Source organism: Aeromonas veronii, assembly GCF_040215105.1.
In the GTDB taxonomy this organism is placed as follows: Bacteria; Pseudomonadota; Gammaproteobacteria; order Enterobacterales; family Aeromonadaceae; genus Aeromonas; species Aeromonas veronii_G.
In genome coordinates this window covers 797,501-855,030 of record NZ_CP157875.1, presented here as the reverse complement: position 1 = coordinate 855,030, position 57,530 = coordinate 797,501, and the positions used below count along the sequence as shown (strand labels likewise).

Here is a 57,530-nt window from a genome sequence, read left to right as displayed (position 1 = left end):
CCATGGCCGGGGTCGATGGCGATGACGATGGGCTTGCCGTGGCCACCCACCGGGCTGGACTGGGCCGCGGCGGCGGCGCCTTTCTCTTCATAGGGCAGATCGATGACCAGACGGTGGCCATAGGGACCCGCCGGGGCCAGCGGGAACACAACCGGCTTGATGGCGGTACCGAGATCCAGCACCAGTCGCAGGCTGCCCTTGTCGACCGGCGTGCTTTCGCGGATCTTGCGCACCAGCTCGCTCTTGTTTTCGATGCGCGCCAGATTGGTGGCGTTGCTCGCCCCTTTCAGGTCGATCACCAGCCGGCTCGGACCCGAGAGGGTGAAATAGTTGAAATTGGGCGCGCTGCTCATGTCGAGCACCACCCGGGTGTTATCCGGCGATGGCCATACCCGCACACTCTTGAGCTGATTCGCATAAGAGGGCAGGGCCAGCAGGGAAAGCATTACAACAAGGATCAAGCGCACTGAGATGACAACCGTTCCAGAATGGCTTCGCCAATAGCAGTGCGGGCCACTATCCGGGCCTCACGCTGCTCGTTTACATACGTCAGGGTAATCTCGAGATCGGGTGCGGGCAGCCAGCCCTCTCCCTTTTCCGGCCACTCCACCAGACAGAGGGTATCTGCGCCGAAATAGTCCCGGATGCCCATGAACTCCAGCTCTTCCGGATCCGCCAATCGATAGAGATCGAAGTGATAGACCTGCCAGCTGGCCAGCTCATAGGGTTCCACCAGGGTATAGGTCGGACTCTTAACCTTGCCTTGATGGCCGAGCCCTTGCACCCAGCCACGGGTCAATGTGGTCTTGCCGGCCCCGAGGGCGCCGTGCAGGAATACCGTGGTCGCCTGCTGGCACGCCTGTGCCAGGCGTCCACCCAGTGCCACTGTTGCTGCCTCGTCCGGCAGTGTCATCATCAACTGTTTTGCCATGCTCTTCTTATAACTTGTTACTGTGTCAGATTGACCAGACGGCGGATCCAGGGCAGCAGATCCGATGCCAGCATGCCACGCTCCCCATCGGCCGCGGCCAGGTCAGCCGCCTCGCCATGGATGGCGACACCGAGCCAGGTCGCCATGGTGGCAGACCAGCCCTGGGCCAGGAGGGCGGCGATTATACCAGATAACAGATCCCCCATGCCGCCACTGGCCATGCCGGGGTTGCCCTCGCTGCAAAGCACAGTCGGCCCCCCATCACTGATGAGGGTGCCCGCCCCCTTGAGCAGCACCACGCCGCCATAGCGTCGTTGTAGCAGGGTGACGGCGGCAAAGCGGTCGGCCTCCACCTCGGCGATGGTGCAACCCAGCAAGCGGGCCGCCTCCCCCGGGTGGGGCGTGAGCACCCAATTATCCTGATGACGGGGCTCCTGCGCCAGCCAATTCAGTCCGTCGGCATCCAATACCAGGGGGCCCGGGATCTTCATCTCGCGCTCAAACTGGGTACGGGCCCACTCATTTCGGCCAAGCCCGGGGCCCAGCACCCGTACCCTGGCCCAGCCTGGTTCATCGCAGTCAAACCCCATCAGTTCGGGTTGCACCAGGCTGGCGGGAGGCAGAGCCGGGTGCTGGCACAGGCGCACCAACCCGGCTCCTGCCCGCAAACAAGCCTGTCCCGCCAGCAAAATGGCCCCCTGCATGCCAAGGTTTCCTCCCACCAGCAGTACCCGGCCGTTCTCCCCCTTGTGGGCCGAGCGAGGGCGCGCTGGCAGGCAGGAGAGGAGCCTGGGATAGTCGATGCGCCAGGCGGCAGGGGCCATGTCATCTTGCATCGTCACCCCCAGAGCGTCGCAATCGAGCTGACCCACCCCATCCACCCCATCAGCGGTCAGCATGCCCTGCTTGATGCCGATGAAGGTGAGTGTGCGGGTCGCCCGCACCAGCGCCCCCATGGCACGGCCGGTATCGCCGTTGAGCCCTGAAGGGAGATCCACGGCCAATACGGGGGCAGCCAAAGCGTTGATGGTTGCGACGATCTTTGTCATGGAAGGGGTCAGCGGGATATGGACACCGGTGCCAAGCAGTGCATCCACCACCAGATCCGGCGTCGGTAGCAGACTGAAGTCGGCCTCGTCGGCCAGCACCACGGCGCCCCCCTCACCCAGCCAGGCATAGGCGGCCCGCTTTGCATCCCCTTTCAGCAGGTGGGGAGCCCGGCTGGCAATCACTCGGGGATCGAGGCCCACCTTCTTGGCGAGGCGGGCCAGCACATAGCCATCGCCACCGTTGTTGCCGGGACCGACGAAGATCCACCAATGGTGACCATGGGGCCAATGATGACGGGCATAGTGGCACAAGGCGCCACCGGCACGCTCCATCAGCGCGTAGGTGTCGCTCTCCTCCACCTGGGCCCAGCGCCGCTCCAGCAGACGGATCTGCTCGGTGCGCCACAGGGGCTGTGCTAGACTGAGGCCTTCATTTTTGCTGATAGCACCTTCGATAACCTGCACCATGACGGCTCCTCATCCCCATCATCCTGTGATCCGGACCTGTACCGGGCCCATGACGCGGCTCCGCTCACTGCCCTGCGAATCCCCCCGGTGCCCGTCTGCCTGGCAGAGGACAAGCGGCGCAGCATGACGACAGCCGAACTCCATCAGCTGGCCCAAGATATCAAGCTCTGGGCACGCGAGCTAGGATTTGACCAGGTCGGGATCACCGACACCGACCTGCGAGTCGAAGAGCCCAGACTGCAAGCCTGGCTGGATGCGGGCTATCACGGCACCATGGATTACATGGCACGTCACGGCATGATGCGGGCACGCCCCCATGAGCTGCTGCCCAGTACCAAACGGGTGCTGTCGGTGCGCATGAACTACCTCCCCTTCGAAGCCGGCTTCGCCAGCACCCTGCGGGATCCCACCCTCGGCTACATCAGCCGCTACGCCCTCGGGCGCGACTATCACAAAGTGCTGCGTAACCGCCTCAAGCAGTTGGGTGAGCGCATCGAACAACGCTGCCAGGCACTCGTCCAGGCCTCGGGTCTGCCACTGGATGAGGAGCCAAACTGGCGCCCCTTCGTCGATTCGGCCCCGGTGCTCGAGCGGCCGCTGGCGGCCAAGGCGGGGCTCGGCTGGGTGGGCAAGCACTCATTGCTGATCAATGAAGCGGCGGGCTCCTTCTTCTTCCTCGGGGAGCTGCTCATCAACCTGCCCCTGCCCCTGGACACACCGGTCGAGAAAGAACAGTGCGGCAAGTGCGTGGCCTGCATCAACATCTGCCCGACTGGCGCCATCGTCGCCCCCTATGTGGTGGACGGACGACGCTGCATCTCCTATCTCACCATCGAGAACGACGGCCCCATTCCCGAAGAGTTTCGGCCGCTCATGGGCAACCGCATCTACGGCTGCGATGACTGCCAGCTCATCTGCCCCTGGAATCGCTATGCTGATGCGAGCCCGGAGGAAGATTTCAAGGCGCGCCCCAACCTGCATCGCCCCCCCCTGCTCACGTTGTGGGGCTGGTCAGAGCCTGAATTTCTCAAGCACACCGAAGGCAGCCCCATCCGCCGTATCGGCTATCATCGCTGGCGCCGCAACCTGGCGGTGGCGCTGGGCAATGGTCTTGCCAGCAGCGAGGTCATGGCAGCGTTGCAACAGGCACTGGAGAGCGCCGACCCCATGGTGGCGGAGCACATCGAATGGGCGCTGGCAACGTTGGCTCGGCGCCAGCAGGATGAGAACAGGAAGAAGACATTGTTGATCCGCTGCATCGAAAAAGGATTGCCAGATCACGCCTGAGCGATCAAATCCTTGCCTGATGACAGCCATTTTTTCATGCTCTGCCGAATTTGATCGTCGGCACACAACAAGGAACATTCTGATGCAGATGTTGGGAGTAGATATAGGCGGATCCGGGATCAAGGGCTGCCTGGTCGATACGAAGACCGGCGAGCTCATCGGGGAGCGCTACCGTCTGGCCACCCCGCAGCCGGCCACCCCCGCCGCCATCGCCCATACCCTCAAGGCTCTGGTCGAACACTTCGAATGGAAGGGCCCGGTGGGCTGCGGCTTCCCCGCCATCATCCACAACGGCATCGCCAAGAGTGCCGCCAACATCGACAAGAGCTGGGTCGAGACCGATGCCGCCCACCTCTTCTCCGACGTGACCGGTCTGCCCTGTCACGTACTCAACGATGCCGACGCCGCCGGCATCGCCGAGATGCGCTTTGGCACCGGCCAGCACCGCAAGGGAGTCGTCATCCTCATCACGGTCGGCACCGGCATCGGCACCGCCGTCTTCGTCAACGGCCAGTTGCTGCCCAACACCGAGCTGGGCCACCTGATGCTGGAAGGCATGATTGCCGAGCACTACTGCTCCGATGCGGCCCGCAAGCGCGAGGATCTCTCCTGGAGCCGTTGGGGCAAGCGCTTCAACAAGTATCTGGCCCGGCTGGAGTTTCTGTTCTCCCCGGATCTCTTCATCCTGGGGGGTGGCAGTGCCGCCAAGCTCGACAAGTTCATCGACAAGATAGAGACCCGGGCTCCCCTGGTGGCGGCGGCCAGCCTCAATCAGGCAGGCATCATTGGTGCCGCCCTCTATGCAGAAGCCCAGCAAGGACAGTGATCCCGACAAGGAGAAAATGACAGGCCCGGCCATCGCCGGGCCTTTCGTTATCCAACGCGGCGGCGCCCGCGCGTCGCAACAACGGGCAATCCGCCCAGGATTGTCCGTCAACAAAGATGGCGCCTTCTCTGTCGGCAGACGAAGGAGGGCAATAATCCAGAACGCCCTTGCTCCTTTATTTCTTCATCAATGGGCCTCAATCTGCCCTCTTCTGCCATCGCATTTCCCCTGAATAAAAAGCAGGCTCGCCATAATCTGGCTGTTTATTGTTCTGAATTCATGGGGATGAGAAAAAAAGAGAACGAGACAAGGTATTAATATTCATGTCATCTTGGGGGCTATCGGCAGGAGCCATACGCCGACCATCCGACTAAAACCAGTGAAACAACAACTTGCGAGATAAAAGCCGTCATATGAACGGAAGTGTTGTTTTGGTTTCGAATTATATATTCATGCTTTTGATGACCCGCTTCGCCATAGCCAGATAGCGGCAATCCTTATCCATTTTTTAGACGTCTAGACGTCAAAACATGCGTTGACATGGCCGTCCGGACATCTTAGCATCATCCACCATAATGGCAGAGCAACCCAGTGTAACCTCTGCCCAATTCACCCGCCTGTAGCGCCCTGTGCTTTAAGGCTGTTAGCACGGAAGAATCCATGATTAAGTTGATCGGTCTCAACAAAGTCTACGGTAAAGGCAGTGATGCCGTGCACGCCCTGCGTGATGTCAGCCTGCATGTGCCCCAAGGCAAGATCTTCGGGGTGATCGGTGCCTCCGGTGCCGGCAAGAGTACCCTCATTCGCTGCGTCAACCTGCTGGAGCGTCCCACCGAGGGCCAGGTCATCGTCGATGGTCAGGATCTGGTCGCCCTGCCCGAGCGGGATCTGACCCAGGCTCGCCGCCAGATCGGCATGATCTTCCAGCACTTCAACCTGCTCTCCTCCCGCACCGTGTTCGCGAACATCGCCTTCCCGCTGGAGCTGGCAGGCTGGAGCAAAGCCCAGATCCAGACACGGGTCGAAGAGTTGCTGGCCCTGGTGGGGCTGGAAGCGCGCGCCCAGGCCTATCCGTCCGAGCTGTCCGGCGGCCAGAAACAGCGCGTCGCCATCGCCCGAGCCCTGGCCCCCGCCCCCAAGGTATTGCTGTGCGACGAGGCCACCTCGGCCCTGGATCCCCAGACAACCCGTTCCATCCTGAGCCTGCTCAAGGAGATCAACGTCAAGCTGGGGCTCACCATCCTGCTCATCACCCACGAAATGGACGTGGTGAAAGGGATCTGTGACGAGGTTGCCATCATCAGCGACGGCCGCCTCATCGAGCAGGGGGAAGTCGCCTGGTTCTTCAGCAATGCCAAGACCCAGCTGGCCCGTGACTTCATCCATTCCACCATCCATCTGGAGGTGCCGCAGGAGTATCAGGAGCGGATGAGCCCGGAGCGTGTCCCCGGCAGCTACCCCCTGGTCAAGCTCGGCTTCACCGGTACCACCGTCGATTCACCGCTCATCTCCGAGGTGAGTCGCCGCTTCAACATCGATATCAGCATTCTGAGTGCGGACATCGAATACGCCGGCGGGGTCAAGTTCGGCTTCCTGCTGGCCGAACTGTTCGGGGACGAGGCCCAGTGCGAGGCGACCCAGCAGTTCTTCATCGACAACCACATTCAGCTGGAGGTAATGGGTTATGTCCGAAGCCATGATTAATCTGCTGATCTCAGCACTCGGCGACACCCTGATCATGGTGTTTGCCTCCGCCCTGTTTGGCTGCCTGCTCGGCCTGCCGCTGGGTGTCGCGCTGCACGTGACCAAGGCCGGCCAGATCCTGGCCAACCCGGTGTTGAACCGGACCCTCGGCATCATCGTCAACGTCGGTCGTTCCGTGCCTTTCATCATCTTGCTGGTTGCCATCATTCCGCTGACCCGCTTCATCGTCGGGACCAGCATCGGCACCATCGCCGCCATCGTGCCGCTGACCATAGGCGCCGTGCCCTTCATCGCCCGCCTGGTGGAAGGGGCCCTGATGGAAGTGCCGGACGGTCTGCTGGAAGCCGCCAAGGCCATGGGGGCCAAGCCCCTGCAAATCATCACCAAGGTGCTGCTGCCCGAGGCCCTGCCCGGCATCCTCAACAGCGTCATCATCACCCTCGTCACTCTGGTCAACTACTCCGCCATGGCCGGTGCCATCGGGGGGGGCGGCCTCGGCGATGTGGGTATTCGCTACGGCTATCAGCGCTTCGACCCAACCGTCATGCTGGTCACCGTGGTCATTCTGGTGGTGCTGGTTCAACTCATCCAGAGCGCGGGTGAGCGCCTGGTTCAACAATGTGATCATCGTTAATCGTCGATTTCTGACAGGAGGTTTTTATGAAATTGGGCATTAAATCCGCTGCGGCAGCCCTGCTGGCTACCCTGGTTCTGGTTGGCTGCGGCCAGAAGGAAGAGAACAAGACCCTAAAGGTCGGCGCCATCGCCGGTCCCGAGACCGAGCTGGTCGAGACTGCGGCCAAGGTTGCGAAAGAGAAGTTCGGCCTGAACGTCGAAATCGTCACCTTCTCCGACTACGTCACCCCGAACGTGGCGCTGAATGACGGCAGCGTCGACGTCAACGCCTTCCAGCACAAGCCCTACCTGGATGCCCAGATCCGTGATCGCGGCTTCAAACTGGTACCGGTTGGCAACACCTTCGTCTACCCGATCGCCGGTTACTCCAAGAAGATCAAGGCCCTCTCCGAGCTCAAAGACGGTGCCCAGATCGCGGTACCGAACGATCCGACCAACCTGGGTCGCTCCCTGATCCTGCTGGAGAAGCAAGGTCTGCTGAAGCTGAAAGAAGGCGCTGGCCTGGAAGCCACCGTGCTGGACATCGCCAGCAACCCGCGCAACTTCAAGATCGTCGAGCTGGAAGCAGCGCAACTGCCCCGCTCCCTGGAAGACGTGGATCTCTCCATCATCAACAACACCTTCGCCGGTCAGATTGGTCTGACCCCGACCGAGAACGGCCTGTTTGTTGAAGACAAGGAGTCCCCCTACGTCAACCTGATCGTTGCTCGCGAGAACAACAAGGATGACGAGAAGGTCAAGGAGTTCGTCCAGTCCTTCCAGACCGACGAGGTCTACAAGAAAGGCACCGAGCTGTTCAAGGGCGGCCTGGTAAAAGGTTGGTAATCACTAACTCTGCAAAAAAGGCTGCGCCAAGCGTGGCCTTTTTTTTTACCCTCGTTATCATAGGCCCAAAGTACGGCAACACGACAAAATCAGCACAATGAAGAAATGGTATCTGGCCTACTGCAAGCCCAAGGAAGAGGCTCGCGCTCGCGCCCATCTGGCAGCCCAGGGGGTTGAATCCTACTACCCCATGGTGGAAATCGAGAAGCTGCGCCGCGGCAAACGGGTGCCGGTGCGCGAACCCATGTTCCCCAACTACCTGTTCATTCTCGTGGATCTCGACGTGATCCCGCCCATCACCCTGAAGTCGACCCGCGGCATCAGCCGCATCATCCATTTCGGCAAGGAGTGGAGCTCGGTCAGCAGTCAGCTCATCTATCGCCTGATGAGCCGGGATGACAGCGACGAGGCGAGGGCCTGCTATGCCCGCCTGCCGAGTCAGGGTGACAAGGTCGTCATCGAATCGGGCCCCCTTGCCGGTTTCGAGGCCATCTATCTGGAGCCGGACGGCGAGAAGCGGGCTATCCTGCTGGTCACCCTGCTCAATCAGGAGACCAGCAGCAGCTTCGACAACCAGAGTTTCCGTCGACTGGATTGAGCGCGGGTCGGGCATGTCTCGACCACATGAGCAACGAAGGCAGGCCTTGGTCTGCCTTTGTCTTATCTGAGTTCGAAGCGGCTGATGGCCGAGGTCAGGCGACCCGTCTCCTGCGCCAGGCGCTCGACGATCGCCTCCCCCTGCTGGCTGTGCTCGCTGGAGTGACGACTGAGGGTAGCGATCTCCTCCACGGTCCCCGCCACCTCCTGCGCGACCCTGGACTGCTGATCCGTTGCGGTGGCAATGGTCCCGAGCTGGCTGGAGAGATCCTGTACCAGTTGCATCATGGTCTCCAGCGCACCGGTCACCGAGGTCACCACCTCCTGCCCCTGTGCCACCAGACGGGTACCGCTGCCTATGGTCTCGGCGGTCTGGCGGGTCTGCTGCTGGATGCAGTCGATGGTCTGATTGATCTCAGCCGTCGACTGGCTGGTGCGGCTCGCCAGTTGACGCACTTCGTCGGCCACCACCGCAAAGCCCCGCCCCTGCTCGCCGGCACGGGCTGCCTCGATGGCGGCATTGAGAGCGAGCAGGTTGGTCTGCTCGGCGATGGTGGCAATCACCTCGGTGACGCGTCCCACCTGCTCACTCTGGCTGCGAAGCTGCCCCATCGCCTGGTTGGCTTCGGTGATCATCAGGGCAATCTGCGCCATGGTTGACTCCATGCGCACCAGCGCATCGCCCCCCTGCCTGGCCTGTCGTTCGGTCTGGCGCGCCGCCTCGGCGGCCTCGGCGATGTTGCCCGCCACATCCCGGGTGCTGACCGACATCTGTTCGATAGCGGCGGCGACCGTATCCACCCGCTGATTCTGGCTCGCCAGCTCGTCCACTATGGTATTGCTGGTGCGGCCCACCTCACCGCAGGCCCCCTGCACCTGACCGACCGCCCCCTGGATTTCGCCGACCAGCTGGCGCAGCTGGCTCGACATCCGGTTGATGGAGCCGGTCAGTCCGCCCAGCTCATCCTGACGCAGTATCGGCAAGGGGTCGGCCGGCAGACGGCCATCCGCCACCAGCCCGGCACGGGCCACCAGGCTCGCGATATCCCGCGTGAGACGCCGGCTGAACAGCAACGCCACCAGGGTACCGAGCAAGATGACGCTGGTTGTCGCCAACAACAGGGTTTTGTGTATGGTCTGGCCGGCACTGGCCATCTTGCCGGCCATGGCATCCACCTCGCCCTGGGTGTGGGTCACCTGGGAGGCCAGCTGATCGGCAAGGCTCGTCAGAGCGGGCTCGATCACGGTGGCCATCAGGTGGTTGGCCCTGTCCCAGTCCGGCGCCTGGCGCTGGGCGATCACCTGGCCCACCAACTCGGCAAAGGGGGCGGACATCTGCTCGAACAAGGCCCAGATCCCCTTCTGCGCCTCGCTGAAGTTGGCCTCCTGTTGCTTGAGTTCCGCCACCCGCTGCAGGTGGAACTGGTAGTAGTCCTGGTACTTTTCCTGATACTCCTTCTCCCCTGAGATGAGGAAGTCCCGCAGGGCGGAGAGCGCGTTGGCAAGGCCGTTGTAGGCATCCCCCACCTGCTTGAGCAGCAGGCGGCGATCCCCTGGCAATTCGGTCTGCGGGGTTGCCACCTCTTCGTTGGCGAAGGATTGCAGCTGATCGAGCGCCGCTTCGGCGAGGGGGCCCGCCTCCAGCAGCATCAGGCTGTGGGCCGGCAGGTTCTCTTCCGTATGGGCCAGCGCCCACACCTTCTCCTGACTGGCCTTGAACCCCTTGAGTGACTGCGCCAGCTCCGGCTTGAACGACTGCCCCTCGATGAGTCGCCAGGCCGACTCCCATTCTCCTTTGAGACGCTCCCCCTGCGCCGGATCCTTGCCCAGGATGAGATAGGCGCGCAGGGAGGAAACGGTTGCAATGAGCGCCTTCTGACTCGCTTCATCCCGCTGCAGGGCAGGCAGGGTTTGTGACAGCAGGGCATCCTGGGACTGCTCTATGCGGCCGAGCTGATGGTAGACCAGGGCGGAGGAGAGAATGATGAGCAGGTTGATGAAACAAAAGCTCAGTAGCAGCTTGCTTGATATTTTCATGAACATCCTTGTTCTACGGCGGGCATCCAGCCCGGACTTCACATGGTGATCAGTGCTGGCAAGCGCTCCTGCCAGGTGCGGTGCCACGCCAGCAGCTCTTCCCGTGGCATGGGGCGGGCGGAGAAGAAGCCCTGACACACATCGCATCCCAGCCGGCTGAGGAGTTGCCAGGTGGGTTCATCCTCGACCCCTTCCGCCACCGACTTGAGTCCCAGCTTGCGGGCGAGTTCGATACTGGATTCGATGATAGCGAGCCGGGAGGGATCCTCATAGCAGCGATCGACGAAAGATCGGTCCAGCTTCAGTTCGGTGAAGGGCAGCAATGCCAACTGCTGCATGGAGGAGTAGCCCGTTCCGAAGTCATCGATGGAGAGGCCAAAGCCGTGCATACGCAGACGGGTCAGCACCTCGAGGGACTTGCCCAGCTCCTTGACGAAGGCGCTCTCGGTCACCTCCAGGGTGATGAGCTCGGGGTTGATGCTCCAGCGCTGGCAGTGATTGAGCAGGGTATTGCACAGATCCCCCTCGATGAGGGAGGTAGTGGAGAGGTTCATCGACAGGTTCAGCGAGAGCCCGGTGCGCTCCCACAGGTGACCATCCCGCAGTGACTTGCCGATGATGACCTCGGTCAGCGCATCGATGAGCCCGTGCCGCTCCGCCAGCGGGATGAAGTGAGCCGGCGAGATCAGACCATATTCCGGGTGCTGCCAGCGCGCCAGCGCCTCCATGCCGATCCACTGGCCGCTGCCGAAACTCACCTTGGGCTGATACCAGGGCAGCAATTGGTCCTGCTCCAGCGCCTGGCTGAGCTCATCCAGGGTCAGGCTGTGGCGATCCTCTTCCCGGTTGCGCTCCTGACGGGGTTGCCAGCTGTCGATCAGCTGCCGGATCTGCTGCTGGGTGGCGGGTTTGCCGATACGCCCAAGCACCTGCAGGCCATAGGCGGCGCTCATGCGCAGCACGGCATCGACCACATCATCCTCGAGGGCGCTGCACAGTATGATGCCCCCTCGAAAGCCCCCGAGGGAGAGCCGCCGCAGCAGCGCCATGCCATCCATGCCGGGCATGCGCAGATCGCAAAACAAAATATCGACCTGATGATGCTGACAGAGCGCCAGTGCCGCCTCCCCATCTCCGGCCTCCAGCACCTTGCCCTGGCAGAGCGTGCTCACCTGATGCATCAGCGCCTTGCGCTGGAAGCTGTGATCCTCCACCACCAGGATGGTCAACTCATGCTGGGTATTGTTCATCGAGCCATAATCCAATGTCGCCTGTGATCCCGTTCATCAATGTTTCTACTCGCTGGCACAATTGTGCCAGCCTATCCAACTGCTTCAAGCGAGCCACCGTCTCCAACTGCGCCGCCTCCGTCGCCAGGGTCGACAGTCCGACCATGCGGGCGGCCCCCTTGATCCGGTGGGCAATCTCCACCAGCCCCTGGGTATCCTGACGGGCCAAGGCTCGCGCCATCTCCTCCCCATCCTGGCGATTGGAGGCCAGATATTCCAGGGCCATCTCACGGGCAACCGCCAGATCACCAAACAGCGCGATCCAGTGTGAGGCGGACAGCGGAGCCTCCTCATCCTGCACTGCCGGGTCGGAAACCTCAGCCTCGTCGCTTGTCGCCATCGCGCCCGGCAGCCAGCGCAGCAACATCTGGCGTAGGGCCTCCAGGTTATAGGGTTTGAACAACATGTCGTCCATGCCCGCTGCCAGCATCTGCTCGCTGGCCGTCTCCGAGGCATCGGCCGTGACCCCTATGATGGGGGACGACTCCCCCGCCGCGCGCAAGGCTCGGGTCAGGCTGTAGCCATCCATCACCGGCATGTGGCAATCGGTCAGCAACAGGGAGAACCCCTGTCCCTGCCAGGTCCGCAGCGCCTTCTCCCCGTCCTCGACCATGACCGCCTCTATGCCCAGTATGGCAAGTTGTCGTGCCAGCAGGGCCCGGTTGACGGGATGGTCATCGGCCACCAGCACTCGCCCCTGCAGCTTGTCCAGCTGCAACTGGGCCGGCCGGGGAATGCCCTGGCCCGCGAGTTGATGACAGGTTTCCAGCAGCAGATCCGGGTAGAGGGGAGAGAGGCCCAGACGCCACCAGTCATCGCTCTCCATCCGGCTGCGCAAAGCCTCCTTGGTGGAGAGTACCAGCCCCTTGAGGGGGCTTAGCTGCAACTGCTGCTGCCAGTCGCTTCCGAGCCGCTGTTCCAGCACACGTTCTTCCGCGATGAGGCGTCCCCCCGAGAGGTGCTGCCACCCCTGCGCCGGCAAAGGCCGCAGCCTGGCACCGAGCTGGGCCATCTCCTCCTGTGCTCCCCTGTCCTCTCCCAGCCACCACCAGTCCTGATCGGCCAGAGGCGGCGTGTTCCATTGGCACTCGCGCAGGGGCACGCTGAAGGTAACCCGGGTACCCACCCCCAGCTCGCTTTCCAGCACCAGCGCACCGCCCATCTTCTGGCTCAGCTGATGACAGATGGCAAGGCCGAGCCCGGTGCCACCGAAACGGCGGGTGATATCGGACTCCACCTGTTTGAAGGGCGTGAAGAGATGCTCCTGCTTGTCGGCGGCGATGCCGATCCCGGAGTCCTGAACCACGAACTGCAACCGGTTGTCCTGATAGCCCACCCGGATGGCGATGGCCCCCGCCTCGGTGAACTTCACCGCATTGTTGAGCAGGTTGGAGAGCACCTGACCAACCCGGATCTCGTCCATGCTGGCCTGATCCGGGACCTCGGGTCCCCAGGTGAGCGTGACCTTGAGCCCCTTGCCATAGGCCAGGGTGGCGTGCCCCCGGATGACATCGCAGACCACCGAGGTGAGGCGGCAGGCGTGATAGTGCAGCTGCAACTGGCCCGCCTCCATCTTGGAGAAGTCCAGGATGTCGTTGACCAGATAGAGCAGACTGTTGGCCGAGGTCGAAATGTTGCGCAGCAGATAGCGCTGATCGTCGTCGAGCTGGCTCATCTGCAGCAGCTCCAGCATGCCGTGCATGCCGGAGATGGGGGTACGCAGCTCGTGGCTCATGGTGGCGAGGAAGCGGCTACGGGCCTGCATCGCCTGCTCCGCCACGGCCCTGGCCTCCCTGAGCTCCAGCTCCTGCTGCTTGAGGGCCGTGATGTCATGGATGACGCCGTTGAGGATAATACCCTCTTCCTGGCGCAGGAAGCTGCCACGCACCTGCAGGTAGCGTGCCCCTTCCTCCCGATCCACCTTGACCTCGAGGTCGAGGGGAGCCAGCAGCTCCGCATGGTAGGCGACCTTGCCGACAAACTCCTGCAGTGCCGCTTCGGTGAAGCCGAACAGCTCGCCACCCGAATCCACCGCGACCATCTGCTCGTCGCTCACGCCGAGAATTTCCCCCGCCCCTTGCGAGACATAGAGGAAACGCCCCTTGCCTGGCCCGATCCAGAGGTACTGGTAGACGATGCCCGGCATGCTGTCGGTGATCTGGGTGAGTCGCACTTCTGCCTGGCGAGCGCGCTCTTCAGCCTCTTTTATGCTGCTGACATCGGTGAGTACAGTCAGAACACCCAGCATGCCACCATTTCTTGAACGATATGGCTGCTTTGCATAGATGACATGGAAGGAGGACCCATCCTGGCGTCGGCTGTAACCCGCCCCCTCCAGCATCTCGCCGCTGCGCCAGACCTCCCGTTCTTCGCGCAACACCCGTTCCCGTTCGGAGGGGGGCAGATTGGCCGGGTGGAAACGCTCCTCGTCTCCCTCACCGATGAAGGTATCCCGATAGGCGTGATTGCACAGGGTGATGCGCAGCTCCTTGTCCCTGAGCACCACCATGTTGGGCAGGGAATCGAGCAGGGTCTGCACGAAGGTCAGCTGCTCGCTGAGCTGACGCTCGGCTTGCTGGCGCTGGGAGATCTGGCGGCGCAGGGTGCGATTCCAGCCGATGAAGAGCAGCACGCACAACAGGAAGATGCCGGCGCCGAGGGAGGACCAGAGCAGCACGGTCGCCGGATCTATCCCCGTCTGTATGGTCAGGGACATCCACTTGTGTTCCAGCCTGGCCAGCTCGTCCGGCCGGACCGACAGCAGCGCCTTGGTCAGGATCTGCTGCAACATGGGATCTTGCTTGTGCACCGCCATGGCAACCGGAACCCGCAGGTCGCTGCCGGAGAGCACGACCTGGTAACGATCGTTGAAACCCCGCTTCAGGGCCTGCTCCAGGGTGGTCACATTCATCAGCACATAATCCACCTGACCGCTGTCCAGCAGGGACAACAGCAGGCTGTCGCTGGAGGTGGTCACAATCTTCGCTCCCACCTTGTCCAGCAGCAACTTCTCCACCGAACCGGCCACCATCCCCACCCGGTGGCCCCGCAGGGCATCCGGCCCCTCGATTTCAGGTGTTCCCTGCCTGGCGGCTATCACTCGATGAATGAAGGCGTATTCCGGCGTGAACAGCATCAGCTCACGACGTTCATCGGTGGGGGTGATGGCGGGAATGAGATCCAGCTGTCGCTGACTGAACTGATCGATGGTCTCCACCCAGTTCTGGGTCGGCACCAGGGTAAAATGGAGGCCGGAACGCTCGCCGACCAGCGCCAGCAGGTCGGCCACAAAACCGGTGAGCTTCCCGTGTGGATCGATTTCGCTCACCGCAGGCCAATGGGGAGCAACCCCATATTTAAGGGTCGGGTGCCGGGCCAGCCAGTCCAGCTCTTCTTGACTGAACAGGGTCTGATGCGGCCCACCCAGCTTGCTGTAATCGATGCCCCCCCCGGTCTCCAGCAGGCGCCAGCGCTCACTGTCCGGGATGCTCTCCAGTACCCGCTGGGCCAGTCCCCGCAGTCCGCTCTCCCGTGCGGAGAGCGTCATGGTCAACCGGGTCGATGGTACCCAGGCCGGGGTGACCACCAGCAACTCGTTGTATTGACGCTGATGCTGCAACCGCAGCAGGGTCGGCAGATCCGCCAGATAGGCATCCACCAGCCCGCGTTTCACCAGCACGGCCGCCTCGTCGGCGTTGTCGGCATGCTCAACCCTGGTCATCCCCAGCCTGGCCAGTTCGTCGCACGCCCCGAAGCCCCGAATGCACACCCAGCGCCACTCCTTCGCCGCCGACAGGGAGGAGCCTGTCTGGGAGCGCATCAGTAATATGCCCCTCGGCACCCCCATGATATCCAGAGAGATCAGGGCCCTCTCCTCGGATGACTGCACGGGTGTGACTCCCAACAGCAGATCGACCTCCCCATCCTGCAGCCCCTGCTGGGCACGGACGTAATCGGGGTATCCCCGATATTGCAGGGGCAGGCCCATGTGCCCGGCCACCAGTTCGGCGAAATCATCGAGGGGGCCGTGAAAGCTGCCACGACCATCCGCATAGACGTAGGGGGGCCAGTCCACCGAGACCATGCCGATCACCAGTTCGTCGTGTTTCTTCAGCCAGCGCTGTTCGGCATGGGCAGACTCCGCCTGGTTAGAAGCGGGAACGGCCGGTGCCGCCCAGCTCCAGCAGATGAGCCAGCACAGCAAAATGAAGCGATAACAACGAGATGGCATGACTGAACCCCTTACAAACCGGGTGGAGATAATAAAGGCTTTGGCGCAATGTGTGACTAATAAATTTGTAACATTGTCAGATGACATGAAAAAAGGCAGGCCAAGGCCTGCCATTTTTCTGCATGAAGGGGGCCAGGCCCCCTGCCATCAGGTTATTCGGTTCCCGAGACGGAAGCCGGTTTGAAACTCCCGCTCACGCACATGGGCAACCTGTACATCCATCCCTTCCAGACCGATATCTTTGAGCAGGGCGGGTGAGAGGTGCAGATAACTGACGCGACGTTCCAGCCGGGTGATCCGCTTCTGGACCAGGGATTCGACGGTGCGCAGCAGTACGAGTTCGATAGACATAACATTCTCCAGTTGAACATGCGGTTCTCCCGGAGAGAGGACATCACCCTGCGGGGTAACCGCGGGTGATGAAAAGACAGGTGTTACCTGTTCACTCCACGCGGTAAATAAAGAGCACGAGTCATCGCGCTGCCGATGCAGCGGTCGAACGCAACGTTTAGCATTGAATGTTGCATAGTCGTCTCCTTACCGTGTGAAAGTTGAACAAGTTGCCACAGTCTAGAAAAACACCGAATTTCGTGCAATATCCGCCCCACCCATATGGGGGGCATGGCACCGAACATCAGATCCCGGACAGCAGCCGGAACTCCTCGAGGGCATAGGTATCCGTCATGCCGCTGACGTAGTCGAGCAGCAGCCGCACCCTGTAGTACCACTCCTGTTCTGCCCTCGACACGAAGCGGGGATCCGCCGCGGCAACTGCCAGCCGGTACGCCTTGAGGTGGCGGGCCGACAATCGATGGAACAGCCTGCGGGCGAAGAACAGCTCGCTGCCCCCCTTGCCTGCCAGCAACCGCTCGAACTGGGCGGCCGGCAATGCCAGCAGGCAGGCATAGGTGGAGAGCACCCCGCGCAGGGCGGCGTAACCTTCCAGCTCGAGGGCCTCCACTTCCGGGCGCATGAAGACCTGCTCCCTCGCGACTTGCTTGAGCACGTCCAGCACCCGTGCCGCCGGCGCCTGACCGTGCAGCAACGCCTGGGGATAAGCCCCCTTCAGCATGGCCTCGTGCTCGGTGACATAGGTCTTGGCTGCCAAATCCACCAGATTCCGAGTCAGCTGCTGACGGAAATGGGGGAAGAAGCCCCTGGTCGATGCCATGGCCTCGGCCAGCAGGCTGGTCATGTACTCTCCCCCGTCGGCCAGGCGCAGGGCCTGCTGCAGCTCCCCGAGGCCGAGGATCCGCCTGTCCACCGCATCCTCGAGATCCGCGATGCAGTAGGAGATGTCATCCGCCGCCTCCATGATGTAGACCAGCGGATGACGGCAACCCGGTGCCAACCCGAGCTGCTGGCTCAGGGACTGGTAGAGGGGCTGCTCGCTGAAAAAAATGCCGCGCTTGCTGGTCCAGCCATGATGCTGACCAAGGTGCTGCCCGGGCGCGGGCTGCTGCGGGTATTTGCACAGGGCCGCCAGCTGGCCCAGGGTCAGGTTCAGCTCGTGCAGGCTGTGCACCAGCCGCAGACTCTGGGCGTTGCCGTCGAACACCAGCAAGTCCTGGCGCAACTCGGCCCACTGGGGACTCGGCAGCTGGTCGTGGGCACGGGCAAACAGCGCGTCCAACTCCTGGGCCAGCCACTGGCTCATCACCTGCTCGCCAAAGTGGCCGAAGGGGGGGTTGCCCACGTCGTGCAGCAGGCAGGACATCTCCACCAGGTTGATGAAGGCCCCCTCGCACACCGCATCGGCGGGCAGCCTGGCCAGGATGCGGCGGCTAATCTGGCGACCGGTCTCCTGCACCTCCAGCGAATGGGTCAGGCGGCTGCGCACCGAGGCCTTCACATCCAGCGGGAAGACCTGGGTCTTCTGCTGCAAACGGCGCACGGGGGCGGCCTGCACGATGCGGGCGCGATCCTGTTCGGTCGCCTCCAGCAGGGGCTCCTCCCCCCAGTTGTGGATACGCAGTGAGGGGATCAGGCGCTGATACATGGAAGGTTCCTCAAACTGTGATGCAGGGGTCAGGAGAGCAGCCAATGGCGCAGCCGGGAGATATCCCCCGGGTATTCCCGCCTTAACGTCTCAATCCAGTCCTCCACGTTCTCCCACCAGGCGGGATGATCCGGGCTCTGGATGAGCTGGGCGGTCTGTTGCAGGCGGCGCAGGCCGATGGAACCGGCCGCCCCCTTGATCTTGTGCGCCTCCTCCACCACACCGGCCTGATCCCGGGCCGTCATGTTCGAGTCGAGCACCGCCATGTAGTCGGGCATCATCTTCTCGAACAGATCCACGCTGGAGAGCAGCACCGGCTTGCCCACCGTACTGGCGTAATCGGTGAGGAAGGCAAGATCCAGCAGGGCATCCTGATTGCCCGCCGCCTCCTGCTCGTGCGCCTCATCGTCGGCCAGATCGGCGAACAGGTGGCCGATGACCTCCCGCACCGCCTTGGATCCGAGCGGCTTGTTGATCACATCCTGCATGCCGCGCTCCCGATAGTACTCGCGATCGCCGGTCGCATTGGCGGTGAGCGCCACCATGGGAGGCAGGCTGTCGCCGTAACGCTCAAGCAGCTTGGCCGCCACGTCGAAACCGGTCATGTCCGGCAACTGGATATCAAGCAGGATCAGATCGAAATCATCCGGATTCGCCATGGCCAAGGCCTGGGTGCCGTCGCGCGCCACCTTGACCTCGTGGCCCAGCTTGCTGAGCAGGGCGCAGGCCACGGTGACGTTCAGCTCCACATCCTCCACCAGCAGGATGTCGAGGGAAGGCTGCTCCAGCTCCGGTTCGATGGCCTGGGGCGCCACGCACTCCACTTCCAGCTCGGCGGTGAAGCAGGCCCCCTCGCCGGGATCGCTGTCCACATAGAGCTGGCCGCCCATGGCCTGCACCAGCTGGCGGGAGACCGCGAGGCCGATGCCGGTGCCGGTGGCGTGTTTCTTGCCCTGCACCTGATAGTACATGGCGAAGATCTTCTCCTGCTGGGCGCGGGGGATGCCGACCCCGGTGTCTTCCACCTCGAAATGCAGCGCCAGCTTGCCGGGCGTATCGGACTCATGGGATAGGCAACGCACCGTCACGCCGCCCTCATCGGTGAACTTCACCGCATTGCCCACCAGGTTCCACAGCACCTGGCGCAAGCGGGTGCCGTCGGCCATCACGAACTGCGGCATGTCGCCATCCCGGTCGAAATGCAGGTAGAGCCCCTTCTGCTCCGCCTGGATGCGCGACAGCGTCTCCAGCTCGTCGAGGAAGGCGGGCAGATCGATGCGGGTGGGGGCAATTTCCAGCCGGCGACGGTCCAGTTTGTCCAGATCGATGATGTCGTTGAAGATGTTGCCGAGCGTCACGGCGCTCAGGTGGATGGTCTTGAGCTGCTGGTGCTGTTTTGCGTCCAGCGGCGTGTCCATCAGCATGCGACTCAGGCCCACTATGCCGTTGAGGGGGGTGCGCAGCTCGTGGCTGATGGTGGAGATGAAGGTGGTCTTGTCCCGACTCGCCTTCTCCAGCTTGTCCTGATACTGCTTGCGTTCGGTGATGTCCCGGCCGAAACCGAGCAGGCCGAGCCGCTTGCCGAATCTGTCGAAGAAAGGCACCTTGCGCAGCTCGAAGTAAGCCTTGCGGCCATCCGGGTACTCCAGCCACTGTTCATAGGTGAGCGGTTCGTTCTGGGCGAAGACCTGCTTGTCGGTCTCCACCACCTTGCTGGCGATGTCCTGCTTGTAGACGTCGAACGGGGTCAATCCGATGAGATCCGCCTCCACCCGGCCGGTCAGCTCCTCCATGGCGCGGTTGCAACCGGAGAACTGCTCCTCCTCGTTGCGGTAATAGACCAGGTCCGGTGAGCAGTCGATGAAGGATCGCAGCAGGGCGGTACGCTCCCCCAGATGCAGCTGGGCCTTCTCCCGCTGGAACACCTCGTTCTCCAGATCCTCGATCGCCTGCTGGCGCAAGGTTTCGGCGCGCTGGGTCTCGGCTATCTGGGTGTTGAGACGGCGGATGTTCTCCTGCAACTGGTTATTGAGCTCGAGATCCCGCTCGCGCATGTCCTGCAACTTCGCCACCATGCGGCTCAGCCGCTGACGGGAGTCCTCCAGCTGATCCACCACGATGGAGAGAAAATAGACGGCCCAGGGCGTCACCAGCAGGCCGAAGAAGACCGAACGCACCAGGTCGACCACATCCACGGCCCCGCGCAGAAACAGGGTCACCCCCATCTGGATGGAGACCGCCAGCACTATGATGCAGGCCGCCAGCAACATGCTGAAACGGACCAGCCCCAGCTTGGTCATCAGATCGACATAATATTGCGCCCAGGATTTGATTTGCTTCATCGCGTTATTTGCTCCCCGCTATTGCGCAAACAGGATACCAGCACGGCGCACCGAACTCTTGTCGGCCGCAGTTTAAATTATTGATTAACGTCACACTCTCATTGGGGTAGCATGCCCGATTTACGCCAGTCAGCTCCAGTTCAGAAAACCGGGCCGAATCTGGCTATCACCGTCATCACCCTAATCCAGGAGCCTCATCGATGCGCAATCTCTCTCTTTTGAGCCTCACTCTGCTGGTCGCCAACGCCGCTCACGCCGATCTGGGCGCCATCCCCAAGGAGTCCGGCTGGTCCGGTTTCCTGCTGGGGGGCGTCACCGTCAGCAGCCATGAATCCAATTTCTATGCAGGCGGAGACAGCAACAGTCGCATCGACAACCTGGGTACTCCCGGCAGCGAGAGCGAGTTCTCGCCCCTTATCAACGCCGACATCCGCTACACCTTCGCCGACACCCGCACCCAGGTCTTCCTCGGCAACCTCATTCAGGACGCCATACGCTTCGACTTCACCCAGCAGCTCGGGATCCGTCAGGAGATGGGGGACAAGGGCATAGTCGCAGGCTCGGTGGTGTTCAACGTCATGCCCGTCGAGCTGTGGAGCGATCCTTACGCCACCGGGGTGGATCGCAGCTCCACCGATGCCAAGTCAAAGGGGGTGCGTTTTGCCTGGGACAAGATCTGGGGCAGCAACTTCAATGGCAGCATCACCACCCGTGAAGTGGAGCTGGACGAGGAACACAGCGGCCGGCAGTACGATCAGCGCAACGGCACCAGCTATGCCCCCGTGCTCAATCGCAACGGCAAGGTCCACGACATGGAGCTCTCCTACCAATGGCACCTTGGCGATGGTCACGTGCTGGAACCCGCCATCCTCTACAAGCAGGCCAAGCTCGATGGCAGCGCCGAGAGCTTCAAGAACACCGGCCTGCAGCTGACCTACGCCAAGCGTGGTCCCCAGTGGTCTTTCGTCACCAACGGCTATCTGGGCAAACGTGACTACGACGAGGCCAACCCCATCTTCGGCCAGACGGCCGATGCGGATGAGATGGCACTGAGCGGTACCTTCTTCTGGCACAGCCTGCTGGGGGTGAAGGATCTCAGCGGCGTCATCACCGCCTCCTACAGCCAGGCCGACTCCGATATCGATTTCTACGACAACAAGACCACCAGCTTCAGCACGGGCCTGCTCTACAACTTCTGAGCATGCCGCGCCCACGAAAAAGGCCACCTCAGGGTGGCCTTTTTGTTGGCATCGCCCCTCACAGACCGAGGGAGTTCAGCAGATCGTCGTGATCGTTGCTGGTCGCAGCCGGCGCGGGCGCAGGCTTGGCCGCCGCCAGCTTGGCCTGGGCGATCAGCTCGTCTGGATCGACCTCCTCCTGCACCCCGCCATCGTGGATCCGGATAAACTCCGTCTTGTCCATCGCCAGTTCCAGATAGAAGATGTTGTTGCTGGCGGTGAAGAAGGTGACGCGGCGGGTCTCGGGATTGTCGAGATTGGTATCCACACTCAGCATCACCTGCTTGTTCAGGGCCAGCATCTTGGGCTGGTTCTGGGTGATGTGGGTCTGCAGCTCGCGGCCCACCTTGCCGGTGAAGCTGCCGACGATCTGGTTCATCAGCTCGCCCATGACGTTGCTGACTTCGTCAGCCGTGTGGGAAATAGCGAGATCTTCTTTCGATAGCCCCATGCTTAGCATGTAACTCTGATAGAGCTCCATGGCCGCCGCCGCCGAGAAGTTGATCACCACCAGCCCGGAGAAGCCCCCGTCGAACAGCACGAAGCAGCCGATGTCCGGCTTGAGGCAGGTCTTGCTGATCCGCTGCACCATGCCGGAGAAGCGCACCTGGCTCTGGCTCGCCGCACTCAATACGCTCGTCACCGAGTTGCACAGACTCAGCAGCACATCCTCTGTGGTCAATACGGCGTCATCCTCGGATCTTGTCACTATCATGGAACCTTCCTGCTGAATCGAAAAATGGGTCGTCGGTCTCATCGCTCATGTCAGCACAGGGCGACCCATCGCCCTAGTACATCAGATGATCCCGATATCAAAATCGCGAGCCGCCTCTCAGTTGAGCGGTTTGTCAGGCAAGCTGCGGGACGAAACCACTCAGGGTGGCCAGACGGGCTCGCCAGTTATCGGCCTCCCGCTGCAAATCTTGCGCACTATATGGCACGGCAGGTCTGGCCCCCCAGATGGGGCCGGGCCAGGCGGGATCGGTCCCGAAACGGGCCACATGGTGCAGGTGCAGCTGGGGCACCAGGTTGCCGAGCGCCGCCACGTTGATCTTGTCCGGATGGAGCGCTTGCTCCATCAGGGCGGCCACGGCACAGGACTCCTGCATCAGCTGTTGCTGCTGGGGCGCGGGCAGATGATGGATCTCCCGCAGGTCGGCGATGCGCGGTACCAGGATGAGCCAGGGATACTGGCTGTCCCTGGCGAGCAGGACACGGCACAAGGGCAGATCCCCAAGGGACTGGGTATCCGCCAACAGGCGGGGATGCAGTTCGAACATGAAAAACCTCGAAAGCGGGCAGATCGGATGAGCCGCCCACGTTACTGCAACCGGGGGCAAACTTAAAGGTGGGGAACGGCCCAGCCGATGAAACGCTTGCGAAGTTCGGGATCCGCCTGCAGGAAGAGCTGCTGCAATTGCCCCTCCAGCTCGCTGGCGGGCAATACCTGCGCCGAGGTCTGGGTGGGCGCGATGGCGGCCGTGGTTGCAACGGCGCCAACCAGTGCCGCCTTGCCCCCGCCCCGGTTGTACTCCGCCAATCGGGCATTCCAGTCCATGCCTATCTGCACCCCGTTGACCACCAGCGCGTCTTGCACCAGTGCAACAGGCTGACCGCCCCCGTGCAGGCCGACCAGGGGCGCCTTGGCGTAGTGCTCCATCCCCGCCTCGTCCTTGGGTACTCTGGCCTGCAGTTGCAGACGCTGGCCGCTGGCCTCATAACGGATTATCTGGGGCTCGGAGCGGATCACCTTGTCGTTGTCGCTGCTGGTACGACTCGGGATCACCCCCTCATAGCGCACCAGCACCTGCTGCGCACCATCCGCCAGCACCGCATGCTGCTCGTCCTGCACCTTGCCGGCGCTCACCGCCAGGATCTGGAAATCCTCCGGCACCTCGATCCTGACCTCGGCCTGCGCCGCCCCGCCACACAGCAGCATGATCCCAACCCAAATCTGATGACGCTTCATTCCCTGTCTCTCTTGATCGCGATGATGGCGCAGGGTAGCAGCCGGATATGACAGAAAAATAACGGCGATCCGCCTCCTTCACCGGATCAGGTAGTGGGGCCGCTCGGCGAACCACTGGGCCAGCACCTGTTTGAACAGGCGGATCTTGCGCGGCACTCGCCGCTGCTGGGCATGGAGTACATGCAGCGGGTACAGCCCGGTCTGCCACTCGTCCAGCACCGCCACCAGCTCTCCGCTGATCAGGTTGGCCTCCACCAGCATCAGCGGGCACTTGGCGAACCCCATGCCTGAACGGGCGAGTTGCAACAGGGTGCTGTAGTGATTGGCCCGCACCTTGCCCTGCACCGGGATCTGGGCCTCCTCCCCGCCCCGGCGAAACGACCACTGCTCCCAGGCCGGGTTGCCCCCCTGGCGCAGACAGGTGCGCCCCACCAGCTCGTAGGGGCTGGCCGGTACCCCTTCCCGCGCCAGCAGGGCCGGGCTTGCCACCACCACATCCCGCAGGCGACCGAGCGGCAGGGCCACCAGGTTGTCAGGTACCTGGCTCATGGCCCGCAGGGCGATGTCGTTCTCCCCCTCGCTCATGTCGATCATGGCGTTGGTGAAGTTGAGCTCCACCTCCACCCCGGGGCAGAGCTCGGCGAAGCGGGCGAGCAGCTCGCTCACCATGCGATCCCCGGTGCTCACCGGGCAGGTGAAACGCAGCCGGCCGCTGTCCTCCTCGGTCAGGGCCTGGATCTCCTGCTCCGCCTGGCGGGCCAGGGCGAAGATCTGCCCCGCCTGCAGATAGAGGCTCTTGCCCGCCTCCGTCAGGCTGAGCCGGCGGGTGGTGCGCTGCAACAGCTGGGCATTGAGCGAGGCTTCCAATGCGCTGACATGGCGGCTCAGCATGCCCTTGCTCACCTCGAGCGATTCGGCGGCGGCGGAGAAGCTGCCCTGCTTGACCACCTCATAGAAGCTGGCCAGGTGACTGACATCCATTAATTAGCTCCAATATGGCAACAATGGGTTGATATTAAGCGCTTTTTCTTCTGTTTGTGACGACTAGAATCATCAATATCCCAAACAGGAGTGACCAAGATGAAAATCGTAATCGTGGGTGCCTCCGGCACCGTCGGATCCGCCGTCAGCGAACTGTTCGCCCAAGATCATCAAGTGATCCGGGTCGGCCACAGCCAGGGGGATGCCCGTGTCGACATGACGGACAACGCCTCCATCGCCGCCCTGTTTGCGGGCATCGCTGAGGACATAGGCCGCTTCGATGCCCTGGTGGTGGCGAGCGGCAACGTCGCCTTCGCCCCCTTCCCCGAGATGACGGACGAACAGTGGCAGACAGGGCTCGAGAGCAAGCTGATGGGCCAGATCCGGCTGACCCGCGCCGCCATCCCGCATCTCAACGATGGCGGCTCCATCACCCTCATCAGCGGCATACTGAGCGAGGAGCCCATCAACTGGGGGGCCAGCGCCAGCACCATCAACGGCGCCATCGAGCACTTCGTGAAGGCAGCGGCCTGCGAGCTGCCACGGGGGCTGCGCATCAACGTGGTCAGCCCCACCGTGTTGACAGAGTCCATGGACAAGTACGCCGACTTCTTCCCGGGCTTCGTGCCCGTGCCCGCCGCCCGGGTGGCCCAGGCCTACAAGAAGTCGGTGCTGGGAGTGCAGAGCGGTCAGGTGTTCAGGGTCAACGGCTGACACCTCCTCGCTGCCAGTCAATGAAAACGGGCCCCGCGATGGGGCCCGTCCGTTTAAGGTGTCAAAGGTGAGATCCACTGCCTGATACTGGAAAACGTTTGTTTTTTCGGCGTCAAAGAAAACCGACCTTAGTCGATCAGACCGTATTGCTCACGTAGAACCTCGACGATCTCCTGCTTCGGATTGGCGCTGCGTGCAAGCTTATGACCGATGACCTTCTCGGCGATCCCCACATAGGTATGGGAGATGTCCATCATCACCTCGGTGGGCAACTTGTTGTCCCGGGCCAGGGCGAAGCGTTCCGGCATGCGGTTCTTGTTGAGCAAGATATCCGGATCCGGGAAGTGGTTGAGCAGCCACTGGCGGAACCCTTCCTTGGACTTCTCGACGATCTGACCTTCGCGCAGGGCGGCGCCATCCCAGATGCGGGAGCTGTCGGGCGTGCCCACTTCATCCATGTAGATGAGTTTCTCGTTGCCCGCGGCATCCTGGACGTAGCCAAACTCGAACTTGGTGTCGACGAAGACCTGATCCCGCTCGGCCAGCGCTTCGCTTATCACACCAAAGCCTTCCTTGAGCAGCGCCTCGTAGCGGTCGATATCCGCCGGTGAGCGGAAGCCGAAGGCCTGGGAGTGGCGTTCGATGTCGGCGCGGGAGACGTTGACGTCATCGGCTTCCGGCACCCCGTCCAGTCCTTTGAGAATGCCCTTGGTGGAGGGGGTGATGAGGATCTCCGGCAGCTTCTGATCCTTCTTCAGCCCTTCTGGCAGACGGATGCCGCAGAAGTCCCGCTCACCCTCCTGGTAGGCACGCCACATGGAGCCGGTGATGTATTGGCGGGCGATGGCCTCGATCATCACGGGGCGGGCTTTTTGCACTATCCAGACGAAGGGATGGGGGATATCCAGGATGTGGCTGTCCGCCAGTCCCTTCTCCTTGAACAACTTGAACCAGTGGCTGGAGATGGCATTGAGGGCCGCGCCCTTGCCCGGCACACCGTTCAAACCGTTCACTCCCTGCCAGATGCAGTCGAAGGCGGAGATGCGGTCGCTGATCACCATGATGGCGAGGGGGGCATCGGCCGGCACATCATAGCCTTTCTCCCGGATGAGGCGGGCGCTGTCTGCCTGGGTCAACCAGTAGACGCTGCGCACTTTGCCGGAATGGACGGGTTTATCGGTACGGATCGGCAAATCGTCGTTCACTGCCAATACTTGATCTGCAAGACTCATGGTTGCTAACACTTCCTGTTGTGGTCCTAATAACACGGGGGCGTCAGCCCCCTCTTCAACTCGCGGGATCCATATAACAAAACAGGGGCACGAGGCCCCTGTTTTCATTCTGCTGTTGCGGCTGCCTGATCGGCCTGGCCCTTGGCGAACGCCTCGGACAGGCTGATGTACATCTGGGAGATGACCCCGGATGCCACCGGTTTCTTGTCCTTGTCGAACAGGGTGATGGAGGTCTTGCCCCCCGCCATCTCGCCGAGCTGGAAGCGGTACTTGTCCTCGTCCAGCTTGAAGGGTTCAGCGCCCTTGGCCTGCCAGAACTCGCTGCCCGGCTCGTCGTATTCGACGTCGATCCAGCCAAGTGACTGCTGGGTATCCTTGATGGTGAAACCATAGCCCGGCAGTACCTGATTCAGGCGACGCCATACCTGTTCGAAGGAGGCGTCCACGATCCAGGCACTGAGATCGTTGTTGTCCAGACCCAGTTCCATGCCCATGCCATCGTTGCTCTTGTGCTGTTCGCGGGCCTTGAGCTGCTTGTCGTAATAGAGGGAGAACTGGTTCAGGACCCGGGTCGCGTAACGCTGGGCATCGGCCGGGGTCAGCGTGGTGCTGGTCTCGCCGTCGATGGTCTCTTCATGATCCAGCACCCGTACCGACATGTTGACGGCATGACGCTGGGTGTCGTTGCGCAGGGTGAACTGGTAACGCTGGCGGATGTTGAAGTCGTCATCATCCTCGCCCCAGCCATCGAGGGCGGCGGTGTTGTCAAACCAGCCGGTCTGCAGCACGCCGTCCTGCTGATCCAGTTTCTCCGTGGTCACCTTGTGCTGGGCCAGGAAGTTCATCAGGAAGGCCCAGGTATCGCGCTCCACGCTCTGGCTGGTGCTGAGGGCATAGAAGGCCAGGGTGGGCTCGCCGGGGCTGGCGCTGGTCACGACCTGGCTGCCGGGCACCACGGTCAGCAGCTGGGCGGGTGGGCGCACATCGACCTTGGCACCGATGGCACCCTCACGGCTGCTCTCGGGCAGGGCCGGGATGTCGAAATTGCTGTTAAAAGCGGGGGCACTCAACCCGGCCGGCACGAGGAAGGCACGCCCTTCGAGGCGGCTCTCTTCATACTCGAAGCCACGGTTGGCCATCTTGCGATCCTGGGGTGAGCTACAGGCTGCCAACACGGCAACGGTCGCCACACTCAGCACCAGACGCGCTGCATTTCCCTTTCCATTTGCTTTAAACACTCGCCATCAACTCCGCAGTCGTCAGTGCTCGCGCCATCGCCTGTTCGCCCTCGGGGGTGAGGTCGGTCAGCGGCAGACGCAAGGTGGCCGTCGCCATCAATCCCAGCTGGGCACAGGCCCACTTCACCGGGATGGGACTCGGTTCGCAGAACAGAGTCTGATGCAACGGCATCAATCGATTGTTGATGTCATGCGCCCGTCCGGCATCACCGGTCAGCGCAGCACGACACATGTCGGCCATCTGGGCCGCTGCAATATTGGTAGTGACGGAGATGACTCCATCGCCCCCTTGCAGCATAAAATCACATCCACTGGCATCATCGCCACTATAAAGCGCAAAATCCGGCCCGCACAGTTCACGCAGCAGCGGGGTCCGCGTCAGATCACCCGTGGCCTCTTTCAGACCGATGATCCCGGGTACCTTGGCCAGCCTGGCCACCGTCTCCGGTTTGAGGTCGCAGCAGGTGCGACCGGGCACATTATAGAGAATTTGGGGCAGACCACTAGCCTCCGCGATCGCACAATAGTGACGATAGAGACCTTCCTGAGTGGGTTTGTTGTAATAGGGGGTTACCGAGAGACCCGCCACCACGCCACAGTTGGCGAAGCGTCGGGAGAGGGCGATGGCGTGGGCCGTGTTGTTGGAGCCGCAACCAGCGATGACGGGGATGCGGCCCGCCGCGAACTCGACGGTTCTCTCCACCACTGCGATATGTTCCGCTTCGCTCAGGGTAACCGACTCCCCCGTGGTGCCCACCGCGACAATGGCCGTGGTACCGGCGCTCACATGATAATCGACCAGGGCCGCCAGACTGGGCCAGTCGATCTCACCCGAGGCCTGCATGGGGGTAACGAGCGCAACAATACTACCGCGTAACATGGATTTTTCTCCCGATTTTCAGGGGCGTTATGGTAAAGCTGCCCCTTTTTAAAAACAAGGGAGGCAAGGGACAAGCCGTGTTACCATCCGGCCTAAAAATGATGCAGAAGAGTCGGGCATGGCGAGGGATTTGACGACCATACCCATCCACAGGGCTCCCTGTCATCGCATTCGCAATAATGGACGAGAGACGATTTATGACTCATTACCTGGTCGTAACGGCCATCGGCACGGACAGGCCTGGCATCGTCAATGAAGTGACCCGCCACGTCAGTGGCTGCGGTTGCAACATTGTCGACAGCCGTCTTGGCATTTTCGGTAACGAATTTACCTTCATCATGCTGCTGTCCGGTGACTGGAACAGCCTGATGCAACTCGAGATTAGCCTGCCACTGCGCAGCCAGGAGTGGGATCTCATCACCATGATGAAGCGCACCGAGCGCCACCACTCACTGCAATACGACATCAGCGCCAGCGCCGATGTCCTGATCCGGGATCAGCCCGGCATCGTCAGCCAGTGCACCCAGTTCTTCAGCGACCACGGCTGGGACATCCAGGCCATGCAGACCGTTACCCTGGAACAGCAGCCGTTCAACCTGCTCAAGGCGAGCTTTCAGCTGAATCTGGCCAAGCTGGGAGAAGAGGCGGGCTCCAAGATGGCCTTCGCCGACTTCTGTCGTGAGCTGGGCGCCGAGTCCTTCGAATTTCTCGTCAACCACAAATACGCCTGACGGCACTTAGGAGATCCCATGCAACCCTTGCAAGCTGGCACCCTGGCCCCCGATTTTTCCCTGCCCGATCAGGACGGCAACCCGGTTACCCTCTCTTCCCTGCGCGGCAAGAAAGTCCTCATCTATTTCTACCCCAAGGCGATGACCCCGGGTTGCACCACCCAGGCCTGCGGCCTGCGGGACGTCAACGCCGAGCTGGCCGCCCTCAATGTGGTCGTGCTCGGCATCAGCCCGGATCCGGCCAAGCGTCTCAAGAAGTTCGAGGAGCGCGACAACCTGAACTTCCGCCTGCTGGCGGATGAGGATCACGCCGTCGCCGACGCCTTTGGCGTCTGGGGCCCGAAGAAATTCATGGGCAGGGAGTATGACGGCATCCACCGCCTGAGCTTCCTCATCGATGAAGAGGGCAAGGTCAGCCATCGCTTCGACAAGTTCAAGACCAGCGATCACCATCAGGTGGTGCTCGAACGGGTGAAAAGCTAGTCGAAAGCGTGACCCCCATATCGGACAAAATGATAGAAAGCGGGCCTGCATATGCAGGCCCTCTTTTATCGATGCACTTTATCTTTCAAGGCTCGTCTGTCTGAGAGACGAGGGCGAGCAGCTGGCTGCCCCGTCCCGCCTGCAAGCCCAGGGCCGCGGAGGGATCTTTTTGAGAGTCTGCACCCAAGTGAGGTGCCTTGGTGGTGGATCATCTGGCATGGGCCAAATGACGCTTCCATTCTTGCCGAGCCGGTCCAAAATGCAAGCCGTGGTGGCGACAATTAATTAACCAACCCCGTCAGGTCGCCGCCTCCTTCAACCCCGTTTTTCTCGCCGACCTCCCCTGCCAGATCAAAAAATTCATCCTGAATATGGGTTAACGTGGTGTCAGATTCATTTTCCAGCGAGACAGCCCATGAACATGAGCCATACCGAACGCCTGATCCTGAGCAATCAGTACGAGATCCTGGCCAAACTCAATCCGGAAAAGGCCGCGTTTTATCTGCGGGCCAGCACCATCATTGAGCGGGGTTACTGCCTGCAGATCCTCGAACTGGAGAAAGACTTCAGCCATCTGGATCTGGCCACCTGCCAGGAGGTACTCGACACCCTGGAGATGCATCACGCCCTTTCCATCTCCTGGGGCAATCTGGATCCTGTGACCCAGAGCGAGATCAAGGTCAGTCGGTTGACCTTCAACGGTTATAGCCGCAGCCAGGAGCGGGAGCTGGCGGACTATGTCTGCTTCCTGCTGGAAGTGGACAAACGCTTCCCCGAACTGCCCTGCCCCTGCGACGAGCTCTCCAGCGACATCGCCATGCGCAACAAATATCAACGCATGCTGGCGGCCTGGCGCCAATGCCCCCGTCAATACAAGCTCTCCATTCAGGAGATCAGCAAGGTGCTAGCGGCCTGAAAACGGCCATGGAAAAGGCGCCCATGGCGCCTTTTGACTGTGCATCGATGTTAATGAAACAGGCAGGCTTCCTCACTCATAGAGGAAAGACTTGTCCAACTGCTTGAAGGCTGCGCTTAAGGTATCGGCCAGCTCTTCGTAGCGCGGCTGCGCCACCAGCTGACGCCGCCCACCCTGTTCGTTCATCTTGCCGTTGATCTCCCGATACCAGCTGGCGAGGGAAGGAGGCAGCCGGGTGTCGGCACGCTGGCCAAGCCAGTAATACCCCTGCAGGGGCAAACTCAGCAGGAAGAACACGGACGCCATGACAGAGGGCCAGTAGTGCTGCTCGCCGAACTGGAATTGCACCATGACGCTGAGCACGGCGAGGGCCGGGATGATCTTGAGGGCGAACTCGGTCGCCTTGATCACCCTGTTCTCCGGAAATAGGGAATTAAGCTCGGGACGGCGCGGCCAAAGAGTCATATAATGACGGCCTTGCTGTAATTTAGTTCCAAAAATGTTCATGCTCATGCTACCTCCGAGCTCTTTTTGAACGCATTAACGGCAAAACCTCGACATTTTTTGAGGGCTAATAACAAAGGTTGAGGATACTTTGTTATTTTTCAACAATCAGGTTATCCTTTGTACGCCCAATTTTTACGCCAGTACACGATTTACTGGCCTGTCAGGGACGTCTGGATCTCGGGTCTTGTATCACTATACAAGGGGCAAGCAACAGATTGCCAACCCTCATAAGGATAAGTTGAAAGTTTTTGGACGCACCGCGTCCGGCGCATCCTCCAACCCAACCCAATCTGCGATAGGATTTATTCATGAGTAAGCTGGTTCTTGTTCTTAACTGTGGCAGCTCGTCCCTGAAGTTTGCTGTCATTGACGCAACCACCGGTGATGACCTGCTGTCCGGCCTGGCCGAGTGCTTCAACCTCGACGACGCCCGCATCAAATGGAAGCTGAACGGCGAGAAAGGCAATGCCGATCTGGGTGCCGGTGCCGCTCACCAGGAAGCGCTGGACTACATCGTTCACAAGATCCTGCCGCTCAATCCGGAACTGTCCAAGAACCTGATCGCCATCGGCCACCGTGTGGTTCACGGCGGTGAGCAATTCACCTCTTCCGTTCGCATCACCGACGACGTGATCGCCGGCATCGAAGCCGCCATTCCCTACGCGCCGCTGCACAACCCGGCTCACCTGATCGGCATCCGCGCCGCGCTGAAGGTATTCCCGGAACTGGCCGAGAAGAACGTTGCCGTATTCGACACCGCCTTCCACCAGACCATGCCGGAAGAAGCCTTCCTGTATGCCCTGCCGTACAAGCTCTACAAAGAGAACGGCATCCGTCGCTACGGCGCCCACGGCACCAGCCACTACTACATCAGCCTGGAAGCCGCCAAGCAGCTGAACAAGCCGGTCTCCGAGCTGAACATCATCAACTGCCACCTGGGCAACGGCGGTTCCGTCTGCGCCATCAAGAACGGCCAGTCCGTCGACACCTCCATGGGTCTGACCCCGCTGGAAGGCCTGGTGATGGGTACCCGTTCCGGTGATCTGGATCCGGCCATCATCTTCTTCTTGCACGACAAGCTGGGCATGAGCGTGGCCGAGATCAACACCATGCTGACCAAGGAATCCGGCCTGCAGGGTCTGACCGAAGTCACTTCCGACTGCCGCTTCGTTGAAGACAACTACGACAGCAAGGAAGAAGCCAAGCGCGCCATGGACGTTTACTGCTACCGCCTGGCCAAGTACATCGGCGCTTACGCCGCTGCCATGGACGGTCGTCTGGACGCCGTCGTCTTCACCGGCGGCATCGGCGAGAACTCCGCCCCGATCCGTGAGATCACCCTGAACAAGCTGGGCCTGCTGGGCTTCGACGTCGATCACGACGCCAACCTGAAGGCTCGTTTCGGCAAGGGTGGCGAGATCACCAAGGCTGGTTCCACCAAGGCCCTGGTCATCCCGACCAACGAAGAGTGGGTCATCGCCCACGATGCGCTGGAACTGGTCGGCGCATAATTTAGCTGTAGAGCAAGGCCGCCCCAGGGCGGCCTTTTCCTGATCCCAAAAATGAACAAGGGGTAATAAGTGGCACGCACTATTATGCTCATCCCGGTCGGCACTGGTGTCGGCGTAACTTCCGTGAGCCTTGGCGTCGTTCGCGCCATGGAACGTCACGGTGTCAATGTCAGCTTCTTCAAACCGGTGGCCCAGCCGCGTCCGGGTGAAACCGGTGCCGAGCGCTCCACCGCCGTGATCCGCGCCGCTGCCAACATCAACCCGCCCGAGCCGTTCACCCTCTCCTACGCCGAGAACATGATCACCTCCAGCAACACCGACATCCTGCTGGAAGAGATCGTTGCGCGCTTCGAAGAGCACGTGAAGAGCAGCGGTGCCGAAGTGGTCGTGATCGAAGGCCTGGTGCCGACCGACAAGCAGCCGTTCGCCAACAAGCTGAACTACGACGTCGCCAAGGCGCTGGACGCCGACATGGTGTTCGTGACCCATCCGGGCAACGACTCCAGCCAGAAGCTCAAAGAGCGCATCGAACTGGCCTGCTCCAACTTCGGTGGCGTCAGCAACCCCCGCATCGTGGGCTGCGTCATCAACAAGGTGGGCGCACCGGTTGACGAGCACGGCGTGACCCGCCCCGACCTGACCGAGATGTTCGAAGCCCATCACCACGGCGCCGACACCGGCCACAACCTGGAAGTGCTGCAAGTCTTTGGCAAGAGCCCCCTGCGCATCCTGGGCTGCATCCCCTGGAACACCCAGCTGATCGCCCCCCGTGCCAAGGATCTCGCCAAGCACCTGGCCGCCAAGATCCTGCACAAGGGTGAGCTGGACAGCCGCCGCCTGCAGACCGTGACCTTCTGTGCCCGCTCCATCCACAACATGATCGAGCACTTCCGTCCGGGCAGCCTGCTGGTGACCTCCGGCGATCGCTCCGACGTCATCGTCTCCGCCTGCCTGTCCGCCATGAACGGCGTCAAGCTGGGTGCCCTGCTGCTGACCGGCAACTACCATCCGGAGCCGCAAGTCATCGCCCTGTGCCAACAGGCCATGGCCACCGGCCTGCCGATCATGATCACCGGTACCAACACCTGGCAGACCGCCGTTAGCCTGCAGAACTTCAACGTCGATATTCCGGAAGATGACCGCGAACGTATCGAGCTGGTGCAGGACTACGTGGCCGGCCATATCGACAAGCACTGGATCGAGTCCCTGACTGCCAAGTCCACCCGCTCCCGTCGTCTGAGCCCGCCCGCCTTCCGTTATCAGCTGACCGAGCTGGCCCGTCAGGCCAACAAGCGCGTCGTGCTGCCGGAAGGGGAAGAGCCGCGGACCATCAAGGCTGCCGCCATCTGTGCCGAACGTGGCATCGCCCGTCCGGTGCTGCTGGGCAACCCGGAAGAGATCCGTCGCGTCGCCGAACAGCAGGGCGTGGTGCTGACCGATCGCGTCGAGATCATCGATCCGGTTGAAGTACGCGAGCGTTACGTCGCCCGTCTGGTCGAGCTGCGCAAGAACAAGGGCATGACCGAAGTGGTCGCTCGCGAGCAGCTGGAAGACAACGTGGTGCTGGGCACCATGATGCTGGAGCGCAACGAGGTCGACGGTCTGGTGTCCGGTGCTGTGCACACCACCGCCAACACCATTCGTCCGCCGATGCAGATCATCAAGACTGCCCCGGGTTCGTCCCTCATCTCCTCCATCTTCTTCATGCTGCTGCCGGATCAGGTACTGGTGTATGGCGACTGCGCCATCAACCCGGACCCGAGCGCCGAACAGCTGGCCGAGATCGCCATCCAGTCCGCCGACTCCGCTGCCGCCTTCGGCATCGAGCCGCGCGTGGCCATGATTTCCTATTCCACCGGAACCTCTGGCGCCGGTGCGGACGTGGAGAAGGTGCGCGAAGCGACCGAGCTGGCCAAGGCCAAGCGTCCCGACCTCATCATCGACGGCCCGCTGCAGTACGATGCGGCCATCATGGAGAACGTGGCCAAGTCCAAGGCTCCGAACTCGCCGGTAGCCGGCAAGGCCACCGTGTTCGTGTTCCCGGACCTGAACACCGGCAACACCACCTACAAGGCGGTACAGCGTTCCGCAGACCTGGTCTCCATCGGCCCCATGCTGCAAGGCATGCGCAAGCCGGTCAACGACCTGTCCCGTGGCGCCCTGGTGGACGACATCGTCTACACCATCGCCCTGACCGGTATCCAGGCTGCCCAGGCCGAGTAATCGACCTCAGCCCTGAGATCTCAAAAACCCGCCAGTTGGCGGGTTTTTTTATGGATGGTCGGCACCATTCCTTATGGGCAACGAGAGCCATGTTGATCCGCAAGATCAAATCAGGATCCCGCCGGGATCCTGCCATTTCCCCGCAGGGCTCAGCGGACAAGGGGCTGGCGATAAGCAAACGCTCACACTCTCCCTGAGGGATTGTGCAAATGCGATCCAGCCGGGATCAGATTGAAATATCTCTTTAAGATCAGCTAACTAACGCCAGACACACCGCTAATCTACAGAGTTTTCCACAGCTTTTGTGGATAGTTTACCGATCATTTGAAAGAAAATGACAGTTCCGACCAAGCCCACCCTTGCCAGCCGACCATGAAAAAAGGGCTCCGAAGAGCCCTCTTGGTTCGATATCGACATCACAGCATCATCAGGGACGCAGGGACTTGTCCGCCCGGGAGATGCCGCAGACGCCGGAGCGCACCACTTCGACGATCTCGTTGGTCTGGGCCGCCGTCTTGATGAAGGCATCCAGCTTCTCGCTGGTGCCAACGAGCTGCACCGTGTAGAGCTCGGGGGTGACGTCGACGATCTGGCCACGGAAGATGTCCGCCAGCCGCTTCAGCTCGTCACGACCACCACCGGCGGCGCGGGCCTTGACCAGGGCGATCTCCCGCTCGATGTGCTCCCCTTCACTGAGATCGCACACCTTGAGCACGTCCACCAGCTTGTGCAACTGCTTCTGGATCTGCTCCAGCACCCGCTCGTCCCCCATGGTGACGATGGTCATGCGGGACAGGGTGGGATCCTCGGTGGGGGCCACCGTCAGGGTCTCGATGTTGTAGCCGCGCTGGGAGAAGAGACCCACCACACGGCTCAGGGCGCCGGATTCGTTCTCCAGCAGTACTGAAATGATGTGTCTCATCGTCAGGTCCTCTCCGTCTTGCTCAGCCACATCTCGTCCATGGCACCGAACTTTATCTGCATGGGATAGACGTGCTCATCCGGGTCGACCGAGATATCCATGAACACCAGCCTGTCCTTCATGGCGAAGGCCTTCTCCATGGCACTCTCCAGCTCGGCCGGATCGCTCACCGCGATGCCGACGTGGCCATAGGCTTCCGCCAGTTTGACGAAGTCCGGCAAGGATTCCATGTAGGAGTGGCTGTGACGGCCGCCGTAGAACATCTTCTGCCACTGCTTGACCATGCCGAGGGCACGGTTGTTGATGGAGATGATCTTGATGGGCACGCCGTACTGCATGCAGGTGGAGAGCTCCTGGATGTTCATCTGCACCGAACCGTCACCAGTCACGCAGCAGACCACCGCCTCCGGGTTCGCAAACTGGGCGCCCATGGCAGCCGGAATGCCGAAGCCCATGGTGCCAAGGCCCCCCGAGTTGATCCACTGGCGCGGCTTGGCAAAGGGGTAGTAGAGGGCGGCAAACATCTGGTGCTGGCCCACATCCGAGGCAACGAAGGCCTCCCCCTTGGTCACCTTGTAGAGTGCCTCGATGACCTGCTGGGGCTTGATCAGGTTGGGAGAGGTCTCGTAGGCCAGGCAGTTGCGCGAGCGCCACTGACCGATCTGCTCCCACCACTCGGCCAGCTCCTGCTTGTCGTTGTCAAAACCACACTCGCGGATCACCTCCAGCATCTGCTCCAGCACGGTTTCCACCGAACCGACGATGGGCACATGGGCCTGGACCGTCTTGGAGATGGAGGTGGGATCGATGTCGATATGGACCACGGTCGCGTTGGGGCAGAACTTGGCCACATTGTTGGTGACGCGATCATCGAAGCGGGCACCTACGGCGAAGATGAGATCCGCGTTGTGCATGGTCTTGTTCGCTTCGAAGGTGCCGTGCATGCCGAGCATACCGATGAACTGCGGATGGATGCCGGAGAAGGCCCCCAGTCCCATGAGCGTGGTGGTTACCGGCAGGTTCAACAGCTCCGCCAGCTTGGTCACCAGGTGATCCGCGTTGGCATTGATGGCGCCGCCCCCCACGTACATGACGGGACGCTTGGCTTCCACCAGCAGCTTGGCAGCCCGCTTGATCTGACCCTTATGTCCGGCCTTGGTCGGATTGTAGGAACGCAGAGAGACGGACTCCGGATACTGGTAGGGGAACTTCTCTTTCGGGTTCTGCACGTCTTTGGGCAAGTCCACCACCACGGGCCCCGGGCGGCCACTGGCGGCAATGTAATAGGCCTTCTTGATGGCCTCCGGGATCTCGCTGGCCTTCTTGCACAGGAAGCTGTGCTTCACCACCGGGCGGGAGATACCGATCATGTCGGTCTCCTGGAAGGCATCTTCCCCGATCATGCTGGTCGGCACCTGACCGGACAGGATCACCAGGGGGATCGAGTCCATGTAGGCGGTCGCGATACCGGTGATGCAGTTGGTGGCACCGGGCCCCGAGGTCACCAGCACCGTCCCCACCTTGCCGGTGGAACGGGCGTAACCGTCAGCCATGTGCACGGCGGCTTGCTCGTGCCGCACCAGGACATGCTCCATCTTGCCGTTTTCAAAGAGAGCGTCGTAGATGTCGAGCACTGAGCCGCCAGGGTAGCCGAATACGTGCTCAACCCCCTGATCCTCCAGCGCTCTAACCACCATCTGGGCGCCTGATAACATCTCCATGATAAAGCCCTCCAGGCTTTGCTCCGTTAAGCGAAAGCTATCGACAGTCCGCTGCTTCCCGGCAACGCCTACCCGTGTGTTTATGGTTGTCTGAGTACGGATCAGGCGAGTACGGAGTCGTCGATAGTAGAAAAATCGGTTTTTTCCATCATCCACCCGAAAATAGGGTGAAAAAACAACTTAACCCGCCCGTGAACGCTTGTCCACGGCTTTGTCTGGCCATAACAGTCATAAATTTCAAACAGCTATTAACATTCAGTTACTTGCCCATGGCGACGGAGAGAAAGGGGGGATGACAGGGGAATAGGCAGTGGATCATGCTGAAAACAAGGCGGTATGCAGAAATAAATGGCCCACCGCAGGGGGTGGGCCTGTCAACCGGGCGGGGATTCACTGGTCTTGCTCGGGCTCCACCAGCCAGATCTGCTGATCCGGATCCGTCTCCTCGCACACCGAGATACTGACCCCCATGTCGAGCAGTTCGTGCAGTGTGAGATTGTCCGCCAGATTCATGGTATCGCCGTTCTCATTGGTAAAACGCATGTTGTCCACCCTCTCCTTGTTGGGATCGTCTCAGTCTAGTCAAAGGCACTGAGTTGCGATAACCAGGGGCGGGGCAATGCCGGGCTCAGGGTCAACTCGCTCAGCCGATCGCACACCTCCTCCGGGAAGAGGGTACGAGCCCAGAGCCTGCGAGAGAGCGACTCTATCCCCTCCCCGGCCCCCGCCGCCAGCCAGTCTGCCAGCTCCCCCGCCACATCCGGATAGCGGATGGCCCCGCAGGCCGCGCTATCGAGCCAGTTGCGCACCTCATTGGCATCGAGCGCCTCCATCAACTGGGCCAGCCCCATCAGCTCCAGGGTCTTGCCGTTGGTCAGTTGCTCGAACTGGCCCACCAGGGGTTTGACCAGCAACTTCTTGCCAAGGGAGAGCGCCTCGGACGCCAGCTCGAAACCGGCGTTGGTGATGACGCCACGGCAACCCGCCAGCGCCTGCTTGAAACCCTCCCGCGCCTGGGGTTCGAACTGGATGTTGCGCCACTGGCTGGGGGTACGGATAGCCGGGTGGAAGCAGACGAACCGCTGCTGGTTGAAGCGCGACAGCAAGGCGGCTATCTGCTCGGTCAGCTCGAAGGGGAGGTAGACCAGTATCTGCTGATTGTCTTGGGCCAGCGGAATGGGATCGATGATGGGGGGCAGCAGAGGCTGACCGAAGTGAAACCAGTGGAGCCCAAGTGACTGGCCGACCGGTGCGAAATGGTTCATCAGCTGGCGATTGAAGCCGCTCTCCCCCCAGCGCGGAATGGCCCAGTCGAAGCTGGCCTGATGGCTGATGGTGAGGCTGGGTTTACCCCAGCGGCGGGCCGCATGGGCGCTGATGGGCTCGAAGTCGCTGATCACCAGATCGTAATCCCGGCAGTCCAGGGCCCGCATGTCCCGCCAGAAGCGCAGTGGCGAGAGCCCCTTGAGGGTCCGCCAGCCCGAGATGCGCCCCCCGTGGCTGACGAAGGTGATACCGGGGAAGGTGCGATAGTCCCCGAACTCGGCCATCTCGAAGTAGCCGTCGGCAGGGCGGCCACTGAACAGGTAATCGACCTCGATGCCGCGGGCGGTCAAGGCGCGGGCCAGAGTGCGACTGCGACTGATGTGACCGTTACCGGTCCCCTGTACCCCGAACAGTATCTTCATGCCTGACTCCAGTTAAGGGCCCAGAAAGCGCAGCCGCTACCGAGCAGGGCGCCGGCCACCAGATCGCTGAGATAGTGCACCCCGAGCAGCAGGCGGGAGGCCCCCACCAGGATGGCCCAGGTGAACAGCAAGGGGGCCCAGAGCGGGAAGCTCGCGGCCAGCACGGTCGCCATCAGGAAGGCGGCGGCGGTATGGCCGGAGGGCAGGCTGTAGCGATCGGACGGGGTGATGAAGACCGGCAGCCCCACCGGGCGCTGGCGCCTCAGGGAATTCTTGAGCAGCAGATAGAGCGGCAGTTCGAGGGCAAACGCCAGCAGTGCCATGAGCACCGTCTCTCGTTGTGCCCCCCCTTGCCACCAGAGCAGGGTCGCTAGCACGGCGTAGAGCGGGCCGTCACCGGTGCGGGAGATGAACCGGCTGACCCGGGCTTGCGAGTGGTTGTAGGGATGGAGCAGGCAGACACGGCACACCTGCAGGTCCCATTGCTGGATCTTGTTCATCACGCCCCCTTTCCCTTGAATCTTCAAGACAGGCTAGGGCGGCGCAATGACAGTTCGTTGAAGGACAGATAACAGATTGGTGAACAAGACGACAAAAAAGGGCCGAGCGGCCCTTTTTTAGTCATTCATGTGAGATGCAATGCGATCAGTTCAGGGCGCCGCGCAGCCCGTTTTCCATCAGCTGGCAGTTGTGGGCGGCCAGGCGACTCATGAAGCGCTCGTCCACGGTCAGGCCGAACACCTGCTCGTAGAGATCCTTCATCACGAACGGCTGCCACATCATGCTGAGGAAGGAGATCTTCAGCATCTCGGGATCCAGATTGTCACCGAGCTGACCATTGGTCTTCATGGATTCCAGCAGGGCATCAAATTGGGGCAATTGACGCTCCAGCAGACGGCTCAGCACAAAATCCCGCCCCGGGCTCTTTTCGGTGGACAACGCACTGGAGATGGCAGAGGTCAGCTCGCTGTTCGGCGCCATCACCTGATAGTAGGTATTGAGCAGATCGTTGAGGCTGCGGCTGCTGGTCTCGTCGTGCCAGGCCTGATCCAGCGGCTCTGCCACATCCCCCAGCACGGCCTTGTAGAGACCTTCCTTGCTGCCGAAGTAGTAGTGGATCATCGCCAGATTGGAGCCGGCCAGTTCGGCGATCTCGCGGGTCGTCACCTTGCTGTAGGGCGTGTTGAGAAAACGTTCACGGGCAGCGGCAAGCAGCTTGTCACGAATGTCGGAGCGTCCAACCGGACGGCCAGGTCTGCGTTTTTCCATGGGATACCTCAGATAATTCAGCAAGAGCTGATAAGTCGATCTGAATCGTGTGGATGATCGAGTACAGCAGGAATGACCAGATAATCAGGCATGGACCGAATATGGGACAAGGAAATTTGCACTCCTTTACAATCCGATTAAATAATCCAGTGAATTGAACCTGTGAGTTCGAGTTGACACAGCATAAAAATCTCGATATTGGTAGAAGCGTTATCGACTGGATGGATTGAGTCATCATGCATTTTGCCGCTCCGCTACTACTGCTTTCCCTAATCGCGACTCGTCGCGCGGGATCCTTGTAGCCGGGCTCAGGCATAGCCGGAATTTACAAAAACCCGTGCACCCCGCACGGGTTTTTTTATGCCACACGGGATGCACGTTGCGAACTTAGGAAGAGGGAAGTCACATGTCAGATCGCGTCATCATATTCGATACCACCTTGCGTGATGGTGAGCAGGCACTGTCGGCCAGTTTGACGGTCAAGGAGAAGCTGCAGATCGCCCAGGCGCTGGAGCGACTCGGCGTCGACGTCATGGAAGTGGGCTTCCCCGTCTCTTCCCCCGGTGACTTCCTCTCGGTGCAGACCATCGCCCGCCACATCAAGAACAGCCGGGTCTGCGCCCTGGCTCGCGCCCTGCCCAAGGACATCGACGCCGCCGGCGAGGCACTGAGAGTGGCCGAGGCGTTCCGGATCCACACCTTTATTTCCACCTCCTCCATCCACGTCGAGAGCAAGCTCAAGAAGCGCTTCGAGGACGTGCTGGAGATGGGCGTCAGCGCGGTCAAGCATGCCCGCCGCTACACCGACGACGTGGAGTTCTCCTGCGAGGATGCGGGTCGTACCCCCATCGACAACCTCTGCCGCATGGTGGAAGCCGCCATCAAGGCTGGCGCCCGCACCATCAACATCCCCGACACCGTGGGTTACACGGTACCGACCGAGTTCTCCGGCATCATCCAGACCCTGTTCAACCGGGTGCCGAACATCGACCAGGCCATCATCTCGGTACACTGTCACGACGATCTCGGCCTCTCGGTGGCGAACTCCATCGGCGCCGTGCAGATGGGAGCCCGCCAGATCGAGTGCACCATCAACGGCATCGGCGAGCGGGCGGGCAACTGCTCCCTGGAAGAGGTGGCGATGATCCTCAAAACCCGCGCCGATCTGCTCGGGGTCCACACCAACATCCGCCACAACGAGATCCACCGCACCAGCACGCTGGTCAGCCAGATCTGCAACATGCCGGTACAGCCCAACAAGGCCATCGTCGGCGTCAACGCCTTCTCTCACAGCTCCGGCATCCATCAGGATGGCGTGCTCAAGGCCAAGAACACCTACGAGATCATCACCCCCGAGAGCATAGGCCTGCCCCAGAACAACCTGAACATGACCTCCCGCTCCGGCCGCCACGTCATCAAGCACCGCATGGAATCCATGGGCTATGCCGAGAGCAGCTATGACCTGGACAGCCTCTACGAGAAATTCCTGACCCTGGCGGACAAGAAGGGCCAGGTGTTCGATTACGATCTCGAGGCGCTGGCCTTCTTCAGCCAGATCCACGAAGAGCCCGAGCACTTCAAGCTGGAATACCTCGGGGTGCAGAGCGGCAGCTCGGTACTCGCCACCGCCTCGGTGAAGCTGAACGTCGGCCAGGAAACCATCAGCGAGGCCGCCACCGGCAATGGTCCGGTGGATGCGGTCTACCAGTGCATCAACCGCATCACCGGCTACGAGATCCGCATCGACAAATACGAACTCAAGGGCAAGGGGGAAGGCAAGAACGCCCTCGGCCAGGTGGACATCGTCGCCGAATACAAGGGGCGCAAGTTCCACGGCATGGGGCTGGCCACCGACATCATCGAATCCTCGGCCCAGGCCCTAGTCCACGTGATCAACAGCATCTGGCGCGCCGACATGGTCGCCGAGCAGATGGGCCAGAAGAACAGTATCAAGACGGAAACCGTCTGAGCGGTGGCAGGGCCACTGGGCAGATGAGAAACAACGACAACACCAAGACAGAAACAGTCTGAACAGCAATCGGCCCATCGTATCGTGCCGCTGAGCAGATGGATCCCAAGAACAACATCAGGACGGAGACAGTATGAGCAGTTATCGGATCGCAGTATTGCCGGGTGACGGCATTGGCCCGGAAGTGATGGCCGAGGCCGTCAAGGTGCTGGAAAAGGTGCAGGCCAAATTTGGTTTCTCCCTCGACTATGACCGCCACGACGTGGGCGGCATCGCCATCGACAACCACGGCACCCCCCTGCCCCAGAGCACCATCACAGGCTGCGAAGCCGCAGACGCCGTGCTGTTCGGTTCGGTCGGCGGCCCCAAGTGGGAGCACTTGCCCCCGAACGATCAGCCGGAACGCGGTGCCCTCTTGCCCCTGCGCGCCCACTTCAAACTGTTCTGCAACCTGCGCCCGGCCCGTATCTACACCGGTCTGGAGCAGTTCTCCCCCCTGCGTGCCGACATCTCGGATCGGGGCTTTGACATCGCCTGCGTGCGCGAGCTGACTGGCGGCATCTACTTCGGCCAGCCCAAGGGGCGCGAAGGCAGCGGCGCCACCGAGAAGGCGTTCGACACCGAGGTCTATCACCGCTATGAGATTGAGCGCATCGCCAAGATAGCGTTCGAATCGGCCCGGGTGCGCAAGAGCAAAGTCACCTCCATCGACAAGGCCAACGTGCTCGCCTCCTCCATCCTGTGGCGCGAAGTGGTGGCAGAGGTCGCCAAGTCCTACCCGGACGTGGCCCTGAACCACATGTACATCGACAACGCCACCATGCAGCTCATCAAGGATCCGTCCCAGTTCGACGTGCTGCTCTGCTCCAACCTGTTCGGTGACATCCTCTCCGACGAGTGCGCCATGATCACCGGCTCCATGGGGCTGCTGCCTTCTGCCAGCCTGAACGAATCCGGTTTCGGCCTGTTCGAGCCGGCCGGTGGCTCGGCGCCGGACATCGCCGGCAAGGGCATCGCCAACCCCATCGCCCAGATCCTCTCCGCCGCCCTGATGCTGCGCTACAGCCTGGGGCAGGAGGAGGCCGCCAAAGCCATCGAGCAGGCCGTGGCCCAGGCCCTGGCCGAGGGTTACTTCACCGCAGATCTGCATCAGTCGAGTGCCCAGCACCCGGTACAGAGCACCGCCGCCATGGGCGATCAGATAGCCGCGCGCATCTGATCCCGCCGCGGATAACAAGGAAGAAAGCAATGTCAAAAACCCTCTATCAGAAAGTGTTCGACGCCCACGTGGTGCGGGAAGTGGAAGGGGAGACTCCCCTCATTTACATCGACCGCCACCTGGTGCACGAAGTGACCAGCCCGCAGGCATTCGACGGCCTGCGTGCCATGAACCGCCAGCTGCGCCGCCCGGATCTCACCTGGGCCACCATGGATCACAACGTCTCCACCACCACCAAGGACATCGCCGCCTCCGGCGAGATGGCCCGCATCCAGATGGAGACGCTCGCCGCCAACTGCAAGGAGTTCGGGGTTCGTCTCTACGACCTGAACCACCAGTATCAGGGCATAGTCCACGTGATGGGCCCCGAGCTTGGCATCACCTTGCCCGGCACCACCATCGTCTGCGGCGACTCCCACACCGCCACCCACGGCGCCTTCGGCTCCCTCGCGTTTGGCATCGGCACCTCCGAAGTGGAACACGTGATGGCCACCCAGACCCTGAAACAGGGCCGGGCCAAGACCATGCGCATCAGCGTCAACGGCAAGCTGAGCGATGGCATCAGCGCCAAAGACGTGGTGCTCGCCATCATCGGCAAGGTCGGTCATGCCGGCGGCACCGGCTACGTGGTGGAGTTCGCGGGGGATGCCATCGAGAGCCTCTCCATGGAAGGGCGCATGACGGTGTGCAACATGGCCATCGAACTCGGCGCCAAGGCGGGCATGGTCGCACCGGATCAGACCACCATCGACTACATCCGCGGCAAGGTCTTCGCCCCCGAGGGTGAGGCACTCAAGCAAGCCATCGCCTACTGGCGAACGCTCAAGAGTGACGAAGGTGCCATCTTCGACGCCGAGGTGGTGCTTGATGCCGCCGACATCGCTCCTCAGGTGACCTGGGGCACCAACCCGGGCCAGGTGATCGCCGTGGGCGAGCCCATCCCGGATCCGGACTCCTTCGCCGATCTGATGGAGCAGCAATCCGCTCGCAAGGCCCTGGCCTACATGGATCTGCAACCCGGCCAGAAGCTCTCCGATGTCACCATCGACAAGGTGTTCATCGGCTCTTGCACCAACAGCCGCATCGAAGACTTGCGCGCCGCCGCCGCCATCGCCCGTGGCCGCAAGGTCGCCGCCGGGGTCCAGGCCCTGGTGGTTCCTGGCTCCGAACAGGTGAAGGCCCAGGCCGAGGCCGAGGGGCTGGACAAGATCTTCATCGAGGCGGGCTTTGAGTGGCGTCTGCCCGGCTGCTCCATGTGTCTGGCCATGAACAACGATCGGCTGCAACCGGGGGAGCGTTGCGCCTCCACCAGCAACCGCAACTTCGAGGGTCGTCAGGGCCGTGCCGGTCGCACTCACCTGGTGAGCCCGGCCATGGCTGCCGCCGCCGCCGTCACCGGTCGTTTCGCCGACATTCGCGCGCTGTAAAGGGGGTTAGGATGAAAGCATTCAAACAACACAGACGAGCCTTTGTCGCCACCGGCATCATCTCCATTCGTGGGTTGTAAGAGGGAATGAACATGACAGGATTCAAACAACACAAAGGCATAGTGGTGCCGCTGGACAGCGCCAACGTCGACACCGACGCCATCATTCCCAAGCAGTTTCTGCAGAAGGTGAACCGCACCGGCTTTGGCAAGCACCTGTTCCACGACTGGCGCTTCCTGGACGATGCAGGCCAGCAGCCGAACCCGGCGTTCGTACTGAACCAGCCCCGCTACGCGGGGGCCAGCATCCTGTTGGCGCGGGAGAACTTCGGTTGTGGTTCCAGCCGTGAACACGCCCCCTGGGCGCTGGCTGATTACGGCTTCAAGACCCTGATCGCCCCGAGCTTCGCCGACATCTTCTACGGCAACGCCATCAACAACGGTCTGGTGCCGGTCCGCCTGAAGGAAGAGGAGGTGGATGCCCTGTTCCAGCTGGTCGCCGCCAATCCGGGCATCGAGATCGAGGTGGATCTGGAAGCCAACCAGGTAAGGGCCGGTGAGCTCGCCTTCCCTTTCGAGATCGACGAGTTCCGCCGTTACTGCCTGCTCAACGGGCTGGATGCCATCGGCCTGACCCTGCAGCACGAGGCCGCCATCGATGCCTTCGAGGCGAAGCAGCCCAGCTGGCTCTAACGGCCCGGTGTCAATAAACTGAGTAACCTCAATGGGGAGCCTGGGCTCCCCGTTTTATTGTCCGGTCCCTGCCACCTTGAGGAGACGATGATGGCCAAAACCTGCCCCCTGCCCCTGCTCTGCGCCCTGCTGCTTGCCCTGCCGGTGGCGGCCGAGCAGACCTCTTTTCGCAACGGCGGCGGCCAGATCAAGGTCGGCTGGCAGGACAGGGAGGGCAAGGCGCAGCAGCTTGACTACCGGCTGGAGGCGGGAAGCTTGCCCCCCCTCATCGCCTATCGCCCCACCCGCATGCAAGAGGAGGTGTTGCAGCGCCTGTTGCAGCAGGCCGTCATCGACTTCCCCGAGGTGCAGTTCTCCCTGGCTCGCCCCAGTCTCGCCCTCAGCATCAGGAGCCGCAACGCCGATCAGGCGAGGGAGGCCGAGGCCTGGGTCAAGCCACAGCAGGCCAAGTTGGAGGCCGAGTGGCTCAAGCAGCACTACTTCCAGCCTTTCACGCCGCCCGATGGCGCCCCCGCCATCAAGCAGGATCACGTGCGCATCGCCCTGGAGAGCCGGGCCGAGCTGGCCCCGCTGGCCGAGCAACTCAACCAGTCTGGCGAGACAGAGCTGGCCGCCCGCCAGCAGACGGTGGCCTTCATGCTCGACTTCATTCAGGTCATCCCTTATCGCCTGCTGGACAGCCAGTCCGGCCGCGCCGGCAAGGGGTTTCTGACCCCGCGCCAGGTGCTGGAGCAGAATGCGGGGGATTGCGACAGCAAGGTGACCCTGATGGCGGCCATGCTGGCCCAGCTCTTCCCCGAGCTCCCCCAGGTCATGGTGTTCGTCCCCGGCCACGCCCTGCTGGGGGTCGCCCTGCCCGCCAAGGCCGGTGAAGCCGTGCTCAGCTGGGAGGGGCAGACCTATCTGCTGATGGAGCCGACCGGCCCGGCCCAGCTCCCCATGGGCCAGCTGGCCCCCACCAGCAAGACCCTGGTCGACAGCAGGCAGCTCAGTGTGCAAGCGGTCAGGGCCAGCCCGTAAATCGATGCGGACATGGGCGAGCCATCTGTGCAGATGAACAAAAGGCAGCGATTAATCCTGCCTGCAATATAAAAACATCGGCCCGCGAGTGCGGGCCGATAAAAAGCAGTGAAATATATCGATAAATCAGGTCTGGGGCAGGAACTCCAGCGCCAGCAAGAGCCCCTTGTCCTCCTCCAGCACCCGCACGATGCGGGCCTGGGCCTCGAAGGGAGGCAGCAGGTTGCTGCTGGTGGCCAGGCTGACCCTGAGGGGCTGGGTGACGTCGAAGTCATGCTGGTTTATCTCCACCCCCATGCCGTTGGCGCTGAGATCCCGGCAGACCCCTTCCAGCACCCTGGGCTGTTGATAGAGGGTGACGGGGGCATTGATGACCATGCGTTGAAAGGCGCGTCTTTCCTTGGTGCTGGTGATCACTCGAGGCTTCCTCCATGGATTGGATAGGCAGGACGGGGTGCGCGACACATAGTGCTGGCCTCCCTTCCAGAACGTCAATACAATGCGATTCGTTTCTCAAACGGGGTGCGGTTTACCGCTGAGATTATACCCGTGAACCTGATCCAGATAATGCTGGCGGAGGAATTTGAGGCATGGCGCTCGTTTTTTGCGCCCTCATCCGCTGGCAGCTCGCAACCCACAGGGAGTGCCATCGATGAAAACCCTTCTGCTGGTCGCCACCAGCCTGCTCAGTGCCCAGGCCTTCGCCGCCGACACCCTCACCGTCTACACCTACGGCTCCTTCGCCAGCGAATGGGGTCCGGGCCCCAAGATCAAACAGGCCTTCGAGAAGGAGTGCAACTGCACCCTCAATCTGGTGGCGCTGGAAGACGGGGTAGCCATCCTCAACCGGCTGCGACTGGAAGGCAAGCACAGCAAGGCCGACATGGTGCTGGGGCTGGACGATGCCCTGGTGAGCGAGGCCAAGCAGAGCGGTCTGTTCGCCCCCCATCACACGGATCTGGCCGCCCTCAAGGTGCCAGGTGGCTGGCAGGATGATACCTTCGTCCCCTATGACTACGGCTACTTCGCCTTCGTCTACAACAAGGACACACTCAAGACCCCGCCCAAGAGCCTGAAAGAGCTGGTGGAGCGCCCCGATCTCAAGGTGATCTATCAGGATCCCCGCACCTCCACCCCGGGTCAGGGGCTGATGCTGTGGATGAAGTCCGTCTATGGCGACCAGGCCCCCGCCGCCTGGGCCCAGCTTGCCAAGAAGACGGTCACCGTCACCAAGGGCTGGTCCGAGGCCTATGGCATGTTCCTCGATGGCGAGGCGGACATGGTGCTCTCCTACACCACCTCCCCGGCCTATCACCTGATCGCCGAGAACAAGGCCCAGTACCAGGCCGCCGCCTTCGAAGAGGGCCACTATCGCCAGGTGGAAGTGGCCGCCAAGCTGGCGAGCGCCAAGCAAGACAAGCTGGCCGACCAGTTCCTGCAGTTCATGGTGAGCCCCGCCTTCCAGCAAGAGATCCCGGGCGGCAACTGGATGTATCCGGTGATCGACACCCCGCTGCCCAAGGGCTTCGAGCAGATGATCACCGTTGCCAAACCACTGAGCTTCAGCTCTGACGAGGTGGCCGCCAACCGCAAGGGCTGGATCCGGGAATGGCTGCAAGCCGTCACCCAGTGAGTCATCACTTTGTGAAACCCCAGTCTCGTCCCCTCTGGTGGCTGCCGGGCTGTGCAGCCACCGCCGTCATCCTGCTGCTCTCCCTTGGACCCCTCGCGGCCCTGCTGTGGCAGGCGGGCTCCCTCCCGGGCAGCCTGCTCACGGATCCTTATCTGCGCCACGTGTTGGGCTTCAGCCTCTGGCAGGCGCTGCTCTCCACCCTGCTGAGCCTGGGACTGGCCATTCCGGTGGCCAGGGCCCTGGCGCGGCGCCGTTTTCGCGGTCGAAAGTGGCTGCTCAAGCTGTTCGGCCTCTCCCTGGTGCTGCCGGTCATCATCGCCATCTTCGGCATCGTCGCGGTGCACGGCACCCAGGGCTGGTTGCCCCAGGCATTGCGCAGTGCCGGACTGGATCCCGGCAACTACCTCTATGGCCTGTTCGGCATCCTGCTGGCCCACGTCTTCTTCAACATGCCGCTGGCGGCGCGCCTCATCCTGCAAGGCATAGAGAGCATCCCCGAATCCTCCTGGCGCCTCGCCAGCCAGCTCGGCATGCGCTCCTCCCACATCTTCCGGTTGCTGGAGTGGCCCATCATCCGTGGCCTGCTGCCGGGATTGGCGAGCCTCATCTTCATGCTCTGCTTCACCAGCTTCACCACAGTGCTGGCGCTCGGCGGCGGCCCCAAGTCCACCACCTTGGAGGTGGCGGTCTACCAGGCCCTGCGTTTTGACTTCGATCTCGCCACCGCCGGTGGCCTGGCCCTGGTGCAACTGCTGCTGACCGCGGGCCTCTTGCTGCTGCAACACAAGCTGCAAGGCTCAACCCCCAACCGGATCAGCGGCCGCCGTCCCTGCCTGCGACCAGACAGGCACCAACCGGGCACCCGGCTGGTCGACGGCCTCGCCCTCGGTCTCGGTCTCGCCATCTTCCTGCCCCCCCTGCTGGCCATCGTCATCGCCGGTTTCAACCCCGGCCTGCTGGCGGCATTGGGATCACCCCAGCTGTGGCAGGCGGGGGGGCAATCCCTCGGCATCGCGCTGGCGGCGGGGAGCCTGGCCACCCTGCTCGGCACCGGTCTGCTGCTCACCAGCCGCCACCTGCGAGTGCGGGATCGCAAGCGGCGAGCCGCCGCCCTGTGGGAGGCCAGCGGCTCCATGATCCTGATGATCCCGGCGGTGGTGCTCTCCACCGGCCTCTTCATCCTGTTCATGCCCTTCGCCGACGTCTTCGCCCTCGGCCCCTGGCTGGTGGTGCTGGTCAACGCCCTGATGGCGCTGCCCTATGTGTTGCGTACCCTTTCCGCCCCCATGCAGTTGGTGGTGCGCCAGTACGACCGGCTGGCGGACAGCCTGGGGGTGCGTGGCCTGCAGCGCCTGCGGCTGGTGGAGTGGCCCCTGCTGCGTCGCCCCCTGGCGCTGGCCATGGCGCTCTCCATGATCCTGTCTTTGGGGGATCTCGGCGCCATTGCCATGTTCGGCAGCCAGACCCTCACCACCTTGCCCTGGCTGCTCTATCAGCAGCTCGGCAGCTACCGGCTGACCGAGGCGGCGGCCACCGCCCTGCTGCTGCTGACCCTCTGCTTCTCCCTGTTCTGGCTGGTGGAGCGGGGTTTGGGGGGGAAAAACCTGGATGCGTGACAGTCGAGTTCGCTGCCTGGCTGCGACCGCACATGCACTCTGCGCTACCAGCCATATCACAGGAGTCAAAGATGCTGTTAATTGATGATTTGGCAACCAGTTACCCTGATTGGCGCGTCAGCTTCAACGCCTCCCTGCCCAAGGGGGAGATCACAGCGCTGATCGGTCCAAGCGGCGCCGGCAAATCCACCCTGCTCGGCATGATAGCGGGCTTCGTGCCGGTGGAATCAGGCGCCTTGCGCTTCGATGGCATCGATCTGCTACCGCTCGGCCCCGCCGAGCGCCCGGTGACCACCCTGTTCCAGGATCACAACCTGTTCCTGCACCTGTCGGTGTTCGACAACATCGCCATCGGCCTGCATCCGGGCCTGCGCCTGACCCAGGCCCAGCGGGCTCAGGTGAAGGAGGCGGCGACCCGGGTCGGCTTGGGTGACATGCAGGAGAGGCTGCCGGAGCAGCTCTCCGGCGGCCAGCAGCAGCGGGTCGGCCTGGCCCGCGCCCTGGTGCGCGGCAAGCCGCTGCTGCTGCTGGACGAGCCCTTCTCGGCGCTCGATCCCGCCCTGCGCCGGGAGATGCTGGCGGAAGTCGCCCGGCTCGCCTGCGAGCAGGGCATCACTGTGCTGATGGTGTCCCACAACCCGGAAGACGCCCAGCTCATCGCCGATCGGGTGCTGTTCGTGGACGAGGGGCGCATCGCCCTGCAGGGCACGCCGGACATTTTGCAAAACAGCGATCATCCTGGCCTGCAGCGCTATCTGGGCCACTCCCACATCTCCTGAAACGGGATCCCGGGATCAAAAGAGGGAGGCCAGTGGCCTCCCTCTTTCATATGAAGATAGTGAGTGAAATCAGAGGTTTTCCTCGGCGAAGGAGGCGAGCTTGCTGCGCACCACCCCGTTCAGGAAGATGTTGGCACTGCCATCGAAATCCTTGAAGCGCTCGACGATATAGGTCAGGCCCGAGGTGACCGGGCTCAGGTAGTTGGAGTCAATCTGGGCCAGGTTGCCGGAGCAGACGATCTTGGTCCCCTCGCCGCAACGGGTGATGATGGTCTTGATCTGGGACGCGGTCAGGTTCTGGCACTCGTCCAGCAGCACGAAGGTGTTCTGGATGCTGCGCCCGCGCATGAAGTTGACCGATTTGAACTGGATGTTGGCCTTCTCCATGATGTAGCTGAGGGACCCGCTCATGTTCTCGTCCTGCTTGTGCAGCACCTCCAGGGTGTCGGTGACCGCCGCCAGCCAGGGCATCATCTTCTCTTCTTCGGTGCCGGGCAGGAAGCCGATGCTCTCGGCAATCTCCGGGGTGTTGCGGGTGACGATCACCTTCTCGTAGATCCCCTTCTCTATCACCAGCTCCAGCGCCGCCGCCATGGCCAGCAGGGTCTTGCCGCAACCCGCCGGGCCGGTCAGGATCACCAGATCGATGTGCGGATCCAGCAGGGCATCCAGCGCCATGCCCTGATAGACGTTCTTGGGATGCACGCCCCAGGCCTTGCGGGACATCAGCCGCTCGCGGCCCAGATCCTTGAGGCGGATCTTGTGGCCATCGTGGCTCAGCACCCGGGCCGCGAAGAAGTTCTCCTCGTCCAGCAGGTACTGGTTGATGTGCACCCCCTCCAGCAGCTCGGCGTCGATCACATGAACGGTATCCCGGCCATGGGTCTCGCTGTCGCACTCGCCGACCCGCTCCCAGAAGCTGCCGGGCACCACCTGGAAGCCCTTGGCCAAGAGGCGGATGTCGTCGATCAGCTGGTCACTGCGATAATCCTCAACGTGCGCAAGACCGGCCCCCTTGGCCTTGAGGCGCATGTTGATGTCCTTGGTCACCAACACCACCTGGCGTTTCAATTCGTGCTTTTGCAGGTAGAGGGCGGCGTTGATGATGCGGTTGTCCGCCTCCTTGTCGGTGAACACCTCGGCATCCTGGGGCAGATGGTGATCGCTGAAGATGGAGATATGACCGCTCGCCTCGCCGGCCAGCGCCACCCCCTGCACGATCTGCTCCGGGGTCGCGTCACGAAACACGTCTTCCAGCGCGCGGATGGCGATGCGCGCATCCCGGCTGACGTCTTTCTGGCGATCCTTGATGTTGTCGAGCTCTTCCAGCACCGTCATGGGGATGAGCACGTCGTGCTCTTTGAAGGAGTAGATGGCGAGGGGTTCGTGAAGCAGAACGTTGGTATCCAGGATAAACAGCTTTCGGTCCGTATTGTCCATAAGCATCCTCCTTGGCACTGGGGGTGCCACGTGTGTGAATCTCAGATGTCATTGAAACCACACGGCCGTGACAGTTTTATTACCTCCCAACGCTACGCCCGATTTTACGGACGCGCAACATTTCCCTTGGTCACCGCAACTGATTGTATATAAAGCCATCAATAAAAAAGACCGGCCAGTGGCCGGTCTTTTTCACGGGGTTATTCCCTGCACGGCCACGTCAGCCGCACTTGGAATCGCCGCAGTTCAGGCAGGTCATGCAGCCATCCTTCAGCACCAGCGCCTTGGTGTGGCACTTGTAGCAGAGTGCCGCAGTGGCGGGAAAGCCGCTGCCGGCGGATGGCTCTGCAGCCACATGTTCTGCCTGCAGCTCGGCCTTCTTCTCGGCCAGGAAGGCCTGCTGGTGCTCATCCAGCCCGGGGGCCTTGAGCATGCCGATCTCGGTGAGATGGGTCTCGATCACGTTGCCAATCTCGGCGATCAGGGACGGCACATACTTGCCCTTGTTCCAGTAGCCCCCCTTGGGATCAAACACGGAGCGCAGCTCCTCCACCAGGAAGGTGACATCCCCGCCCTTGCGAAACACCGCCGAGATGATGCGGGTCAGCGCCACTATCCACTGGTAGTGCTCCAGACTCTTGGAGTTGATGAAGATCTCGAACGGGCGGCGGGTCTCGTGCACCGTGCCCTCGTTGAGAATGATGTCGTTGATGGTGATGAACAGCGAGTGCTCGGAGACATGCTCCGGCGTCTTCAGCTTGTAGGTGGTGCCCATCAGCCGCTCCGGCCGCAGCACCGTCTCGTGCATGTGCACCACGTCCTCCTGGGGCGCCGCGACGTCCTGCGCCTCATCCTTGGTGCTTACCTTGTAGGCGACGATTTTCCTGTCGATCTTCTTGACCATATGTGTCGTTCTCAGAATTTGCCGTAATAGCCTTCTTTCAAGGCGTCGTAGAGGTTGGCGGCGGTGTGCAGCTCCCCATCGTATTCGATCTCTTCATTCCCCTTCGCCGTGATGACGGAGCCATCCTCCAGGGTGAATTCGTAGCTGGTATTCTCCAGATCCTTCTCCTTCACCAGCACCCCCTGGAAAGCCTCCGGGTTGAAGCGGAAGGTGGTGCACCCCTTGAGCCCGGACTCCGAGGCATAGAGGTAGATATCCTTGAACCGCTCGAACGGGAAGTCGGTGGGGATGTTGGCCGTCTTGGAGATGGAGGAGTCTATCCAGCGCTGGGCGGCGGCCTGGATGTCCACGTGCTCGGTCGGGCTGATGTCGTCGGCGGTGATGAAGTAGTCCGGCAACCGGCTGCCTTCATCCTCTCCGTAAGGCATCGCGGCCGGGTTGACCAGCCCACGGTAGGCCAGCAGCTCGAAGGAGTAGACGTCCACGCTCTCCTTGCTCTTCTTGCCGGGCTTGATGACGTTGCGGCTGTAGTGATGGGCGAAGCTCGGCTCGATACCGTTGCTGGCGTTGTTGGCCAGCGACAGCGAGATGGTGCCGGTCGGCGCTATGCTGCTGTGGTGAGTGAAGCGCCCCCCCACCTCCGCCAGCTCGGCCACCAGGGCGGGATCCACGTCGGCCACCTGCTGCATGTAGCGACTGTAACGGGCGTGCAGCACCCGACCCTTCACCTTGTCACCGATCTTGATGCCATCGGCGGCCATCTCCGGGCGCAGGCGCAGCATCTTGCCGGTTACCTCGAACTCCTGCTCCATGATGGGGGCTGGGCCCTTCTCCTTCGCCAGGGCCAGGGATTCGCGCCAGCCGGTCATGGCCAGCTCCTGGGAGACCTGCTCGGTGAAGGCGACCGAAGTGGCGGAGCCATATTTTATCCGCAGCATGGTGAGGGTCGAGCCGAGGCCGAGGAAGCCCATCCCGTGGCGACGCTTGTTGATGATCTCTTCCCGCTGCTTGGCGAGCGGCAACTGGTTGATCTCCACCACGTTGTCCAGCATGCGGGTGAAGATGGCCACCACCTTGCGAAACGCGGACCAGTCGAAGCTCGCCTGTTCGGTGAAGGGGTTGTGCACGAAACGGGTCAGGTTGACCGAGCCCAGCAGGCAGGCACCGTAGGGCGGCAGCGGCTGCTCGCCGCAAGGGTTGGTGGCGCGGATCTCCTCGCAGAACCAGTTGTTGTTCATCTGATTCACCTTGTCGATCAGGATGAAGCCGGGCTCCGCATAGTCGTAGGTGGAGCTCATGATGACGTTCCACAGTTTCCGGGCAGGCAGGGTCTTGTAGACCTTGCAGGCGACCAGCCCCTGCTCGTTGATGACCACCCCCTCCTTGTTCGGCCAGTCGGCCCAGCGCACCTGCTCGGGGTCGTCCAGCGCGATGCCGTCCTCCTCCACCTCTTTCGCCGTGTAAGGGAAGATGAGCTGCCAGGGGGCATCCTGTTTCACCGCCTCGACGAACTCCTCGGTGATGAGCAAGGAAAGGTTGAACTGGCGCAGGCGACCATCTTCACGCTTGGCCTGGATGAACTCGACGACGTCCGGGTGGCGGATATCCATGGTGCCCATCTGGGCGCCGCGACGACCGCCGGCGGACGAGACGGTGAAACACATCTTGTCGTAGATATCCATGAAGGAGAGGGGCCCGGAGGTATAGGCCCCGGCGCCGGAGACGAAGGCGCCGCGCGGGCGTAAGGTCGAGAAGTCGTAGCCGATGCCGCAACCCGCCTTCAGGGTCAGCCCCGCCTCGTGCACCTTGCCAAGGATATCGTCCATGGAGTCTTCGATGGTGCCCGAGACGGTGCAGTTGATGGTGGAGGTCGCGGGCTTGTGCTCGAAGGCCCCCGCGTTGGAGGTGATGCGTCCCGCCGGGATGGCGCCGTTGCGTAGCGCCCACAGGAAGGGCTCATACCAGGTGCCCGGTTCACGCTCCTGTGCCGCCAGGGCGCGGGCCACCCGTTGGTAGGTCTCGTCGATGGAGCCGTCGATGGGGGTCCCATCCTTGCGCTTGAGACGATACTTGCTGTCCCAGATCTCGAGGGAGGTTTCCTGCAGGGGGATGAGGCCGGTGCCGGTTTCACTGTCCAGCACGGGGTTGGATTTAGCCATTTTCAAGCCGCCTTATGTGAATGCATTCAGGTCAGGATGCATGTCAAAAACACAACCAATAGACAACCACTCAAACATAAACACTATATATAGTAGTCATCACATCATGAGGACGCGATTCTAATCCTAAAAAAACGCCCCGGCCAGCGGGTTTCCGGGCCAGGGCATTTAACTGTCTCATTTCCCGAGAGATTTACCTCTCATGGCGGGATCAGGGTTTCTTGACGTAAACAGTCGGAGTCTCGCCGGCCAGGTTCAGGTAGAACTCATACACCCCGTCCACCTCGGGGGAGAACTTCATGTCCTCATACTTGGAGCAGGGGTTGACCGGCACCGGCTCCCCGCCCAGCACGGCGACGCCGTCGCTCGGGCTCTTGTAGCCGAAGTTGGTGCCGCAGCTCCAGCCAGAGTCACCGAACTTGAATTTATAGGGTGCCCACTCCTTCTTGAGGGTCCCCTTGGCCATGTAGAGCTTGTCGGCCACCTTGACCACCTTGGTCTCATCGTTGGCCATCCAGTCGTTCATCTCCCCACGCAGGTAGATGGACTTGCCGCCGAAATCGCTGTTGCCCGCCCCAGCCTGCTCGGCGCCACCGTTAGATGCGCAACCGCCTAATACCAGGGTTCCCGCCGCCAGCATCATCGTTACTGTTCTCTTGAACATGTGTCCATTCCTCAGATTATTGTGATTCCTTGGCCCAATCGAATGTGGGCAGAGGCATTAAAGCAGAGCTGGCTCGACCAGAAAGGTAGGGGTATCACATTCTGTACTTTTTATATGCAAAACAAGGGGGAACGAAGAGATGACCAGCGGCGAAATGCTGCGGTAAAGAGAGGGAACCAATACATAGGGACTTGCTTGTATCTATCTGTACGTACCCGCGTCAGGCCATGGTGATGGCCTTCCTCACCACGTCTGTGTCAGAGAGCGTTGCTGACCTGATTGGCAGCGCCCATTTTGAACAATTGTGATGATCAATAGGGGGTATGGCCGTCCTGCATGTGAGCAGATACGACAGCCCGGTAGTCCAGTAGTCCGGTATCCCGGTATCCCGGTATCCCGGTATCCCGGTAGTGTGGCGCTGAAAAGAGGCAGGAGATAGGTAATTGGAGGCGTAGAAGGCAGTTTGTTTGACTAAGCTGATATGGTTTTACGATGTAGTTGCCTGATAAACAGGCCATGATTGGACAAAACATCTGCCAATCCCCAAATGTCAGCCAATAAAAAAGCCCGCTCAGATGAGCGGGCTTCTTCAAATTGGGTGCCTGGCAGTGTCCTACTCTCGCATGGCGAATGCCACACTACCATCGGCGCTACCGCGTTTCACTTCTGAGTTCGGCATGGGATCAGGTGGTTCCACGGCGCTATGGCCGCCAGGCAAATTCTTAATCTAGAAAGCTGACGTGAATAACGATGTCGCTCTTGGCTCGTCGCTATCACTGAATTTGAGTAGTTCATGCACTTGCTACAAGGCCCAGAACACTTCTTGGGTGTTGTATGGTTAAGCCTCACGGGTAATTAGTATGGGTTAGCTCAACACGTCACCGCGCTTACACACCCCACCTATCAACGTTGTGGTCTCCAACGGCCCTTTAGGACCCTCAAGGGGTCAGGGATGACTCATCTCAGGGCTCGCTTCCCGCTTAGATGCTTTCAGCGGTTATCGATTCCGAACTTAGCTACCGGGCAGTGCCACTGGCGTGACAACCCGAACACCAGAGGTTCGTTCACTCCGGTCCTCTCGTACTAGGAGCAACTCCCTTCAATCATCCAACGCCCACGGCAGATAGGGACCGAACTGTCTCACGACGTTCTGAACCCAGCTCGCGTACCACTTTAAATGGCGAACAGCCATACCCTTGGGACCGACTTCAGCCCCAGGATGTGATGAGCCGACATCGAGGTGCCAAACACCGCCGTCGATATGAACTCTTGGGCGGTATCAGCCTGTTATCCCCGGAGTACCTTTTATCCGTTGAGCGATGGCCCTTCCATTCAGAACCACCGGATCACTATGACCTACTTTCGTACCTGCTCGACCTGTCCGTCTCGCAGTTAAGCTGGCTTATGCCATTGCACTAACCTCCTGATGTCCGACCAGGATTAGCCAACCTTCGTGCTCCTCCGTTACTCTTTGGGAGGAGACCGCCCCAGTCAAACTACCCACCAGGCACTGTCCGCGAGCCCGATTCAGGGCCCTGCGTTAGAACATCAAACATACAAGGGT

Annotated in this window: 48 protein-coding genes, 2 rRNA genes, 1 pseudogene and 1 riboswitch (2 of these 52 running past the window's edge); of the genes and pseudogenes, 21 read left to right on the top strand and 30 right to left on the bottom strand. The window is 61.6% G+C overall.

Translation table 11 applies throughout. The features are described from left to right. The 3 genes and pseudogenes from ABNP46_RS04125 to ABNP46_RS04115 all read right to left on the bottom strand — a co-directional run. Positions 1-467: the 5' end (the start) of an N-acetylmuramoyl-L-alanine amidase gene (locus ABNP46_RS04125; protein WP_349921167.1), read on the bottom strand. 1,057 nt of this gene lie to the left of the window's left edge; 467 of the gene's 1,524 nt are visible here — the first part of the coding sequence; it begins with the start codon at positions 465-467; its stop codon lies off the left edge, out of view. Then, entirely contained in the window at positions 458-931 is a 474-nt protein-coding gene (gene tsaE, locus ABNP46_RS04120) for a tRNA (adenosine(37)-N6)-threonylcarbamoyltransferase complex ATPase subunit type 1 TsaE (RefSeq protein ID WP_349921166.1), read from the bottom strand. Before tsaE ends, ABNP46_RS04125 begins: the two co-directional genes overlap by 10 nt. A gap of 12 nt (positions 932-943) precedes the next feature. Beyond that, positions 944-2,448 (bottom strand): annotated as a pseudogene (locus tag ABNP46_RS04115) (NAD(P)H-hydrate dehydratase); the annotation flags it as partial. 123 nt (positions 2,449-2,571) lie between these two features. On the opposite strand from ABNP46_RS04115, the gene queG reads away from it, so the two are divergent. The 6 genes from queG to rfaH all read left to right on the top strand — a co-directional run bounded on the left by queG (position 2,572) and on the right by rfaH (position 8,324). After that, a complete protein-coding gene (queG, locus tag ABNP46_RS04110; RefSeq protein WP_349921164.1) occupies positions 2,572-3,735 on the top strand; it encodes a tRNA epoxyqueuosine(34) reductase QueG in 1,164 nt (387 codons plus the stop codon). Between the two features lie 82 nt (positions 3,736-3,817). After that, positions 3,818-4,561 carry a polyphosphate--glucose phosphotransferase gene (gene ppgK, locus ABNP46_RS04105; RefSeq protein ID WP_349921163.1) on the top strand — a complete coding sequence of 248 codons (744 nt, stop codon included), beginning with the start codon at positions 3,818-3,820 and terminating at the stop codon, positions 4,559-4,561. A gap of 660 nt (positions 4,562-5,221) precedes the next feature. Continuing rightward, positions 5,222-6,265, top strand: a complete 1,044-nt coding sequence (gene metN / locus ABNP46_RS04100) for a methionine ABC transporter ATP-binding protein MetN (protein ID WP_349921162.1) — start codon at positions 5,222-5,224, stop codon at positions 6,263-6,265. Beyond that, positions 6,246-6,899: a methionine ABC transporter permease gene (locus ABNP46_RS04095; RefSeq protein ID WP_349921161.1), complete on the top strand. Its 654-nt coding sequence runs from the start codon at positions 6,246-6,248 to the stop codon at positions 6,897-6,899. Before metN ends, ABNP46_RS04095 begins: the two co-directional genes overlap by 20 nt. A 26-nt stretch (positions 6,900-6,925) precedes the next feature. Further along, positions 6,926-7,726 carry a methionine ABC transporter substrate-binding lipoprotein MetQ gene (gene metQ, locus ABNP46_RS04090; RefSeq protein ID WP_349921160.1) on the top strand — a complete coding sequence of 267 codons (801 nt, stop codon included), beginning with the start codon at positions 6,926-6,928 and terminating at the stop codon, positions 7,724-7,726. Between the two features lie 97 nt (positions 7,727-7,823). Continuing rightward, a complete protein-coding gene (rfaH, locus tag ABNP46_RS04085; RefSeq protein ID WP_349921159.1) occupies positions 7,824-8,324 on the top strand; it encodes a transcription/translation regulatory transformer protein RfaH in 501 nt (166 codons plus the stop codon). 62 nt (positions 8,325-8,386) lie between these two features. Here the strand turns inward: rfaH and ABNP46_RS04080 are convergent, their stop codons facing one another. From ABNP46_RS04080 to arcB, 6 genes are all read right to left on the bottom strand, one after another. After that, positions 8,387-10,360, bottom strand: coding sequence for a HAMP domain-containing methyl-accepting chemotaxis protein (locus ABNP46_RS04080; protein WP_349921158.1), 1,974 nt, complete (start codon positions 10,358-10,360; stop codon positions 8,387-8,389). A 38-nt stretch (positions 10,361-10,398) separates the two neighbouring features. Next, positions 10,399-11,610: an EAL domain-containing response regulator gene (locus ABNP46_RS04075; protein ID WP_349921157.1), complete on the bottom strand. Its 1,212-nt coding sequence runs from the start codon at positions 11,608-11,610 to the stop codon at positions 10,399-10,401. Beyond that, complete coding sequence (locus tag ABNP46_RS04070; RefSeq protein WP_349921156.1) at positions 11,591-15,880, bottom strand: ATP-binding protein; 4,290 nt, start codon at positions 15,878-15,880, stop codon at positions 11,591-11,593. Before ABNP46_RS04070 ends, ABNP46_RS04075 begins: the two co-directional genes overlap by 20 nt. Before the next feature lie 147 nt (positions 15,881-16,027). Beyond that, positions 16,028-16,231: a hypothetical protein gene (locus ABNP46_RS04065; protein ID WP_349921155.1), complete on the bottom strand. Its 204-nt coding sequence runs from the start codon at positions 16,229-16,231 to the stop codon at positions 16,028-16,030. A 283-nt stretch (positions 16,232-16,514) separates the two neighbouring features. After that, complete coding sequence (gene dgt / locus ABNP46_RS04060; protein WP_349921154.1) at positions 16,515-17,879, bottom strand: dGTPase; 1,365 nt, start codon at positions 17,877-17,879, stop codon at positions 16,515-16,517. Between the two features lie 29 nt (positions 17,880-17,908). Further along, positions 17,909-20,221, bottom strand: coding sequence for an aerobic respiration two-component sensor histidine kinase ArcB (gene arcB, locus ABNP46_RS04055; RefSeq protein ID WP_349921153.1), 2,313 nt, complete (start codon positions 20,219-20,221; stop codon positions 17,909-17,911). A gap of 200 nt (positions 20,222-20,421) precedes the next feature. Between arcB and ABNP46_RS04050 the strand changes: the two genes are divergently transcribed. Further along, the gene (locus tag ABNP46_RS04050; RefSeq protein ID WP_349921152.1) at positions 20,422-21,420 is read left to right on the top strand and encodes a DUF2860 family protein; all 999 of its coding nucleotides are present in this window, start codon (positions 20,422-20,424) and stop codon (positions 21,418-21,420) included. 58 nt (positions 21,421-21,478) lie between these two features. Here ABNP46_RS04050 and ABNP46_RS04045 read toward each other — a convergent pair whose 3' ends face one another. The 4 genes from ABNP46_RS04045 to ABNP46_RS04030 form a co-directional block, all read right to left on the bottom strand. Beyond that, positions 21,479-22,174, bottom strand: a complete 696-nt coding sequence (locus ABNP46_RS04045; RefSeq protein WP_349921151.1) for a DUF3334 family protein — start codon at positions 22,172-22,174, stop codon at positions 21,479-21,481. A gap of 133 nt (positions 22,175-22,307) precedes the next feature. Next, positions 22,308-22,739 (bottom strand): HIT domain-containing protein, encoded by a 432-nt coding sequence (locus tag ABNP46_RS04040; RefSeq protein ID WP_349921150.1) that lies wholly within the window; start codon positions 22,737-22,739, stop codon positions 22,308-22,310. Between the two features lie 62 nt (positions 22,740-22,801). Then, complete coding sequence (locus tag ABNP46_RS04035) at positions 22,802-23,428, bottom strand: DUF2057 domain-containing protein (RefSeq protein ID WP_349921149.1); 627 nt, start codon at positions 23,426-23,428, stop codon at positions 22,802-22,804. 78 nt (positions 23,429-23,506) lie between these two features. Continuing rightward, positions 23,507-24,409: a LysR family transcriptional regulator gene (locus ABNP46_RS04030; protein ID WP_349921148.1), complete on the bottom strand. Its 903-nt coding sequence runs from the start codon at positions 24,407-24,409 to the stop codon at positions 23,507-23,509. A 99-nt stretch (positions 24,410-24,508) separates the two neighbouring features. On the opposite strand from ABNP46_RS04030, the gene ABNP46_RS04025 reads away from it, so the two are divergent. Beyond that, positions 24,509-25,123: a short chain dehydrogenase gene (locus tag ABNP46_RS04025; RefSeq protein WP_349921147.1), complete on the top strand. Its 615-nt coding sequence runs from the start codon at positions 24,509-24,511 to the stop codon at positions 25,121-25,123. Between the two features lie 128 nt (positions 25,124-25,251). Here the strand turns inward: ABNP46_RS04025 and ABNP46_RS04020 are convergent, their stop codons facing one another. From ABNP46_RS04020 to dapA, 3 genes are all read right to left on the bottom strand, one after another. Next, positions 25,252-26,355, bottom strand: a complete 1,104-nt coding sequence (locus tag ABNP46_RS04020) for a phosphoribosylaminoimidazolesuccinocarboxamide synthase (RefSeq protein WP_349921146.1) — start codon at positions 26,353-26,355, stop codon at positions 25,252-25,254. A 104-nt stretch (positions 26,356-26,459) separates the two neighbouring features. Further along, complete coding sequence (bamC, locus tag ABNP46_RS04015) at positions 26,460-27,593, bottom strand: outer membrane protein assembly factor BamC (RefSeq protein ID WP_349921145.1); 1,134 nt, start codon at positions 27,591-27,593, stop codon at positions 26,460-26,462. Next, entirely contained in the window at positions 27,586-28,473 is an 888-nt protein-coding gene (dapA, locus tag ABNP46_RS04010) for a 4-hydroxy-tetrahydrodipicolinate synthase (RefSeq protein ID WP_349921144.1), read from the bottom strand. The genes bamC and dapA overlap by 8 nt, the downstream gene beginning before the upstream one ends. Before the next feature lie 197 nt (positions 28,474-28,670). On the opposite strand from dapA, the gene ABNP46_RS04005 reads away from it, so the two are divergent. The 3 genes from ABNP46_RS04005 (at position 28,671) to ABNP46_RS03995 (ending at position 30,603) form a co-directional block, all read left to right on the top strand. After that, the gene (locus ABNP46_RS04005; protein ID WP_349921143.1) at positions 28,671-29,204 is read left to right on the top strand and encodes a glycine cleavage system protein R; all 534 of its coding nucleotides are present in this window, start codon (positions 28,671-28,673) and stop codon (positions 29,202-29,204) included. An 18-nt stretch (positions 29,205-29,222) separates the two neighbouring features. Beyond that, positions 29,223-29,687 carry a thioredoxin-dependent thiol peroxidase gene (gene bcp / locus ABNP46_RS04000; RefSeq protein ID WP_349921142.1) on the top strand — a complete coding sequence of 155 codons (465 nt, stop codon included), beginning with the start codon at positions 29,223-29,225 and terminating at the stop codon, positions 29,685-29,687. A gap of 415 nt (positions 29,688-30,102) precedes the next feature. Then, positions 30,103-30,603 (top strand): YfbU family protein, encoded by a 501-nt coding sequence (locus ABNP46_RS03995; protein WP_349921141.1) that lies wholly within the window; start codon positions 30,103-30,105, stop codon positions 30,601-30,603. A 72-nt stretch (positions 30,604-30,675) separates the two neighbouring features. Here ABNP46_RS03995 and yfbV read toward each other — a convergent pair whose 3' ends face one another. Beyond that, positions 30,676-31,116 (bottom strand): terminus macrodomain insulation protein YfbV, encoded by a 441-nt coding sequence (gene yfbV, locus ABNP46_RS03990; RefSeq protein WP_349921140.1) that lies wholly within the window; start codon positions 31,114-31,116, stop codon positions 30,676-30,678. Positions 31,117-31,418: 302 nt separating this feature from the next. On the opposite strand from yfbV, the gene ABNP46_RS03985 reads away from it, so the two are divergent. Then, complete coding sequence (locus ABNP46_RS03985; protein WP_349921139.1) at positions 31,419-32,621, top strand: acetate kinase; 1,203 nt, start codon at positions 31,419-31,421, stop codon at positions 32,619-32,621. A gap of 69 nt (positions 32,622-32,690) precedes the next feature. After that, positions 32,691-34,844, top strand: coding sequence for a phosphate acetyltransferase (gene pta, locus ABNP46_RS03980; protein WP_349921138.1), 2,154 nt, complete (start codon positions 32,691-32,693; stop codon positions 34,842-34,844). 427 nt (positions 34,845-35,271) lie between these two features. On the opposite strand, the gene ilvN is transcribed toward pta, so the two are convergent. The 6 genes from ilvN to ABNP46_RS03950 all read right to left on the bottom strand — a co-directional run bounded on the left by ilvN (position 35,272) and on the right by ABNP46_RS03950 (position 40,444). Then, complete coding sequence (gene ilvN / locus ABNP46_RS03975) at positions 35,272-35,766, bottom strand: acetolactate synthase small subunit (RefSeq protein ID WP_349921137.1); 495 nt, start codon at positions 35,764-35,766, stop codon at positions 35,272-35,274. Between the two features lie 2 nt (positions 35,767-35,768). Beyond that, positions 35,769-37,487: an acetolactate synthase 3 large subunit gene (locus ABNP46_RS03970; RefSeq protein WP_349921136.1), complete on the bottom strand. Its 1,719-nt coding sequence runs from the start codon at positions 37,485-37,487 to the stop codon at positions 35,769-35,771. A gap of 390 nt (positions 37,488-37,877) precedes the next feature. Continuing rightward, positions 37,878-38,030, bottom strand: coding sequence for a hypothetical protein (locus ABNP46_RS03965; protein ID WP_100858117.1), 153 nt, complete (start codon positions 38,028-38,030; stop codon positions 37,878-37,880). Between the two features lie 35 nt (positions 38,031-38,065). Further along, on the bottom strand, positions 38,066-39,175 hold the full coding sequence (locus tag ABNP46_RS03960; protein WP_349921135.1) for an MJ1255/VC2487 family glycosyltransferase: 1,110 nt from the start codon (positions 39,173-39,175) through the stop codon (positions 38,066-38,068). Next, positions 39,172-39,675, bottom strand: a complete 504-nt coding sequence (locus ABNP46_RS03955) for a phosphatase PAP2 family protein (protein WP_349921134.1) — start codon at positions 39,673-39,675, stop codon at positions 39,172-39,174. Before ABNP46_RS03955 ends, ABNP46_RS03960 begins: the two co-directional genes overlap by 4 nt. 145 nt (positions 39,676-39,820) lie before the next feature. After that, on the bottom strand, positions 39,821-40,444 hold the full coding sequence (locus ABNP46_RS03950; RefSeq protein WP_349921133.1) for a TetR/AcrR family transcriptional regulator: 624 nt from the start codon (positions 40,442-40,444) through the stop codon (positions 39,821-39,823). Between the two features lie 406 nt (positions 40,445-40,850). Here ABNP46_RS03950 and leuA point away from each other — a divergent pair, with 406 nt between their 5' ends. From leuA to ABNP46_RS03925, 5 genes are all read left to right on the top strand, one after another. Further along, entirely contained in the window at positions 40,851-42,413 is a 1,563-nt protein-coding gene (leuA, locus tag ABNP46_RS03945) for a 2-isopropylmalate synthase (protein ID WP_349921132.1), read from the top strand. Positions 42,414-42,546: 133 nt separating this feature from the next. Beyond that, on the top strand, positions 42,547-43,632 hold the full coding sequence (gene leuB / locus ABNP46_RS03940; RefSeq protein WP_349921131.1) for a 3-isopropylmalate dehydrogenase: 1,086 nt from the start codon (positions 42,547-42,549) through the stop codon (positions 43,630-43,632). 29 nt (positions 43,633-43,661) lie between these two features. Beyond that, positions 43,662-45,059 (top strand): 3-isopropylmalate dehydratase large subunit, encoded by a 1,398-nt coding sequence (gene leuC, locus ABNP46_RS03935; RefSeq protein WP_349921130.1) that lies wholly within the window; start codon positions 43,662-43,664, stop codon positions 45,057-45,059. A 92-nt stretch (positions 45,060-45,151) separates the two neighbouring features. Next, positions 45,152-45,751: a 3-isopropylmalate dehydratase small subunit gene (leuD, locus tag ABNP46_RS03930; protein ID WP_349921129.1), complete on the top strand. Its 600-nt coding sequence runs from the start codon at positions 45,152-45,154 to the stop codon at positions 45,749-45,751. A gap of 90 nt (positions 45,752-45,841) precedes the next feature. Further along, complete coding sequence (locus ABNP46_RS03925; protein WP_349921128.1) at positions 45,842-46,771, top strand: transglutaminase domain-containing protein; 930 nt, start codon at positions 45,842-45,844, stop codon at positions 46,769-46,771. Between the two features lie 126 nt (positions 46,772-46,897). Here the strand turns inward: ABNP46_RS03925 and ABNP46_RS03920 are convergent, their stop codons facing one another. Then, a complete protein-coding gene (locus ABNP46_RS03920; protein ID WP_349921127.1) occupies positions 46,898-47,188 on the bottom strand; it encodes a PilZ domain-containing protein in 291 nt (96 codons plus the stop codon). A gap of 91 nt (positions 47,189-47,279) precedes the next feature. Next, positions 47,280-47,370, top strand: a riboswitch (TPP riboswitch). A gap of 53 nt (positions 47,371-47,423) precedes the next feature. On the opposite strand from ABNP46_RS03920, the gene thiB reads away from it, so the two are divergent. From thiB to thiQ, 3 genes are all read left to right on the top strand, one after another. Next, positions 47,424-48,404 carry a thiamine ABC transporter substrate binding subunit gene (gene thiB / locus ABNP46_RS03915; RefSeq protein ID WP_349921126.1) on the top strand — a complete coding sequence of 327 codons (981 nt, stop codon included), beginning with the start codon at positions 47,424-47,426 and terminating at the stop codon, positions 48,402-48,404. Next, positions 48,380-50,020 (top strand): thiamine/thiamine pyrophosphate ABC transporter permease, encoded by a 1,641-nt coding sequence (gene thiP, locus ABNP46_RS03910; RefSeq protein ID WP_434476174.1) that lies wholly within the window; start codon positions 48,380-48,382, stop codon positions 50,018-50,020. The genes thiB and thiP overlap by 25 nt, the downstream gene beginning before the upstream one ends. A gap of 71 nt (positions 50,021-50,091) precedes the next feature. Beyond that, on the top strand, positions 50,092-50,799 hold the full coding sequence (gene thiQ, locus ABNP46_RS03905) for a thiamine ABC transporter ATP-binding protein (protein WP_349921125.1): 708 nt from the start codon (positions 50,092-50,094) through the stop codon (positions 50,797-50,799). A gap of 69 nt (positions 50,800-50,868) precedes the next feature. Here the strand turns inward: thiQ and ABNP46_RS03900 are convergent, their stop codons facing one another. From ABNP46_RS03900 to ABNP46_RS03875, 6 genes are all read right to left on the bottom strand, one after another. Continuing rightward, the gene (locus ABNP46_RS03900; protein WP_349921124.1) at positions 50,869-52,239 is read right to left on the bottom strand and encodes a PhoH family protein; all 1,371 of its coding nucleotides are present in this window, start codon (positions 52,237-52,239) and stop codon (positions 50,869-50,871) included. 220 nt (positions 52,240-52,459) lie between these two features. Next, complete coding sequence (locus ABNP46_RS03895) at positions 52,460-53,143, bottom strand: NrdJb (RefSeq protein WP_349921123.1); 684 nt, start codon at positions 53,141-53,143, stop codon at positions 52,460-52,462. 11 nt (positions 53,144-53,154) lie between these two features. Further along, positions 53,155-55,302: an adenosylcobalamin-dependent ribonucleoside-diphosphate reductase gene (locus tag ABNP46_RS03890; protein ID WP_349921122.1), complete on the bottom strand. Its 2,148-nt coding sequence runs from the start codon at positions 55,300-55,302 to the stop codon at positions 53,155-53,157. 211 nt (positions 55,303-55,513) lie between these two features. Next, positions 55,514-55,966 (bottom strand): pullulanase, encoded by a 453-nt coding sequence (locus tag ABNP46_RS03885; protein WP_349921121.1) that lies wholly within the window; start codon positions 55,964-55,966, stop codon positions 55,514-55,516. A gap of 600 nt (positions 55,967-56,566) precedes the next feature. Then, positions 56,567-56,681: ribosomal RNA gene (gene rrf / locus ABNP46_RS03880) — 5S ribosomal RNA — on the bottom strand. A 119-nt stretch (positions 56,682-56,800) separates the two neighbouring features. Then, positions 56,801-57,530, bottom strand: a 23S ribosomal RNA gene (locus ABNP46_RS03875) (it continues 2,159 nt past the right edge of the window).

Bases quoted from the DNA above. Each gene is read 5' to 3' on its own strand.
- tsaE (WP_349921166.1), bottom strand. From the start codon at position 931: ATGGCAAAACAGTTGATGATGACACTGCCGGACGAGGCAGCAACAGTG.
- queG (WP_349921164.1), top strand. From the start codon at position 2,572: ATGACGACAGCCGAACTCCATCAGCTGGCCCAAGATATCAAGCTCTGG.
- ppgK (WP_349921163.1), top strand. From the start codon at position 3,818: ATGCAGATGTTGGGAGTAGATATAGGCGGATCCGGGATCAAGGGCTGC.
- metN (WP_349921162.1), top strand. From the start codon at position 5,222: ATGATTAAGTTGATCGGTCTCAACAAAGTCTACGGTAAAGGCAGTGAT.
- ABNP46_RS04095 (WP_349921161.1), top strand. From the start codon at position 6,246: ATGTCCGAAGCCATGATTAATCTGCTGATCTCAGCACTCGGCGACACC.
- metQ (WP_349921160.1), top strand. From the start codon at position 6,926: ATGAAATTGGGCATTAAATCCGCTGCGGCAGCCCTGCTGGCTACCCTG.
- rfaH (WP_349921159.1), top strand. From the start codon at position 7,824: ATGAAGAAATGGTATCTGGCCTACTGCAAGCCCAAGGAAGAGGCTCGC.
- ABNP46_RS04080 (WP_349921158.1), bottom strand. From the start codon at position 10,360: ATGAAAATATCAAGCAAGCTGCTACTGAGCTTTTGTTTCATCAACCTG.
- ABNP46_RS04075 (WP_349921157.1), bottom strand. From the start codon at position 11,610: ATGAACAATACCCAGCATGAGTTGACCATCCTGGTGGTGGAGGATCAC.
- ABNP46_RS04070 (WP_349921156.1), bottom strand. From the start codon at position 15,880: ATGCCATCTCGTTGTTATCGCTTCATTTTGCTGTGCTGGCTCATCTGC.
- ABNP46_RS04065 (WP_349921155.1), bottom strand. From the start codon at position 16,231: ATGTCTATCGAACTCGTACTGCTGCGCACCGTCGAATCCCTGGTCCAG.
- dgt (WP_349921154.1), bottom strand. From the start codon at position 17,879: ATGTATCAGCGCCTGATCCCCTCACTGCGTATCCACAACTGGGGGGAG.
- arcB (WP_349921153.1), bottom strand. From the start codon at position 20,221: ATGAAGCAAATCAAATCCTGGGCGCAATATTATGTCGATCTGATGACC.
- ABNP46_RS04050 (WP_349921152.1), top strand. From the start codon at position 20,422: ATGCGCAATCTCTCTCTTTTGAGCCTCACTCTGCTGGTCGCCAACGCC.
- ABNP46_RS04045 (WP_349921151.1), bottom strand. From the start codon at position 22,174: ATGATAGTGACAAGATCCGAGGATGACGCCGTATTGACCACAGAGGAT.
- ABNP46_RS04040 (WP_349921150.1), bottom strand. From the start codon at position 22,739: ATGTTCGAACTGCATCCCCGCCTGTTGGCGGATACCCAGTCCCTTGGG.
- ABNP46_RS04035 (WP_349921149.1), bottom strand. From the start codon at position 23,428: ATGAAGCGTCATCAGATTTGGGTTGGGATCATGCTGCTGTGTGGCGGG.
- ABNP46_RS04030 (WP_349921148.1), bottom strand. From the start codon at position 24,409: ATGGATGTCAGTCACCTGGCCAGCTTCTATGAGGTGGTCAAGCAGGGC.
- ABNP46_RS04025 (WP_349921147.1), top strand. From the start codon at position 24,509: ATGAAAATCGTAATCGTGGGTGCCTCCGGCACCGTCGGATCCGCCGTC.
- ABNP46_RS04020 (WP_349921146.1), bottom strand. From the start codon at position 26,355: ATGAGTCTTGCAGATCAAGTATTGGCAGTGAACGACGATTTGCCGATC.
- dapA (WP_349921144.1), bottom strand. From the start codon at position 28,473: ATGTTACGCGGTAGTATTGTTGCGCTCGTTACCCCCATGCAGGCCTCG.
- ABNP46_RS04005 (WP_349921143.1), top strand. From the start codon at position 28,671: ATGACTCATTACCTGGTCGTAACGGCCATCGGCACGGACAGGCCTGGC.
- bcp (WP_349921142.1), top strand. From the start codon at position 29,223: ATGCAACCCTTGCAAGCTGGCACCCTGGCCCCCGATTTTTCCCTGCCC.
- ABNP46_RS03995 (WP_349921141.1), top strand. From the start codon at position 30,103: ATGAACATGAGCCATACCGAACGCCTGATCCTGAGCAATCAGTACGAG.
- yfbV (WP_349921140.1), bottom strand. From the start codon at position 31,116: ATGAGCATGAACATTTTTGGAACTAAATTACAGCAAGGCCGTCATTAT.
- ABNP46_RS03985 (WP_349921139.1), top strand. From the start codon at position 31,419: ATGAGTAAGCTGGTTCTTGTTCTTAACTGTGGCAGCTCGTCCCTGAAG.
- ilvN (WP_349921137.1), bottom strand. From the start codon at position 35,766: ATGAGACACATCATTTCAGTACTGCTGGAGAACGAATCCGGCGCCCTG.
- ABNP46_RS03970 (WP_349921136.1), bottom strand. From the start codon at position 37,487: ATGGAGATGTTATCAGGCGCCCAGATGGTGGTTAGAGCGCTGGAGGAT.
- ABNP46_RS03965 (WP_100858117.1), bottom strand. From the start codon at position 38,030: ATGCGTTTTACCAATGAGAACGGCGATACCATGAATCTGGCGGACAAT.
- ABNP46_RS03960 (WP_349921135.1), bottom strand. From the start codon at position 39,175: ATGAAGATACTGTTCGGGGTACAGGGGACCGGTAACGGTCACATCAGT.
- ABNP46_RS03955 (WP_349921134.1), bottom strand. From the start codon at position 39,675: ATGAACAAGATCCAGCAATGGGACCTGCAGGTGTGCCGTGTCTGCCTG.
- ABNP46_RS03950 (WP_349921133.1), bottom strand. From the start codon at position 40,444: ATGGAAAAACGCAGACCTGGCCGTCCGGTTGGACGCTCCGACATTCGT.
- leuA (WP_349921132.1), top strand. From the start codon at position 40,851: ATGTCAGATCGCGTCATCATATTCGATACCACCTTGCGTGATGGTGAG.
- leuB (WP_349921131.1), top strand. From the start codon at position 42,547: ATGAGCAGTTATCGGATCGCAGTATTGCCGGGTGACGGCATTGGCCCG.
- leuC (WP_349921130.1), top strand. From the start codon at position 43,662: ATGTCAAAAACCCTCTATCAGAAAGTGTTCGACGCCCACGTGGTGCGG.
- leuD (WP_349921129.1), top strand. From the start codon at position 45,152: ATGACAGGATTCAAACAACACAAAGGCATAGTGGTGCCGCTGGACAGC.
- ABNP46_RS03925 (WP_349921128.1), top strand. From the start codon at position 45,842: ATGGCCAAAACCTGCCCCCTGCCCCTGCTCTGCGCCCTGCTGCTTGCC.
- thiB (WP_349921126.1), top strand. From the start codon at position 47,424: ATGAAAACCCTTCTGCTGGTCGCCACCAGCCTGCTCAGTGCCCAGGCC.
- thiP (WP_434476174.1), top strand. From the start codon at position 48,380: ATGGCTGCAAGCCGTCACCCAGTGAGTCATCACTTTGTGAAACCCCAG.
- thiQ (WP_349921125.1), top strand. From the start codon at position 50,092: ATGCTGTTAATTGATGATTTGGCAACCAGTTACCCTGATTGGCGCGTC.
- ABNP46_RS03900 (WP_349921124.1), bottom strand. From the start codon at position 52,239: ATGGACAATACGGACCGAAAGCTGTTTATCCTGGATACCAACGTTCTG.
- ABNP46_RS03895 (WP_349921123.1), bottom strand. From the start codon at position 53,143: ATGGTCAAGAAGATCGACAGGAAAATCGTCGCCTACAAGGTAAGCACC.
- ABNP46_RS03890 (WP_349921122.1), bottom strand. From the start codon at position 55,302: ATGGCTAAATCCAACCCCGTGCTGGACAGTGAAACCGGCACCGGCCTC.
- ABNP46_RS03885 (WP_349921121.1), bottom strand. From the start codon at position 55,966: ATGTTCAAGAGAACAGTAACGATGATGCTGGCGGCGGGAACCCTGGTA.